We start from the raw sequence: 55,323 nt of genomic DNA, 5'->3' as shown, positions 1-55,323 counted from the left end.
CGGCCGTGCCTATTCGCCGCGCATGCTGTTCATGTGGCCCAACGCCCGCATCTCGGTCATGGGCGGCGAACAGGCCGCCAGCGTGCTGGCCACCGTCAAGCGCGACGGCATCGAAGCGCGCGGCGGCAAGTGGTCGGCGGACGAAGAAGCCGCCTTCAAGGCGCCCATCCGTGAACAGTACGAACACGAAGGCCACCCGTACTACGCCACCGCCCGGCTGTGGGACGACGGCATCATCGCCCCGGCCGACACGCGCCGCGTGCTGGGCCTGGCCCTGTCGGCCGCGCTGAACGCGCCCATCGAAGACACGCGCTTCGGCGTCTTCCGGATGTAGGGCGGCGCCCCCGCCCCACGACGCGTTCACGACGAATTCCAGCCAGGATCACATTCATGTTCGACACTTTGCTGATTGCCAACCGCGGTGAGATCGCCTGCCGCGTCGCCGCCACCGCCCGCCGCCTGGGCATCCGCACGGTTGCCGTGTATTCCGACGCGGACGCCAACGCCCGCCACGTGGCCGCCTGCGACATCGCCGTGCACATCGGCGGCCCGGAACCGCGCGCCAGCTACCTGCGCGCCGACGCCATCCTGCAGGCCGCGCGCGACACCGGCGCCGGCGCCATCCACCCCGGCTACGGCTTCCTGTCCGAAAACGAAGCCTTTGCCGAAGCCGCCGAAAAAGCCGGCATCGCCTTCGTCGGCCCGCCGGCATCGGCCATCGCCGCCATGGGCAGCAAGTCTGCCGCCAAGACCTTGATGGACAAGGCCGGCGTGCCGCTGGTGCCCGGCTACCACGGCGACAACCAGGACCCGCAGTTTCTCAAAGCGCAGGCCGACGGCATCGGCTACCCCGTGCTCATCAAGGCCAGCGCGGGCGGCGGCGGCAAGGGCATGCGCGTGGTCGAATCGTCGGCCGCATTCCTGGACGCCCTGGCGTCCTGCCAGCGCGAAGCCGCGTCCAGCTTCGGCGACGACCGCGTGCTGATCGAACGCTACCTGCAAAAGCCGCGCCACATCGAAATCCAGGTATTCGCCGATACCCATGGCAACTGCGTCTACCTGTTCGAGCGCGACTGCTCGGTGCAGCGCCGCCACCAGAAGGTCATCGAAGAAGCCCCCGCGCCCGGCATGACCGAAGAGCGCCGCCGCGCCATGGGCGAAGCCGCCGTCGCCGCGGCCCGCGCCGTAGGCTACGTGGGCGCCGGCACGGTGGAATTCATCGCCGAGCCCGACGGCCGTTTCTACTTCATGGAAATGAACACCCGCCTGCAGGTCGAACACCCGGTGACCGAAATGATCACCGGCCACGATCTGGTCGAATGGCAGCTGCGCGTGGCCGCGGGCCAGCCGCTGCCGGCACGCCAGGAAGACCTGCGCATCCAGGGCCACGCCATCGAGGCCCGCATCTACGCCGAGAACCCCGACAAGGGCTTCCTGCCGTCGATCGGCACGCTGGCCTACCTGGGCCTGCCGGCCCACACGGCGTTTGCCAACGGCGATATCCGCGTCGATGGCGGGGTGCGCACCGGCGACACCATCACGCCGTTCTACGACCCCATGATCGCCAAGCTGATCGTGCGCGGCGCCGACCGCGACCAGGCCCGCGCCCGCATGCTGCAAGCGCTGGCGCAGACCCAGGCGGTGGGCGTGCAGACCAACGTCGCCTTCCTGTCGCGCCTGATGCGCGACAGCGCCTTCGCCGCGGCCGATCTGGACACCGGCCTGATCGAACGCCAGCGCGCCACGCTGCTGCCCGATCCCGCGCCCGCCGCCCCCTTGGCGCTGGCCTTGGCGAGCGCCGCGGTGCTGGTGCGCCAAGGCCTGGCACAGCCCAATCCCCCGGCCACGGCGCCGCGCCCCGCCGACCCCTGGGACGCCCGCGACGGCTGGCGCCTGGGCAACCGCTACCAGCGCACGCTGCAATGGATCGACAACGGCGAGACCCGCCACGTCGTGGTCACGCGCCGGGGCGGCGACTGGACCCTGGACAGCGGCGCCGGTGAACAACCGTTCACCTGGCGCGTGCAGGCCGACAACGCAGCCGGCACGCCCGGTTTCGTCCATGACCTGCGCATCACCCTGGGCGGCCTGGAAAGCCCCGGCACGGTGGTGCTGCACGCCGACAAGGCCCACGTCTTCGGTACCGGGGACGCCGGCGGCGCCCACGTGCTGGACCTGTACGACCCGCTGGCGCACGCCCAGGACACCCAGGGCGAGCATGGCGGCGGCCTGACCGCCCCCATGCCGGGCAAGATCATCTCCATCGCCGTCAAGGCCGGCGACAGCGTCACCAAGGGCCAGCCCCTGCTGGTGATGGAGGCCATGAAAATGGAGCACACCATCTCGGCGCCCGCTGACGGCAAGGTCGAAGAACTGTTCTATGCCGTGGGCGACCAGGTGACCGAGGGCGCGGAGCTGGTCTCCATCGGCGCCTGAAGGGTCCGGGGCCCTTCCGAGCCCCTACAAGACCCTGCGGCCGGCTGGCGCTTTAGTTTCGCGTCAGCGGGCTGTTTATAGAATGGCGGATTCCGGCGCCGCCCGCGCCTGCCGCGCGTTCTTCCCCGATGCCTGCCCCAGACTCCCCCAGTCCGCTGTACCGTCCCGCATTCCTGCATTTCCTGTCCGCGCGCATCGGCGCGTCGCTGGCCTTCCAGATCGTCTCGGTGGCGGTGGGCTGGCAGATCTACGCCCTGTCCGGCAGCGCGCTCGACCTGGGCCTGATCGGCCTGGCGCAGTTCCTGCCCATGGCGGCCCTGACCCTGGTGGTGGGGCACGTGGCCGACCGCTACGACCGCCGCAAGATCGTCGCCATCTGCATGGCCATCGAAACCCTGGCCACCCTGCTGCTGGCCATTGCCGCCCTGCATGGCTTTGGCGGCAAGCCGCTGATCTACGCCACGCTCATCATCATGAGCTCGGCCCGCGCCTTCGAATCGCCCACCCTGTCCACCCTGATCCCCGCCGTGGTGCCCCGCGAATGGCTGCCGCGCGCCACCGCGCTGTCCTCGTCCGCCGGCCAGATCGCGCAGATCGCCGGCCCGGCGCTGGGCGGTATCGGCTACGGCCTGGGCGCCGGCTGGATCTACTGCGTCGCCGCGGCGCTGTACCTGTGCGGCTTCGCTTCTATCGCCAGCATGTCGATCGACCGTGCCCCCCCGCGCAAGGAACCCACCACCTGGCGCACCCTGTTCGCCGGCATCACCTTCATCTTCCAGCGGCGCCTGCTGCTGGGCACGCTGTCGCTCGACCTGTTCGCCGTGCTGCTGGGCGGCGCCACGGCCTTGCTGCCCATCTTTGCCAAGGACATCCTGGATGCCGGCCCCTGGGCGCTGGGCGCGCTGCGCGGCGCCCCCGCCTGCGGCGCCATGCTGATGTCGCTGACCCTGGCCCGCCTGAGCCTGGGCGAACACGTCGGCCGCCTGCTGTTCGGTGCGCTGATGCTGTTCGGGCTGGCCACCACCGTGTTCGGCCTGTCCACGTCCATTCCGCTGTCCATCGGCGCGCTGGTCGTGCTGGGCGCGGCCGACGCCATCAGCGTGGTCGTGCGCTCGTCGCTGGTACAGCTGAACACCCCCGACCACATGCTGGGCCGCGTCAGCGCCGTGAACACGCTGTTCATCGGCGCGTCGAACCAGCTGGGGGAATTTGAATCCGGCGTCATGGCCGCGCTGTTCGGCGCAGTGCCCGCGGTGGTGATCGGCGGGGTCGGCACGATGGCGGTGGCGGGGCTGTGGATGCGGCTGTTTCCCGAGCTGAGAAAGCTCAAGAGCCTGCATGGGGATTCGGCGCCGGTCTAGCGCGGCCCATCCGTTGCGACTTTCCGAATGCTGGCTACGCCAGCCGGAAATGGCCGCCCTGTGCCGCCCGACAGATCGCCTGGCTCGTCTGCGCGGCATCCAGGCCCGCCACCGGCAACACGTGCTTTTCCAGCTCGCCCAACTGCGCAAACTGCTGATGCAGGGCCGTAATGGGCCCGGGGTCGGACAACTCATCACCCCCGCGGTCGCGGCAACGCCGGATCGCCTCGTCCAGCGTAGGACGCAGCACGACGTAATGCACCGCGCACCGCAAACGACGAAACGCATCAAGAAACCACGGCCCGACGATGCCATCGACCAACACGAAGTAGCCGCCCTGTGCGTAGCGCGCCGCGGCTCCCGCCAGCACGTCGATCACGACCGCGTTCTGGTCATGCGCATCCACCTGCCACGGAGGAATCGCGCCGGCCTTGATGACACGCCAGAAATCATCCGCATGCAGATGCACCTTGGGGCACCCCGGCAACTGCGCAATGCGGCATGCAGCCGTTGTCTTGCCCGAGCCGGGCGGGCCTGTAAGGACAAGGATCTCTTCGGGGTTGAACATGGTGCGCTCCGGCGTGGATCGTTCGGCCCATTGCCCCCGCTAACCCGCTGCCGGATCGAAGGCGCCGCATCGAACGCATTATTCTATGCCCGAGCATCCGATCCCTGGATTGCGCGGCGCGGCTGCGGGCGGCCCGTTGCGGCGCCTCGCCATTGCTTCATCATCACCTGGAGGTTCTTGCCATGACCGCTTCTTCCCAAGCCCCGTTGATCCTGATCACAGGCGGCAGCCGCGGCGTGGGCGCCGCTACCGCTCGCCTGGCCGCCGAGCAGGGCTACGACGTCGCCATCAGCTTTGTCTCGAACGAGTCTGCCGCGTATGACGTCGCCGCACACGTCCAAGCCCATGGCCGCCGCGCGCTGGCCGTACGCGCCGACAGCGCCGATCCCGCACAGGTCACGCAGCTGTTCGCCGCCATCGACCGCGAATTCGGCCGCATCGACGTGCTGGTCAACAACGCCGGCATCATCGCGCAGCAATCGCGGCTGGAAGACCTGGGCTACGAACGCATGCAACGCATCTTCGCCGTCAACGCCATCGGCCCCATCCTGTGCGCCCAGCAGGCCATCAAGCGCATGTCCCAGCGCCACGGCGGCCGCGGCGGCGCCATCGTCAACGTGTCATCGGGCGCGGCGCGGCTGGGCAGCCCCAACGAATACGTCGACTACGCCGCATCCAAGGGCGCGCTGGAAACATTCACCATCGGCCTGGCCAAGGAAGTGGCGCGCGAAGGCATCCGCGTGAACTGCGTGCGACCTGGGCATATCTATACCGAGATGCACGCCAGCGGCGGCGAACCGGGCCGGGTGGACCGCGTCAAGGATTCGATCCCGATGGGGCGCGGCGGTCAGCCTGAGGAAGTGGCGCGCGCGATCCTGTGGCTGGCGGGCGCGGAAGCGTCGTTTGTGACGGGGACGTTTTTGGATGCGACGGGGGGAAGTGAGGCGAGCATTCGCGCAAATCAGCCCTCTTTCAGCTCAATTCAGCTCATTTCAGCTCAATATTTGAGCTGAAATGAGCTGAATTGAGCTGAATTGAAATACCTCGTCGCGAAACCGCTGTCTATTGAATGGCCCCCGCCACCCCATCCCACAACAGCTTCACCGCCGTCACCATCAGCAAGCCATAGCAAGCCCGCACCATCTGCGCCTGATTCAGCCGATGGTGCAGCCGCCACCCCGCCCATACCCCAAAAAACGCCGCCGGCAGGCAGATCGCCACCAGCCCCCAGAACCCCGCCGTCAGTTCCCCCACCGCCAGCCAAGGCCCCGCCTTGAGCAGGTTGCCGATGGTGAAGAACATGCTGGTCGTGCCGCCGTACATCTCCTTGGACAGGCCCAGCGGCAGCAGATACATGGCCAGCGGCGGCCCGCCCGAATGCGCCACCATCGTCGTGATGCCGGACGCGCTGCCGGCCAGCAACGCCTTGTTCTTCGAGCGTGGGCGTTGGCCCGCCACCGCGCCGCCACGCCACCACAGCCAGGCGAAGAGCAGGGTGGTGACGGCCATCAATATCTCGACCACGTGCCGGTTCACGTGGCGCAGCACGACATAGCCAGCCACCACCCCCACCAGCAGCCCTGGCACCAGATACGCCAGGTCGGGCCGCGACCACGTGCGTGGACGCCAATAGCGGAACGCGTAGAAATCGGTCGCCACGAAGATCGGCGCCAGCAGGCTGCCTGCCTTGATCGGGTCCATCACCAACGCCAGCAAGGGAATGCCGATGATGGCGAAGCCGCCACCGAACGCCCCCTTCATAAAGCCGATGACACCGACCGCGACGACGGATACCGCGATGACCTGAAAACTGAAATCCATGATTGAGAACCGCTGACGCTGAAGATCGGATACGCACCGCCCGGTGCGTTGTGCGACGCCATCCTAGGCCCGATAATCGACGCATCCAAATAATCGTCATGGATACGCTTTCCGTGCCTCTGTCCCGCTACAAAGAAGTGGTGGATCGCCTGGCGTCCGACATCCGCGCCGGCCGCCTTCGCCCCGGCACGCGCCTGCCCACGCACCGCGACCTGGCCGCCCGCGAAGGGCTGGCGCTGGCCACCGCCACGCGCGTCTACGCCGAACTGCAGGTGATGGGGCTGGTCAGCGGCGAGTCCGGCCGCGGCACCTTCGTCAAGGAAGCGCTGCCACGCGGCCACGGCATCGACCTGCGCGCCTGGAACGACGACACCACCGAACTCACCTTCAATTCCCCGACCCTGCCGGGCCAGTCCGGCCTGTACCGCACCGCGCTGCGTCGGCTGGCCGCCAAGGGCGATGCCGATGCGCTGCTGCGCTATCGGCCCCACGGCGGCAGCGATGCCGAACGGGCGGTCGTCGCAGCCCATATGGCGGCCCGAGGCGTACCGGCATCCGCGGACTCGGCTTTGCTCGTCAGCGGCGCACAGCATGGGTTGACCATCGCCGCCATGGCCTTGTTCGAACCGGGCGATGTGGTGGCCGTCGACGCGTTGACGTACCCCGGCTTCAAGCTGGCGGCGGAATTCTCGCGATTGGAACTGGCCCCAGTGCCGGCAACGCCAGACGGCATGGATCTGGATGCCCTGGCGGACCTGTGCCGTCGTCGGCGCGTGCGGGCGGTCTACACCATGCCCACCCTGCACAATCCGCTGGGCTGGGTCGCCAGCGACGCGTGGCGCGAGGCCTTGGCGGCGATCATTCGCCGGCACGCGCTGATCCTGATCGAAGACGGCGCCTATGCCTTTCTGGCGGAACACGCGCCGCCGCCGCTCGCGGCAAAGGTGCCAGAAGCCACCGTCTACGTATCCAGCCTGTCCAAGAGCGTGGCCACGGGCCTGCGCGTGGGCGCCATCAGCGCGCCGCCCGCCTGGGTGCCCAAGTTGGAACGCGCCATCCGCGCCACCACCTGGAACACGCCTGCCACCATGACGGCCATCGTCTGCGGCTGGATCGAAGACGGCACGGTCGCGCGGCTGGAAGCCGAGAAGCGGCGCGACGCCGCGCAGCGCCAACGCATCGCCGCCGACATCCTGGGCGGACTCGGCCCCGTCGGCCACCCCACGTCCTACTTCGTCTGGTTGCCGCTGGCGCAAGAAGTGCGTGCCGACGCCATCGCGATGGCCTTGATGCGAGAGCGGATCTCGGTCTCTACCGCGCATCCCTTCGCCGTCACGCACGTGCCGCACGCCATCCGCCTGGCGTTGGGGTCGGTGGGGCGGGATGACCTGCGACGGTCATTGACGGCTGTGGCACGCGTCATCGCAGACCAGACCGACCGGTAGCTCGATACGCGGTTGGCAATCAAATGGGCTGATGAGATTTCAGCCAGTCTTTCAACGCATTGTTGATGCGCGTCTGCCAGCCTTGCCCCGTCGCTTTGAACGCGGCAAGGACTTCCTCATCAAGACGAATGGTAGTGGCCGCTTTGCGGACAGCCGCGGTACTGCCTATCGGCCGACCGCGCCGCCGCACGATCTCCTCAGGCGTGTGCACACGCGCATACTGACCATTGACGGCTTGCTTGGCACTACGCAACAACGCGGCTTCCAATTCAGATATCTCATCGCGTTTCTTGGGCATCAAAGCACTCCTTGAGTTTGGCGAGTACGGAGGCAGAAATACTATCGGCGTTGGCTTTGGCGTACACGACCAGAAGCACCACCTCACCGCTCGCTAGTCGCAAGTAGTAGATCACACGGACACCACCGCGCTTTCCCATGCCAGCGCGCGACCATCGAACTTTTCTGCACCCCCCGGAGCCTGGCACGACATCACCGGCCTCTGGGTTAACCGCGATCCAATCTACAAAGGCTTCCCGTTCGGTATCGCTCCAAACCTTGGCCGCCCATGTGCTGAATTCATCGGTTTCGAGCACGGTCAGCATAATTTATTGTACTAACAATTTATTGATAGGGTTAAGACGCTCCCGCACCGTTGCGGCATGCGAGCCATTTACAGATCGATCATTCGCCGCCGAGCTCAGCGAGCGATCCAGAACGTCTTCAGCCAATCATTGTGCAAGCCATCTCCCCACAATTTGCCCTGACACTGTTGATATCAGACCAAGCAACACAACAAGCCACTGCCAAGTCATTTCCAAGCGTTGGTCGCAGACCAGACCGACCGGTAGCACCCGGGTAAAACCCGTAGGCGGCCTGCTGTGCCACCGCCCCGTTTCCCCCTTATGATCAATACCGCGCCGGCCCTGCCACCCGCGGCCGGCCGCCAGAACGTCATCCCCGTTCCCAGGACCTTCCTATCGGATACCCGCCATGTCCTCACGCGTTGAATCCGGCCACACCCTCGTGCCGGCAAAAACCGCCTTGCTGGTCATGCACTACCAGACCGACATCACCAACCTGTTCCCGTCGGTTGCCCCTACGTTGCTCGCCAACACGCGCCAGCTCTGTGACGCCGCACGGCGCGTCGGCATGCCCGTCTATTTCGCCAAGATCCACTTCAGCCCCGACTATCCCGAGGTCAGTCCGCTGAACAAGAACGGGCAGGGCATCAAGCAGATGGGTCTGTTCACCGACGACGAAATCTCGCCCGAACTCGGCCGGCAGATCAGCGAACCCGTCATCATCGCCCACCGCGCCAGCGTGTTCTTCGGCACCGACCTGGAACTGCGCCTGTCCGCCCAGGGGGTCGATACGCTCATCATGGTCGGCATCGCGTCCACCGGCGTCATGCTGTCGTCCATCGCCTACGCCAGCGACGCGGACTTCCAGCTCTACACCGTCAAGGACTGTTGCTACGACCCGGACCCGGTCGTGCACGAACATCTGTTTGCCACGGCCTTCGCCTCGCGCACCCACGTGCTGTCGCTGGATCACGCCCTGTCGCTGCTGGCCTGACAACACGGCGGCGCACGCGCCAGGCCACCGGCCCGGCGATCCGTGCGTCATGCCCAGCTATTGCAGTCCGACACAATTGGCAAACTGCTGTCCGACGCGGAATCAGGCGGCCCACTAACATGGCGCCGCATATTGCGCCGAGCCGCTGGCGGCATTGAAGATCCCGGCCGTCTCCCGCGGGGGCATCCGCCGGCCACCCATTGCCGGGGCAGGCAAGCACAAGGCGCTTTTAACGAGTCCGACAAGAAGATATCCAACATGTACACCCGTCTGAACGCTCGCTTTTCCACCCGCCGCCTGCGCATGGCCTTGGCCGGCCTGTGCGCCGCCACCCTGGCCACGGTATTCGCGCCCGCCGCCACCGCCGCCGAGCCCGCCGCCCCCAAGCTGGACGTCGCCCAGGCCGCCGCCGTGACGCCGCCCGATGCCCCCACCGTGCTGAACTTCCTCTACGAAGTCGACACCAAAGGCGCCGATTCCTATCAGATCCCCGATGGCAGCGTGGTCAACTACTGGTTCGGCCATACCTTTGACCTGGACGGCACCCGCTACTTCACCGGCTTTGTCTGGGACACCCGCGCGACCTACGGCAAGCCCATCGAAGAAGCCGGCCCCGACACCCGGGTCAACCTGGCCGAAGTCACCTTCACCATGACCGGCTCGTCGCCCGAACGCCCCTGGAAATTCCGCGGCCTGGAATTCACGATCGGCGAGTTTGGCGCCTACGAGCGCCCCGAAAACGTCGACACCCGCCGCAAGCCCCTTGAATACCGCACGCCCGCCGGCAAGCTGTTGCTGGCCGTGCCCACCGAAGGCTTCGAGAACGGCGTCAGCTTCGAAGGCTACGCCCTGTTCGTCTTCAACATCGGCCCGCGCGACGAGTCCAAGGAACACGTCTGGACCTACATCGGCAGCATCCTCACCGGCGACGACAACGCCGCAGCCTGCGACGGCGGCGACGTCATGCCTTGCGCCACCCGCAGCGGCAAACTGGCCTTTGCCGCGCAGGCCGGCAGCGACATGCCCCGCCTGACCGTCACGCCCAGCGGCACGATGATCACCGGCCCGGGCAAGACGCGTCAGCTTGGGGCTGCCGATACGGTCACGTATGTCTACGACGCGGCCACGAAGAAATACGCAGAGAAGTAAACCGCGAGGATCGCATCGCAAGCCTGCGGCGGGCCCCGCGGCTTGCGATGACCCCCGGTGCCATCAAGGACGGGGCATCGTCCGAGACGGCCTGCGATAGCCCAGGTCGCTTGCGAGGGCACACGCGACGGCACGAGCGAGCACATGGGCAAGCGAACGATGCAAAAAATCGAAGGCGCGACATTCCAGATGGCCCACGACAAGGGCCAATCCCGCTTTGAAGACCTGCATCTGCACGACTGCACATTCGACAACTGCAGCCTGTCGATGGTGAAGCTTCCCGCGCGCATGTCGCGCGTGCAGCACGTGCACCTGTCCGGCTGCCGCGCCGTCAATTCAATGATCATGCCCTGCGTGTTCGAAGACGTGGTGGTGCAGGACCTGTCCACCAACCCCATCCTGCTGGTGTGGGCTTCGTTCTTTCGGCGCGTGAAACTGGTCGGCAAGATCGGCAAGGTCAACCTCAACCTCACGCCCGAAGCCTTCTGCACAGACGCCCCGCGCCTGGCGCAGTTCGACGCCGCCCGCGCCGCGTTCTACGCCGACACCGACTGGGCCCTGGACATCAGCGACGCCAAGCTGCTGGGCCTGCGCTGCGAGGGCGTGCCCCTGCCCCTGATCAAGCGCGATCCGCAGACCCAGGTCATTCTCGACAAGCGCGGCCGCTATCCCGGCCACCAGGCCTTGGACAAGCGCTTTGGCCAGGCCTTTCCCATCGCCGCCAGCGTGCTCAGGGGATTCGACGCATCCGACCGCCCCGCCATGCTGATGGCCGCGTCGCTGGCCGCGCCCAAGAAGCGGCGCGACGAAGAGCTGGGCGCGATTGCCGAACTGCGAACGTTGGGGTTTCTGGAAGACGCCTGACGCTAGCGCAGCGCTGCCACGTCGACCGAGCGCGCGCCGCACGCCTGCACCAGTTCGGGATCATGGCTGGCGAACAACACCACGCGATCCTTGGCCCAGGTCTTGAACACATCGGCCAGCACATTGCGCGCCGCCGTATCCAACCCGTTGCTCGCGCCGTCGGCAATCACCACCGCCGGATGCCCCAGGTTTGCCGCCGTCAGATAGACCTTGCGGCGCGTGCCCGTCGACATCTGCTCAAAGCGCTTATCCAGGTGCGGTTCCAGGCCCAGGCGACGGGCCAGGTCGAGCGTGGCGCTGTCCAGCGGCACGCCTTTGTCGGCGGCCACCTGCTCAAGCAGGCCGCGGCCCGTCTGCATTGGCGCCGTCAGGCAGTTGTCCGGCACATAGGCCAGCCGGGCACGGGCTGCTTGCGACGCATGCGTCAGCGAATGGCCGTCGATCCAGACGTCGCCGGCATCCGGCGCGATCACGCCCGCGATGATGCCCAGCAGGCTGGACTTGCCCGTGCTGTCTTCTTCGCACAGCGCCACGCAGCCCGGCGGGAACGTGTGCGTCAGGCCCTGGAAGACGAGATAGTCGCCGTAGCGCTTGGTGAGGTTTTCGATGCGTAGCATGCGGGGGATTTTCGCAGGAATGGGCGCGGGCGGCCATCCGGGGCGGCCCGGATCAGAATGGTTTGAACACCACCAGCAGCACAATCACCACCGGCGCCGTCAGCACCACCGGCAACAGCCGTCCGCGTCCCACCTCGCCCGCATCCCCTGCCGCGTCCGCCAAACGCCGCAGCCGCCCCGCCTGCATGCCATGCACCGCCGCCAGGGCCAACACCAGCGCCAGCTTCACCGACAGCCACGCGCTGCCAAACCATCCCGCGCTGGTCGCCAGATACACGCCGCTGGCCAGCGCGCCCACCATCGCCGGCGTCGTCAGCATGCGCTCCCACTTGCGCAGCAAACGCAGCCGCGCCAGTTCCTGCGGCAACGCCGGCCCCGGCAGCTTGTCGGCCGCCGCCAGCACGAACGCCTGCACCACCATCCCCGACACCCAGAACAGCACCAACACCAGGTGCAGCGACTTGATCAGCAGATACGCCATCGCCTACCCCCGCACCGTGCGGCCCAGCGACCGCGCAATCACAAAGCCGCCAAACGGCACCACCGTCGCCACCAACGTCCACACCAGCCGCTTGCGCGGCCACCCCTGCGCCGCCGCCACATTGCATGCCAGCGCGAGGTAGACCATGAACGCCACGCCGTGCACCGGCCCCACCCACGACACCACATTCGGCACGCCTGCCAGATGCTTGAGCGGCACCGCGATGCCCAGCAGCACCAGCAGCGTCACGCCTTCCAGCATGGCCGCCCACTTGAACAGGGCAGGGGTTGAGGGGTCAGCGTCTTTCAGGGGCATGGCGGTTGTGGCTTGTGATGGGACCAGCCGCATTGTCGGGGGTGACGGCATTGACGGCCATTGGCCAAAATGCCAATCTTCGAAAGAAATCGGCCAAGTGGGTTTTATTGTTGGATCCGTCGGCCTCTGTCGTCCAAAGTGGGTCTGGCGTCCTTATCCGGCGGCTATTGCCGCCCCAAGGGGGCCTGGCGCCCAGATTCGCCTGTCCCTGCCATCCCAAGCGATTCTGGCCCTCTGCTCTGCCGGCCCCTGCCGTCCCAATTGACCCTCCAGCGCACCCCCTCGGAACTTGATGCATGCCCAAGCCAGCTCCCCACCGCGTCGCCGTCCTCGCCTTTGACGGCCTGGTCGCGGGCGACCTCGCCATGCCTTGCGAGATCTTCCAGCTTGCCGAGACGCTGGACGGACGTTTGCCGTACCAGGTCGACGTCTGCGCCAGCCGGCCACGAGTCAAGACCCACGCCTACGACCTGCACGTTCGTGCGCGGCTGGACGTGGCGCGTGCGGCGGATACCGTTGTCATTCCGGGGTTGGCAGATCCCAGGAAAGACGTGCCGAAAGACATCGTGGACGTCGTTCGACAGGCCCATTCAGCGGGCGCGCGGATTGCCTCCATCTGCACGGGCGCGTTCGTCCTGGCCGCCAGCGGCATCCTCGACGGCCTGAAGGCCACCACGCACTGGAAAGCCGCTGACCTGCTGGCACAGCGCTACCCGAAGATCCAGGTGAATCCCAACGTGCTGTTCGTCGACAACGGCCAGGTGCTCACGTCTGCAGGCGCTGCGGCCGGCATGGATCTGTGCCTGCACATGATCAAGCGCGATCACGGCGCGGCCGTCGCGGCCAATAGCGCGCGGTTGGCGGTGGTGCCGTTGGAACGCGCGGGCGGGCAGGCGCAGTTCATCGTCAGGCCGACGCCGACATCGCATACGGATCTGACGCAGTTGCTGCATTGGATAGAGGGCCGGCTGGGCGAGAACCTGACCGTGCGCGCGCTGGCCGACCAGGCCGCGGTCAGCGTCAGGACGTTGAATCGGCGGTTTCAGGAACTGCTGGGGGTGAGTCCGCTGCAGTGGGTGATCCAGGCCAGGGTGAATCGTGCGCGGGGGATGCTGGAGACGACGGACCTGCCAGTGGAACGGGTCGCGATGGAGGTGGGGTTTGGGTCAGCCGTGTCGCTGCGGGAGCATTTCTTGGGGATCGTGGGGACGAGCCCGATGATGTATCGACGGGCGTTTCGAAGGGTGGGGTGAGGGGTGGGTGAGGGGTGGGATGACGGATCGAGGATGACGGCTGGGGCTTGATGCGTGTTGCGCTGTCAGGCCCAAGCCGTCGCAGCAGACCTACTGCATCGACCTGGGTGCGTCGTGGGTAGGGCAGCCGAAACTTGCGTCATCCGCGCAGGCGCGTGCTGATTCCAGCAGGGCGTCGGTCAACGTGCCCACATGGGCGCACAAACCTTCCACGCCGCCCATCAATGCAGCGACGGTCCATGCATCCAGCGGCTGTGCGCCGGTGGCGTCAGGCTCAGAAGCGCTGTTGCCGACAAGGCGCGCAATGGTCTCGATCGCGAAGCGGGCGCGTTCGATGTTGTAGAGCGGGGCGAGAGGAACCAGGCCGTGTTCGGGGTCGGTATCGACCAGCCATGGATTTTGGGTGAGGGGGTGGGATTGCATGAACTTCCTCCGACGATGTGGGAAATTCCGCTACCCCACTTCCAAATGGGGTGGGCGGACACAGGACAAGGTTGGAAGACCGGATCGTCGGAACCGGCGTGCGCAAGCGCACCCCTGCCAAGGCCCGCCCATTGGACGTGCTAAGGCGTGCTGACTTGTGGGGTCAGCACCGACGACTTTACCGGCTTCCAAACCGGGCTACCGGTGGTGCGGTAGTGGGGGGAGTATACGGGGATGACGGATGCTTTATCTGAAAAACGGGGCAATTTGGCCACAGGTATTGCCAGCATAGGCATCAGGCGATGTCTGCTTCCGACTCAAAATGGACATCGATCCCAATGAGATAGCTCGCCAAAATGTGGCAACTGCAAGAGGGGGCTAATTGCTAACCTCCTCATTGCAGGTTGCAATTAACCTCTCTTGAATTCTTCTGTTCGATGGTGCGTCATGTATTTTTCATGTTCGGGTTTCAGTGCGATCTTCATCGAAAGCGTGATTCCAAGTCTAGAGGCCTCGGTCAGGAGAGGAGAAAGGCGGATCAACCCGTTCGTCTCGAACGTGATATACCCCCTGTCAAACGCCTTATCCAGGTTTGGCGAGAGTAGCAGCCCGTTCCATGGGTCCAATCGCTCACTGTTCGTTGATTTTTTCCACGGCTTGATGTGAGATGCGACGAGAAGCCTGGTGTCACTGATCCCCGTAACAGCACAGCCGGTCCAATGCAGCAGCACTCGGTCTCGGAACATGCCCTGCCCAATTCTGGATTTGATCAATGCCGTTTTCTCAGTCATCGTCGTGGTCAGATCGCTGATGATTTGCTCGAGGTCGGTTTGTACGTCGTCACTGGAATTGCTCGCTAGATATGCGGCGAACTGTGACAGCGTGGCGCTGTACATGTTATGGCCACGAACGTTTCTCTCTTTGAAAACAGGCAATTCCTGGATTTGTTGGGAGAGGATGGCAAAGGCTGGAGAACTGGTCGAGATAGATAGAGAATCTGAGATCAAACCGTTGTCTATCGCCCATTCGGACAGTGCGCCACGGAGTGCTCCGTCGTAGCTCCTCGCCGACGATTTCGACAGCCCTTTGTGAATCATCCAGTCGTAGAAATTCATGTTCTAAGTACCCAGTGCGATTCAACTATTCTTGCATCACGAAAACTGTAGTCCGACACTATATTTTTGGAGTCGTATCTGCCAAGCGAGGCAATTTGGCTGCACGCTGTGCTGGCATAGACATCAAGCGATGTCGGCTTTCTACCCGCTGCGGCCGCTCGTACTTCGGTCCCAATGCCCGGTTTGCGACGCTTGCTGTCGGTGGCCCGCCTCCACCGGACTCGTGGTGTTGGCCTGGAAGCCGACATTCGACCGTCAACGGCAGTAATGCATCAGAGGCTTGTACCCACCTGCAATAGAAGTCGTCCGGAAAGCGCACCCTGTTGACTCCGCGCGTGTTCGCTGATCAATGACACAGAGTTGTCGCTGCCTGTCACATGCGCCAGCGAACTAGGAGCGGGTTAGCTTGCGTGCTAGTCGGAACAGCTCTGCCTGGTAAAGCGCGTCATGCAAGGCGTCGTGGTCGCCCTGAAGTGTCGGGTTCAGCCTGCGTGCAATGGCGCTTGAGCGGGTGTCCTGCCACGAGCAGCCCGTCGCGCCCATGTACAGCGCCTTGATATCCACGGCCGTGAATCCGAACGGATTCGCGCCCGTGAACCGGTGGAAGTAATAATTGATGAACGACCAGTCGAAGGGAGCGTTGAGACCAACGAAGACCGGAAGCTCCCATTGGGTGCACTGCGAGTCGATCCAGGCTGCGAAGCTCTGCATCGCGTCACCTGGGGCGAGCCCATCCTTGGCAAGCTTTTCCAGCGACAAGCCAGTGACCTCGAGGGCCTCCTGAACGAAGTTGTCGTTGATGGGCTTGAACGAGCACGAGAACGTCCTGCCTGGATCGTCTACTAAGCACGCACCTAGCGTCAGCATGCTGAATTCGCCGGGGATGGGGCCGGCGGTCTCGATGTCAACTGAAATGAAGACTTCTTGCTTAGTCATCATGGACTCTCCGTTCGTGCTGAAATTGCTCAGCGCGGTCAATCAGCCAGCGCTGGTGATGGGGACGTCAACAATAGCGCCTGTTCAAGATGGGTGAACGTGAGCGCAGTGTCCGGGAAGGCAAGCGCTACAGCCGTAGGGTAAAGACGCGTCCGTATGTCAGAATAGGTCCAAGACGGTTTGGCACCCGATGCACCAGTCGACACCACCAACGATGCGATCTGCGCCAACTTGAAGCCCAGTTCCCCCAGGTCCATCTCGAAGAGCTCCTTGCGCTGACCGGCATCGGGCCGGCGGAAATGCTCAACAACCGCAGCACGGCGTTGGATAGCAGGATCGAGGACCGACATCCGATTGGTGCACAGGATCGTGAAAATGCGACCCTTGCTAGCCCGCAACTCATCGATCGCTTGAATTAGCGTGTTCACCGCCACCTTGTCTTCGTGGTGGCTCTGATCCTGGGCACGGGTCGCGGCCAGTGAATCGCCCTCATCGATGATCAAAATAGCCCGGCGGTCCTTGCCGATCGACTTCTTGATCTCGGCAAAAGCCTCCGAGATCAGGGTTCCCATTTCGCCGACGCTACCCTTGCCGCGGACTCGGTTGCTCAGCTTGAAGAGCATTGAATCCTCGGTCTTCGAGTCCTTGGCGATGCGATTGCCGATTGCCTCCGCCATGGCAGATTTACCAGTACCCACATCGCCATAGAATATGGCGAACGGGTACTGGTCGCGAAGCGTATCCACCAGAGCAAGGCGTTTACCATGGTGCCTCTTGCTCCAGGCCTCGACTTGATCGAGGTTGATGAGCAGCTGCAGCTGCTTGCTGACCCTCAGGTAGAGGCTCTCGAAGCCGAGCAGCCCCTTGGTCTTCGCCGTGATGTCGGCATCAGGAAGAACGACCTTGCTCTCAAAGACGGAAGTGCTCACGTGAAATCCTTTCGGCTGACGCCGAATCCATTGCTGCTGTAGTCCCGGGCGCTGTTCTCTTTAAGCGTCGAGTGGCTTGTGCTGACGTCGGTGGGCGACCAGCTGATCTTGAGCTTCTGCTTGGTCTCCTCTTTCAGCGCAGGCGTGTAGTCGCTCGTGTAGGTCAGGATGATCCGCAGGTGCGGTTGGCTCACCTCTGGCCATAGAACGCCGCCAGCTCGCGAGGGCGTTAGGTCGCTACTACCGATCTGGACGACGTACTGCACGGCCTTGATCTCAACGCCGCCGCTGAGCAGCGTCACGTCGACCATCTTCAGGAAACCGCGCTGCGCCAGGTACTCGACGTCGTGACCGTACTTCGCGGCCTCCGCCTCGGTCATGCTCTTCGAGCTCTCGGCGATCATTCTCAGGTCAGTCGTGAATTTGCGTACCACCGTCGTGACGTCTTCGTTCGTATAAGAGAACGTCTTGGTGCTGCTGCTGGCGCCGCTCATTCGTCGTTCTCCACCCTGAATCGAGGGCCAAAAACCTCTTTCCAGACGTCCAGGTCATCGTCAGCCGAGGCCGCATGGGCGGCTTCCCAGGACTCGTTCGCGGTGCTGACGATCTCGAGGCGCTCCGCCTCGGTGATTCTGGAAGCCACGTTGTTGCTATTATTGACCGGGTCAATGATCACCACAGGATCAGTGAACTTCTCTGCGGGCTTGTCGCGATTCTCAACGAAGTCGATGCGTTCCTTCAGCTCGAACTTGGCGATGTACAGCAGGAAGTCCCTGAAACGCTGCTCGATGCTGGCACCGGTGCCGTTCTTTTCCAATAGGTGCGCCATGATCAGCTCGATATGGAACGACTTCAAGCCGGGCGGCTTCATATGGTTCTTCCATCGCTTGGCCAGCCGGATCAGAGTTCTAAAGTGCGTGTCGGCGTTCTTGCGCTTGGCCACGAACTGAATCGAGCAGGGCGCGCAGGTCAGGCTTTTGGAGCCGTCCTGGATATCGAATTGCCATCCGAAATCTGTGCGGGTGGCGTCCTGCAGCACGGGGACGATGTCCACTGCCAGGCCTGAGCCGACAAAGGTCACCGTTGCCGCTCTTCGCTGGATCTCGAAGTCCTCGACTTTCTTGGTTGGGTATATCTTGATAAGCAGCTGGTAGATCGTCTCGCTTAGCTCGGCAAACGTCTTGTGATCGACGTCCTTGCCAGTGATGTAGAACACGACGTCCACATCCACAGGATCGTCATTGGTCTTCCGCAGGATCGTGTACTTCGCGAACGAACCCGCCTTGACCACCTTGGTAATGGTCAGCTCGGAACGGTTCTCGACGTGTTTGCGCAGCTCCTTGATCAGGCGGTCGACCTGCTCGTGATACTCGGTGCGCTTCTGCTGCGTCAGGCGCAGTATATTGCTGTCGTACCAAAGAAGTTGGGTATTCGTTAAAGGCAAGATGGTCCTCCTACTAGTGCCGTTCGGCGCTTCTGACCGGGTTAAAGAACGGGGAGCGCTCCTAAGAGCCCAGCCCAAACGCGACCATGTCGGCTGCAACGATGGCTGCGGCCCTGGATGCTAGCTCGTGAAATGAGTTGTCCTTCTTATCATCGCCAAAATCGCTGATTCCTCGGATGACGAGCGATGGAACACCGTGTTGTGCGCATGCCGCGAAGATGCCGATGGCCTCCATTTCGGCCACCTCCACCTTGCCGTGAAGTTCGCGTAGCTGACGGAACTTCTCGGGATCACGAAGAAGTTTCTCGCCGCTTGCGATGGTTGCCGCCTTGGGCATCACCCCCTTGGAGACATCTCCAGCCTTTGATGTCTCGGGGTAGTGCAAGCCCTGCTTATTCCATGCTTGGGTCAGGCGCTCAGTGACAGAGCGTCCCGAGGCGAGATAGTTCGACACATCCTGCTGGATGCCGAATGCCGGGCGGTAGGTCTCTGGCCGTGCTTCGATATGACCGCCTGCCACTAGCGCAGCGCCTTCGTAGGCGACAACGCGGTCCGAGATGACCACGTCGCCAAGAGCGGTCTTCTCTCGCAAGCCGGCGGCGATGCCTATCATGATGACCAGCTTGGGCCTGAACTCCATTAGCAGCGTTGCTGTTGTTGCTGCGGCGTCAATGTTGCCCGCGCTACCGAACGTGGCAATGGTGCACGTTGCGAGGTTCCCCTTGGTTGTCTGCAATTGGGCGCGCCAATGGTTCTGGCCAATGTCGGTCTTCGCCGCAGGCGTTTCCTCATCGATTCCGAAAGCGATCTTAGCCGCGCTCAGTTCGATCGCCAGCGCCGTCAAAACGAGCACGTCCGTTGGGGCCGCATACGCCTCGGCAGCGAGCTCGCCCTCTAAGATTGCGACCACTCCGGCAGCAATCTCTGCGATTTGCAGAGCGGGTTCCTCGAGAGAGAGCGCTGGCGTCTTAGACACCGCGCGCGCGCCGGTGTGGCTCAAGAAGGACAGGGGGGTCGACATAAAACGTCTGTGCAGGCCGAGCGCGCCTTCGCCGTCTTCGCTATTAGCTCCGATCTTCAGATCCATTGGGTAGATCGGCAGCCCGCGCTTCATCATCTTGTACGCGCGGTCGGAAACGCCCTTGCCCCCCCCGAGGGCGATCATTCCCACAGCGTGGGCAGCCTGTGCGTCACCGACGTTGCCGCCGGTAACCACCTCATCAGGTATGACGTCGATTTGTGCCACCCCGCGATGCGAGAGTTTCGCAATCAGCGTCCGCTGCTCAGAGTTCATGCTGTCGCGCCTGTGCCTTTCCGCCAGCACAATGACCACGCGTGGCAAGTCGGACTCGCCCGGGAGGCAGGCATCGATCTCGCGCAGGATTGTCCAATCGAAGATCAATGGCTGTTTGGTCTCGTTGACTGGCTCTGCCGCCGTGTAGACGACAAAGCCATCACCGGCTTCCAACACCTTCTTAGTGATCTCGCGGACGAACTCGTGCGCCCGATCGAGCAGCGCAGGTGCGGCGGACTGAGAGGCGCTGCCGGCCAAGAGGAAATACCTTGGTTTGTGACTCGACTGATTCATTCGGCTGTGGAAGACCGCCTGTCAATCAGCCAACGGATGCGCCGCGAATACTGCAAGGCAGGCTCACACAGCACATGGCTGCAGGCTGGTGCCCCTGAGTGCATTGCTTATAGCCTCCAGTTGCTGTCGCAGGTTTCTTCGCTCCGTTTTGCTCAAGGAATACCGAGTGTAACAGAATGATTTTATTTATAGAAGCCACGGTCGCTATCGTGCTTTTCTCGCGCCAATATCGATGTAAAGTCAGAATAGAATATCGTGGATTTTGTGCTGCCAGCCTCAATCCGGCAGGCAATGTTCATACTTTTCCGGAAGCAGACTGTAGGCGCCCCATTTATTTAGCTTATACGCGGGAGTTCCACCATTTTCTTCATATACATTTCCAAAGAAAACTAATACCCGTCCGACTGCGCGCTGATCGAGGTGTTTTTTTTCATCATTCGTTGGCCACGTATACAACCTCACCTGAACACCGTCATCGGAAGCAAGAGTTATCTTGTTTCTACGGTCAAGACGAGAAAAAGAGCTAACGCGACCGAAGTAAAGATAAGGCTCTTTCGGAATATTTTCCGCCAATCTCGAAATATCAAACAGCTTATCTGTTAACCGCATGACATATTGACTATCCGGAAAGAAAAATGCCCGCGATAGGTTCTTATCAAAGTTTCGACACAAGGCCAACACCGTTGTCAACTTGCTCGGCAGAAAAAACTTCTCCCCGGTGTGGCGCCCTAAAGGCACCTCGGTCGAAGGCCCATCGATATCGACGATTTGAGTGAGGTCGAAAATTGCGTCAACGTCGCGTTCATTCAACGTGCTTTCAGGTGGTGCGTCGCGCCAGCCATTGATAATCGCGAGTTCACTATTCTGGACTGCCCGCCTCAATTCTTCTTCTGAAGAATAGTTAAGACCAGGCCCCCGTGACGATCGCAAATCGCAGGGGATTTTTTTGAATGCTGGTTTGTGGCGAAAATGCGCCGTACGACTATTGCTGAACAAGTCCGCCTTCTTCGGCGCGCGGATTAGTGGAGTCTTGCATTTTGGGCAAAACAATGCGTTCTCCATCTCCTCGCGGTATTCGGCCGGCTCTATCTGATCACCCTCAGCCTCCAATTTCTCTTCCGAGTGTGCTCCATACACCCAACCCGTCAGAAACAGCGCGTATGGGATACGATGATTTCCTTCCTGCACATTGCCCTCGCGTGAAAGCCGCTACTCAACTCTATTGCAAAATAGATTTATGCACTCAGGGGACACATTCTGGAAGACTCAACAGATTATTTGGCTGCTCACCATCGTTCTGGGTTTTCAAATATTTATGACCGGCTTGGCTTGTGGCAACAATCACCCATGTCGAATGTCCTGCCACCGATACCCAAAATCGCCATTTCCCCGATTCGATACCTGCGATGGCGTCCGCTTGGGACAATTTCCAACGGGTTTGATCTTCATTCACACCCCCTATGAACTGTATGCGCTCGTGTGCGCTGTAACGATCAGCCTTATTTATGCAGATAACTCGATGGTCTGACATAGCTCCTCCTCTAATTCATGGGGATATGCAATCTAGATAAATCGAAGAGTTTTTCGCATTTTGATTATTTTTGTTTCAAATACGGTACTTCTTCTCGAAAATAAAATCAAGAGGGCCACCGATGGACGCGCCAGTCGTATGCAATCTTCTCTAACTCAAAGGGCTCCTTTGAGAGAAGGGGGCTACCTACCGCGAACCGGATCATGACTAACAACTAGTTGGATCCTTGCACTCCTCGAACTGAACACGCAAGCCCAAGACTGCCGGTTCAAACATACACACATTCCCCACTTTCTAAGCCTCAATCGCCCGAGCAGCGCGTTCCGCTTGAGAAGTGCCCGCCAACGGCCAAACCCGGCTTACTAAATCAACAAAAAAAGAGGGCCGCTAACGCGGCCCCCCCATGATTACTGCCAATTGAATCGAATTAATCAGCCTTTACGCACCTGGCCAATCAACCCATCCAGCTGCTTAAGCATCGTCTCGATCTCCTCACCCGTCACATTCAACGCCGGCATAAAACGCAGCAAATTCGGCCGCGGCGCATTCAGCAGCAGCCCAGCCGGAGCCAGATTCCGCGCAGCTTCAACAATCGCCGGACCATCATCGCGATCCATCACCAGCGCACGCAGCAGGCCCATCCCGCGCTCGCCCTTCATCCCGTACTTAGCCGACAACGCCAACAGCCCTTCCGACAACTGCTTGGCACGAGCATTAACCGACTCCATGAAGCCAGGCGCAGCCAGCGCATCAAACACCGCCACACCGACAGCCGCCATCAACGGATTGCCGTTATACGTGCCGCCTTGGTCCCCATGCGAGAACACGCACACTTCCTGACGCGCCAACAAAGCCGCCAGCGGCACGCCGCCGCCGATACCCTTGGCCAGCGTCATGATGTCCGGCACCACGTCGGATTGTTGGTAAGCGAACATCGTTCCCGTACGACCCATGCCGGTCTGCACTTCATCCACAATGAACAGCAGCTTGTGCTCATCAGCCAGCTTGCGCAGGCCCTGCATGAATTCCTTCGTCGCCGGAATAACGCCGGCTTCGCCCTGGACGGGTTCGAGCATGATCGCGACGGTCTGGTCGTCGATCAACGCGCGCACCGATTCCAGATCATTGATCTCGGCCTTCGGGAAACCTTCGACCTGCGGCGCGAACATCTTGTCCCAGCCCGGCTTGCCCGATGCGGACATAGTCGCCAGCGTGCGGCCGTGGAAGCCGTGGTTCATGGTGATGATCTTGTAGGCGCCTTTCTTGTTGACCTGGCCCCATTTGCGGGCCAGCTTGATGGCGCCTTCGTTGGCTTCGCCGCCGCTGTTGGCGAAGAAGACGCGGTCAAACACCGATGCGCCGGTCAGGCGCTGGGCCAGCTCGATGGACGGCAGGTTGTAGAACGCCGGGGACGGGTTCATCAGCAGCTTGGACTGCTCGAGCAGGGCTTTCTGCATTTCCGGGGCGCAGTGGCCCAGGGTGTTGACGGCCCAGCCCTGGACGAAGTCCAGGTATCGCTTGCCCGCGTGATCCTCCAGCCAGGATCCCTGGCCTCGCACGAACACGAGGTCCGGGCGGGAGGTGATCTCCATGAGGGCGTTGACGTTGAACTGGCTGAATTCCATGGCGGTTCCTGCGGAATGAGAGAACAGGGGTTGAAAAAGGGTGGGAAACGCTAAAAGGTGAATTTAGCACCGGCGGGGGAATGCTATCGTGACGCACCCCCAGCCGATCCGCCCCAGGGCCGCCCCAAAAGGGCCGCCAGCGCGGGGCTCTCTATTTTATGCAACAGGCGCGGCCCTGCGCGGCGCCTTCTGTCGCTTTTTACTGACCGATCATGACAAGAATTCTTTCCAGTCTCGCTGCCGGCCTGGTGCTGGCCGCGGCCGCCACGGCGGCGCACGCCGATTATCCCGACCGCGCCATTCGCCTGATCGTGCCTTTCCCGCCGGGGCAGGCGACCGATATTTTTGCCCGCGCCCTGGCCGAAAAGCTGGGTACGGCGCTGAAGCAGCCCATCGTGGTGGAAAACCGTGCGGGCGCGGGCAGCAATATCGGCATGGAGCAGGCCGCGCGCGCGACGCCGGACGGCTACACGCTGGTGATCGCGGGCTCTGCTGCGGCGGTGAACCAGACGCTGTACAAGACGATCAACTACAGCCTGACGAACGATTTCGCGCCGGTGTCGGGGGTGTTCTCGGTGCCGCTGATGTTCCTGGCGACGCCGGCCTCGGGCATTACGTCGCTCAAGCAACTGGTGACGCAGGCGCGCGCCAATCCGGGTGAGCTGGCCTACGCCAGCGCGGGGATCGGCGGCACGCAGCATCTGTCGGCCGAGATGTTCAAGGCGGCGGCCAATATCGATATCCGCCACATTCCGTACAAGGGCAGCGGCCCGGCGCAGGCGGATTTCCTGGGGCACCAGGTGCCGCTGATGGTGGACTCGGTGACGGCGGGCCTGCCGCACGTGCAGAGCAAGAAGGCGGTGGCGCTGGCGGTGACGACGGCCAAGCGCCTGCCACAGCTGCCGGACGTGCCGACGGTGGCGGAAAGCGGTTATCCGGGGTTTGAGGCGATTGGCTGGGCGTCGGTGCTGGCCCCGCGCGGCACGCCGCCGGCGGTGACGAACTACCTGAGCCAGCAGATCGGCCACGTGCTGAGCACGCCGGAAATGCAGAAGTTCTTCCGCGACCGCGGTGCTGAACCGATGCCGCTGACGCCCGAGGCCACCGGCAAGTTCATTGCTGGCGAGGTCGACAAGTGGGGCAAGGCCGTGAAGCAGTCCGGCGCGCAGGTGGACTGACAGCGCGAGAAAAAGGGCCGGTCGCTGGCACTTGTTTCAGGGGCGCGGCGACCGGCCTGCCAGCTATCCCGGGCCGCGTTCCAAACCGGTGCGTGCAACGCCCTGAGACGACGCGTCGCGCACCAATCGGGTGCGCGATCAGGGGCCTGCTTCCCCCCGCCTACGGCAGCGCCGAAATGGCACGGAACTTGCTTTTCCAGTTTTGTATACCGAATTGGTGTGCAACGCCGAACCCCGTCCGGGGACGGCGCGCCCTGGAGAGTTCCTCATGAAGCGTAGAACCCTGTTGCTGTCCCTTTGCGCCGCCGCCAGCCTGTTGGCCGCGCCGCTTTCGCATGCCGACACGCTGGACGATATCGTCAAGAGCGGCACCATCAAGATCGCCGTGCCGCAGGACTTTCCGCCATTCGGGTCGGTGGGCGCGGACATGAAGCCGCTGGGCTACGACATCGATACCGCCGCGCTGATCGCCAAGCAGTTGGGCGTGAAGCTGGAACTGGTGCCGGTGACCAGCGCCAACCGGGTGCCGTACTTGCAGACGCGCAAGGTGGACCTGGTGATTTCCAGCCTGGGCAAGAATCCGGAGCGCGAGAAGGCGATCGACTTCTCGGACGCGTATGCGCCGTTCTTCAATGGGGTGTTCGGCCCGGCCGACCTGAAGGTGGCGTCGGCCGCGGACCTGGCCGGCAAGACGATTGGCGTGACGCGCGGCGCGGTGGAAGACATCGAGCTGACGAAGATTGCGCCGCCCACGGCGACGCTCAAGCGCTATGAAGACAACAACGGCACCATCACGGCCTTTCTGTCGGGCCAGGTGCCGCTGATTGCGACGGGCAACGTGGTGGCCGCCGCCATCCTGGCGCGCAACCCGCCCAAGAAGCCCGAGACCAAGTTCCTGATCAAGGATTCGCCCTGCTACATCGGCCTGAACAAGGACGAGCCGAAGCTGCGCGCCAAGGTCAACGAGATTCTGGCGGGCGCCAAGCGCGACGGGTCGCTGGCGGCGATTTCGAAGAAGTGGCTGGGCGCTGATCTGCCCAAGGATCTGTAAGGCAGGCGCGAGCGCCGGGGCGCCCTGATGGCTTATCAATTCGACTTCGCTTCCATGCTGGACTACACGCCGGTGCTCATCAAGGGCATCGGCGTGACGGTCGAGCTGATTGCCTTTGGCGCCGTGGCCGGCGTGGCGCTGGGCATCGGCTGCGCCTGGGCGCGCACGCAGGGCCCGCGCTGGCTGCGCGCGCCGGTGACGGCGTATGTAGAGGCGGTGCGCAACACGCCTTTTCTGATCCAGCTGTTCTTCGTGTTCTTTGGCCTGCCGTCGCTGGGCATCCAGCTGGGCGAGATGCAGGCGGCCTGCCTGGCGATGGCGCTGAACCTGGGCGCGTACAGCGCCGAGATCATCCGCGCGGGCATCGATGCCACGCCCAAGGGCCAGTACGAGGCCGGCGCGAGCCTGGCGATGACGCGCTGGCAGGTGTTCCGGCACATCGTGCTGAAACCCGCGCTGGCGCGCATCTGGCCGGCGCTGTCGTCGCAGATCGTGATCGTGATGCTGGGGTCGGCGGTGTGTTCGCAGATCGCGGCTGAAGACCTGACGTTTGCGGCGAACTTCATTCAGTCGCGCAATTTTCGGGCGTTCGAAGTCTATTTCGTCACCACCGGCATTTACCTGGCGTTGTCGGTGCTGCTGCGCCAACTGCTGCGCATGACCGGCAGGCGGCTGTTTCGCAAGGCGGCGCGATGATCGAGTTTTCAACCTGGGACATTGTCCGCAATCTGTTGCTGGCCGCGCGCTGGACCGTCGTGCTGTCGCTGGTGGCGTTCGTGGGCGGCGCGCTGATGGGGTCGCTGGCGCTGATGATGCGCACGTCGCGCGTGGCGCTGATGCGGCGCGTGAGCTGGGCCTACATCGAACTTTTTCAGGGGACGCCGCTGCTGATGCAGCTGTTCCTGGCGTTCTTCGGGCTGTCGCTGGCGGGCATCGAGGTGCCGCCGTGGCTGGCCGCGGGCGCGGCGCTGACGCTGTGGTCGGGGGCCTTTCTGGCCGAGATCTGGCGCGGCTGCGTCGAGGCAATTCCGAAAGGGCAGTGGGAAGCCTCGGCCAGCCTGGCGCTGGGCTACGTGCAGCAGATGCGCTATGTGGTGCTGCCGCAGGCGCTGCGCATCGGTGTTGCGCCCACCGTCGGCTTTGCGGTGCAGATCGTCAAGAGCACGGCGCTGACCTCGATCATCGGTTTTACCGAGCTGTCCAAGGCCAGCACGGTGATCACCAACGCCACCTTCAGCCCCTTCACTGTCTATGCCTGCGCCGCACTCATTTACTTTGCGCTGTGCTGGCCCCTGTCGCGCCTCAGCCTTTTGCTGGAAAGGAAGTTGCATGCCCCTCATCGCCCTTGAAGACGTCCGCAAGAAGTTCGGCGACAACGAAGTCCTGAAAGGGGTGACGTTGCGCGTGGAGCCCGGCGAGGTGATCGCCATCATCGGCAAGAGCGGCTCGGGCAAGAGCACGCTGCTGCGCTGCGTGAACGGGCTGGAACAGATCGACAGCGGCGCCATCATGGTGGCCGACGCGCAGCTGGGCGATGACGAATTGCGGTTGCGCGCCTTGCGGCTCAAGGTGGGCATGATCTTTCAGCAGTTCAACCTGTTTCCGCACCTGACGGTGGGACGCAACGTGATGCTGTCGCCGATGGTGGCCAAGCGGCTGCCGGAAGCGCAGGCGGCCGACCTGGCGCGCGCCATGCTGACGCGCGTGGGGCTGGGCCACAAGTTCGATGCCTGGCCCGAGGAATTGTCGGGCGGGCAGCAGCAGCGCGTGGCGATTGCCCGCGCGCTGGCGATGCAGCCGCTGGCGCTGCTGTGCGATGAAATCACATCGGCGCTGGACCCGGAGCTGGTCAACGAGGTGCTGGCGGTGGTGCGCGAGCTGGCCGCCGACGGCATGACGCTGCTGATGGTGACGCACGAAATGCGCTTTGCGCGCGAGGTCTGCGACCGCGTGGTGTTCATGCACCAGGGCAAGGTGCACGAGATCGGCCCGCCCGAAGAACTGTTCACGTCGCCGGCCACGCCGGAACTGCGGCAGTTTCTGGGGATGACGGACCTGGCGCACTAACCAGGCGCCCGGCGCCGACGCATCGCGGCGCCGGACCGACCCCGCCGCGTCAGCGCGAGAAGCCGCGCGCCGAGATTTCCCAGATGTCTTGCACGATGCCGTCGCGAACCACCACCAGGCCGTCGTGCAGGTTGAAGGTGGGGTCGACGTGCGAGGGCACCAGCAGCAGCGTGTCGCCCAGCGCGGGGGGCTGCGTGCCTTCTGCCACGCGCACGACGCCATGCTCGTCGTTGATGGACGCGTACGTCAGGCCCGGCGCGCCGTGGATGGCAGGCGGGCCGCATTCGGCGGTGGTGGATTTCAAGCCGGCGTCCAGGATGACGCGGTCTGGCGCGGGCGTGCTCATCACGGTGGACAGCACGAAGAGGCTGTTCTGGAAGGTGAGCGGGCCGTCCCATTCGTTGGCGCCGTAGTCGCCGTCCATGAAGGCATACGACCCGGCCTGCAATTCGGTGAAGACGCCGCTGGCGGCGTCGAATTCGGCGCTGCCGGTGCCGCCGCCCGTGATGGTGTCGCAGGCGATGCCGCTTTCGCGCAGCAGCAGCTGGTACGACGCGGCGATGCGCGCGGCCTGGCGGCAGACCTCGGCGCGTTCCTGGCGGGTGCGGAAATGCTGCACCGACCCGTGATAGGCCTGCAGGCCGGCGAATGCCACGCCCGGCAGCGCCCGCGCCTGTTGCGCCAGCGCCAGCACCGTGGCGTCGTCCGCGACACCACAGCGGCCCTGGCCGACGTCCACTTCCACCAGCACGTCGACCTGGGCGCCGGCCGCGGCCATGGCTTGCGAGATCTGCGCGAGGTTGGCGGCATTGTCGACACAGACGCTGATCTTGGCCACGCGCGCCAACTGGGCCAACAGCTTGAGCTTGGCGGGGCCGACGACTTCGTTGCTGATGTGGATGTCGCGAATGCCGGCGGCCACGAAGGGCAGGGCCTCGCTGACCTTCTGGCAGCAGATGCCGCGTGCGCCCAGCGCCAGTTGCCGCAGGGCGATTTCGGGGCATTTGTGGGCCTTGGCGTGCGGGCGCAGCGCGACCTCGTGGCGGTCGGCCCAGGCCTGCATGGCGCGCAGGTTGGCCTCGAACGCGGCCAGGTCCAGCACCAGGCTGGGCGTATCGACGCTGGCCAAGGGATCGCCCATCTGGGCGGGCGGGGGCAGCGCGATGCCGCGTATGACTTCCTGGGACATCTGGACACTCCGATTTCTGCTGTGCGAGAGAAGTCGCCACCCCCAGGTAAACGATAGCCCTGCAAGCATTGGCTGGGGGGTGCCGCCATGCCAGAATTTCACCACAAATAGAGCCCCCCACGGCGGGCCCGCCATGGCGGGCTTTTTGCCGGGCAGGGGCCCAGGCCCCGAAAGGGCCTCGCAGCACCCAGCATGCCCCTTAGAACCCTGGAGAAGCTCGCATGAAATCAAGAAGATGGATCACCACCCTGGCCCTGGCTGTGTCCCTGACGGCTGCGGCCGGCGCGGCGCAGGCGCAACAGTTCTTCCGCATCGGCACCGGCGGCACCGCCGGCACGTACTACCCCATCGGCGGCATCATCGGCAACGCGGTATCGCAGCCGGGCAAGCTGATCGCCACCGCGGTGGCCTCCAATGGCTCGGTCGCGAACATCAACGGCATCATGGGCGGCTCGTTCGAAGCCGGCTTCACGCAATCCGACGTGGCCTACTGGGCCTATAGCGGCACCGGCACGTTCGAAGGCAAGCCCAAGGCACAAGACCTGCGCCTGATCGCCACGCTGTATCCGGAAAGCATTCACCTGGTGACGCGCAAGGGCGCGGGCATCAAGGGCGTGGCCGACCTGAAGGGCAAGCGCGTGTCGATGGACGAGCCCGGTTCGGGCACGCTGGTGGACGTACGCCTGATCCTGGGCGCCTACGGCCTGACCGACAAGGACATCAAGGCCGAATACCTCAAGCCCAACCAGGCGGGCGACAAGCTCAAGGACGGCGGGCTGGACGCGTTCTTCTTCGTGGGCGGCGCCCCCGCCGGCGCCATCGCCGAACTGGCGTCCACGGGCGGCATCGAACTGGTGCCGCTGGTGGGGCCGGAAATCGACGCGTTGCGCGCCAAGCAGGAATTCTTCACGCCCGACGTGATTGCCGCCAACACGTACCAGAACGTGCCCGAGGTGAAGACCATTTCGGTCAACGCGCAGATGGTCACGTCGGCCAAGATCCCCGAGCAGACCGTGTACGAGGTCACCAAGGCCCTGTACAGCGACGCCACGCGCAAGACGCTGGATTCGGGCCACGCCAAGGGCAAGCTCATCACGCGTGACAACGCGATCAAGGGCGCGGGCATTCCGTTCCATCCGGGCGCCGAGAAGTTCTACAAGGAAGTGGGTCTGCTGAAGTAGTCCACAGACCGCAGGCCGCGGACCCCGCCGGTCCGCAACATCCCGCGCGCGCCGCCGCGCGGCGTCGGGGCAGGGCCATGCGGCCCTGCCCCGCAGCCCTTCCCGAGAACCATGGTTATGGAAATCGACCACCAGAAAACCCAGCAGTTGGCGGAAAAGTACGATTCGGAAATCCGCTTTCGGCCGCTGGACAAGACCGCCACGTGGATCGTGTCGGGCCTGCTCGTCACGCTGTCCCTGTTCCACTACTACACCGCCGGCTTCGGCCTGCTGCGCGAAGCCACGCACCGCGGCGTGCACCTGGCCTTCGTGCTGAGCCTGATTTTCCTGGTGTTCGGGTTTTCCAAGGCGCACTACCAGCGCGAGCCCCGTTCCACCTGGTACGCGCCGGGCGGCATTCCGCTGTATGACTGGGTTATTGCGGTGGCGCTGGCGCTGTCGGTGCTGTACATCCCGTACATCTTTGAAGACCTGGCCTTTCGGGTGGGCAATCCGCTGCCCATCGATGTGTTGATGGGGTCGATCCTGTTGATCGGCCTGCTGGAAGCCACGCGCCGCGCGATGGGCTGGCCGCTGCCCATCATCGCGCTGGTGTTCATGGCCTATGCGATGTTCGGGCCGTATTTTCCGGGGCTGTTGCAGCACGCGGGCAACACCTGGCCCCAGATCGTCAACCATATGTACCTGACCAGCCAGGGCGTGTACGGCGTGGCGGTGGGCGTGGTGGCGACCTACGTCTTTCACTTCGTGCTGTTCGGCGTGCTGGCCACGCGCATCGGGCTGGGCCAGCTGTTCCTGGACGTGGCCTCGACCATTGCGGGGCGTTATGCCGGCGGCCCGGCCAAGGTGTCGGTGTTTGGCTCGGCCATGTTCGGCATGCTGTCGGGCTCGTCGGTGGCCAACGCGGTGACCGTGGGCTCGCTGACGATTCCGGCGATGATCCGCATCGGCTATCCGCGGCATTTCGCGGCGGGGGTCGAGGCGGCCAGCAGCACGGGCGGGCAGATCACGCCGCCCATCATGGGCGCGGCCGCTTTCCTGATGATCGAATTCCTGGGCATTCCGTATCAGCAGATCGCGATTGCGGGCATCTTCCCGGCGTTTCTGTACTTCTTCGGCATGTTCATGCAGGTGCACTTCGAGGCCAAGCGCGAAGGCCTGCGCGGGCTGACCGAAGCGGAAATGCCCAAGCTCAAGCAATCGTTCAAGATGCGCTGGCCCACGCTGATTCCGCTGTTCCTGCTGATCGGGGTGCTGGCCAGCGGCCGCACGCCGTACCTGGCGGCGTTTGCCGGCATCACGGGCTGCATCGTGGTGGGGCTGCTCAATCCGTTCCAGCGGCTGCGCCTGCGCGACCTGTACGAGGCCTTCGAGACCGGCGCGAAATACGCGCTGGCGGTAGGCGCCGCGGCGGGGACGGTGGGCATCGTGATCGGCGTGGTGACGCTGACCGGCGTGGGCTTCAAGATCTCGTACATCGTGATCGCGGCCTCGCAGGCGCTGGCCGGCGGTGCGGCGATGTTCATTCCCGATGCGCTGGCCGACATGCAGTCGCTGACGCTGATCGCCGCGCTGATCATGACGGGCGTGGTGTGCATCCTGATGGGTTGCGGCGTGCCCACCACGGCCAATTACCTGATCATGGTGGCGGTGGCCGCACCCACGCTGGTGCAGCTGGGCGTGCAGCCGATTGCGGCGCACTTCTTCGTGTTCTATTTCGGCATCCTGGCCGACATCACGCCCCCCGTGGCGCTGGCGGCCTACGCGGCGGCGGGCATGGCGGGCAGCGATCCGTTCAAGACCGGCAACACCGCGTTCAGGCTGGGCATCACCAAACTGATCGTGCCGTTCGTGTTCGTGTTTTCGCCATCGCTGCTGATTTCAGTGCAGGGCTTCACCTGGTACGACTTCTTCGTGACGCTGTTCGGCTGCATGATCGGCCTGGTGCTGCTGTCGGCGGCGTTTTCGCGCTACATGCTGGTGGGCATGAAAAGCTGGGAACGCTGGCTGTGCACGGTGGGCGCGCTCTTGACCATCATTCCGGGCCTGACGAGCGGCCTGGTCGGCCTGGCCATCTGCATTCCGGTGTTCATCCGCCAGTTGGCGCAGCTCAAGCTGCAGGGCGCTCCCAAGACGGCCGAAGGGGTGGGGCCGTAAGGGGTGACGCAAGCGACGCGGACGTTAAAAAGGGGCAGACCCTTAAAGGCTGCCCCTGGCGTAGGGGAATCGCTTATTTTGTCAGCATCGGGGCGCAGAATGTGTGACTGTAGCGGGCCGGCGACGGCCCGCGCCATTCCGCCTTTTCGCCGGTTGCCCGGGCAAATAAATCAGCGTAAAGTAAAATTCATGTTTGCTGGTCTGCCGATATGCGGGCCGACTGTGCAAACAGGCACAAAACTGCGCCATATGTTCGATATCCTGGTTTATCTGTACGAGAATTACTACACGCCGCAAGCCTGTCCCGCCGCTGACGTGCTGGCCAAACGGCTGGCCGCTGCCGGGTTCGAGCACGAAGACATCGACGACGCGCTTGGGTGGCTTTACGGCTTGGCCGAAACCACCGAACGTTGCGTCGATCTCGCCACGGCGCCCACCACCGGCACCCGGATCTACACCGATAACGAATACCAGCAGCTGGGTTCCGAGTCCATCGGCTTCATCGCCTTCCTGGAATCGGCCGGCGTGCTGCCCGCGCCGCTGCGCGAGATCGTCATCGACCGGGGCCTGGCTTCGCCGGAATCGCCGGTGCCGCTGTCCAAGATCAAGATCATCGCCCTCATGGTTCTCTGGAGCCAGGAAGCCGAGATCGACAATCTGGTCCTGGAAGAGCTGCTCGACGAAGACGGCGTGCGCTTGCTGCACTGAACGGCAGGCGCCGCCCCGCGGCGGGTTCTGTTTTCCGACGGCGCCGCGTGCCTTTGCGCGCGGCGCCTTCACGTCTGCTGCCGGGGCTGGCGTGACCCGTAACGTCCGCCGTCCCGCGCGCCATCATGTCGTCTCAACCCCGTTGACCCCCACCGCCGCACCGTGACCTACATCGGCCGCTTCGCCCCCAGCCCCAGCGGCCCGCTGCACGCGGGATCGCTGGTGGCCGCCCTGGCCAGTTGGCTGGACGCCCGCGCCCACGAGGGCCGCTGGCTCTTGCGCATCGAAGACGTGGACACGCCGCGCACGGTGCCAGGCGCGGACGAATGCATCATGCAGCAACTGCGGGCGCTGAGCCTGCATTGGGACGGCGACGTCATCTGGCAATCGCAGCGCGGCGACGCCTACCAGGCGGCCTTCGAGGCGCTGGCGGCCCGCGGCCTGGTCTACGGCTGCGGCTGCACCCGCCGCGAAATCGCCGATTCCGCCCTGCGCGGCCAGGCCGCCCCCGGTGCGGACGGCGAACGCCCGTATCCCGGCACCTGCCGCCACGGCTTGCCGCCCGGCCGCCAGGCCCGCGCCTGGCGCCTGGTGATGCCGGACGGGCAGGAACGCTTTGAAGACCGCTGGCTGGGCCCGCAAGCGCAGGATGTGGCCCAGGCGGTGGGCGACATTGCCCTGAAACGCGCGGACGGCCTGTGGGCCTATCAGCTGGCGGTGGTGGTGGACGATGGCTTTCAGGGCGTGACCGACGTGGTGCGCGGCGCGGATCTGCTCAGTTCCACGGCACGCCAGCGCGTGCTGGGCCGGCTGCTGGGGCTGCCCCCGGTGCGCTACCTGCACGTGCCGCTTATCCTGGACCCCGCCAGCGGCCTGAAACTGTCCAAGCAGAACGGCGCCCCGCCCATCGACATCGACGCGCCCCTGGCGGCGCTGCAGGCCGCCTGGCGTGCCTTGGGGTTTGCGCCCCTGGCGGCTGACAATGTGGCGGCCTTTTTGCGCGCGGCCACGGCCGGCTGGGCGGCGCGCTTTCCCTGACCCGCACCGCAACCGCCCGACGCATGTCGGGCGGCTGGGTCGCGGTCACAGCGGCTGCAGGTCTTCTCCCAGCATTCGCACCAGCAGCGCTTCACCGTTTTCCGCCACGCGCAGTTCGCCGAACCTGGCGACCTGGTAGCGTTCGGCCTGGCCTTCGGGGAAGAAGTAGGCGTTGGTGACGATGCGTACGCCGTTGTCGCGCAAGCGGTAACGCAGCGGCACTTCGTTGTTGGCGTGCGGGCTCGCGTCGGGCTGGATGCGCACGGCCTGCGACACGCCGCGCGCATCGGCGGTCAACATCACGTAGCCGTCGGGCTCGACGCCCATGACCGAATCGTCGTCCTTGCGCTCGCCGCCCAGACGCAGCCGGGTGACCTCGCGGCCGGCGGCGAAATTGAGCGCCATGTAGTCACCCTGCATCAGGGAGCGGGGGTCGACCGGGGCCAGCTCCAGGATCACGACCTTGCCGGTGGCCAGCAGCTTTTCACGCTGCCAGATGCCGCCGTTGGCCACCACCAGCACCAGGGCCAGGCCCCCCAGGATGGCCAGCGTGCGCCAGCGCAGGGCGCCGGACACGGGCGGCAGGGGCGCGCGGTGAGACGGCGCCTGGGTACGCATCAGGCGCGGCACCAGCCACACCAGGCCGCGCAGCACGAACAGCAGCACCGCCGCGCCGCCCAGCCACAGGGCCTTTTGCAAGAGCGGCACGTCCAGCTGGTAATAGTAGATACCCAGATAGGCCAGCAGGCTCAGCACCCCGAACAGCGCCACCCGCGGCTGGTTCAGGCCAAAACCCAGCAACAGCCAGGCCAGCGCGAAACCCACGCCCGGGCTGGGCAGCCAGAACAGCGCCAGCAGCAGCAGGGCGATGGGCACGCCAACGGTCACGCCGGCCGTGAGCACGCGGCGGCGCGGCCACAGCACCGCCAGGGCCGCGGCCGCGGGCAGCAGCGCGCCCGCGCACACCAGCACCGCGGTCGGCGCATTGACCTGCCACATGGCCGGCAGTTGCAGCACCGACAGGCCACTGGCCAGCCAGACCATCCCTTGCACCGACAGCAGGAAGGCCCAGGCCAGCGGTTGCAGCGCGTGGCTGCGCTTTCCGCCCAGGCGATGGCTGACGGTCAGGAGCACCGCCGTGGCCCAGGCGCCGGTCACCGCGATGGGCAGCCAGACGAAGGCGGCATGCGCCATGTCGAAGTCCAGCAGGGCGTCCAGCATGTCGCGGCGTATCAGTTCAGGCGCCAGACCGCGCCAGATCAGGCCGGCGCCGGCCATGGCGATGAGCAGGCCGCTGAGAAAGCGCAGGATCACGTCCGGGCCCAGCACGTAGACAGCGGTGGCCAGCAGCATCACGAACAGGCACGCATTGACGAACGAGGCCGAGCTGGACATGCCGTAGATGATGAGGATCTGCCCGGCAAAGGCCATGGCCGTGCCGCACTGGCGCCAGAACGGCCCGGCGTCGCTGCGCAGCACCGCCACGCCGGCCGCGCACAGCACCAGCCCGGCGATCAGTGCGCCTTCCTCTGAGTTGATGATGCCGGAGAACGCCACGAACACCAGCAACAGCAGCGTCGCCAGCCAGGCGCTCAGGCCCAGCAGACACTGCACATACCAGGCCGGTTCGGTATGCGGCACGGCGGGCGGGGTCACCTGGGCGACGGGTTCGCCCGCCTCGGCGGGGTCGACCGCGTTACCGGCCGAGGCGGCGGCAGGCTCGGCGTCCGCGGGCGCCACGGCAGCTTGTGGCGACTGGGCGGCCAGGCCGCGCAGCCAGCGGGCCGCCAAGACGGCTTCGGCGATCAGCAGCGCCGCCAGGGGCAGGGCCGCCCAGACGCCGGGTTCCAGGCGCATCAGCCATTCGCCCACGATCGGCAGTGTCACGCAGATGACGCCGGCGGCCAGCATGGCCAGGATGACCAGGTCGCGCCGACCGCGCTGATAGTAGAAGCCCAGGCCCAGCGTGACGGCCAGCCAGGCGATGCCGTTGGTGGTGTTGGAACCGCCGAAGATGAAATCGCCGACCATCCGCGCCGAGACCAGCACGCCGATCACCACCGCGGCCAGGACCCGCGGCCCGACGAGCGTGCTGGCGCGCCAGCGGCGGGCGGCGATTTCCCAGCCCAGCAGCATGAGCAGGTTCAACCCCGCGATGAACAGGCTGATCGGGCCCGGCCCGCCCAGGATCAGCCACCCGTTGAAGGCGCGTTCGCCCAGCCACAGGACCAGCGCCACGTTCATGACCAGCGCCCACAGCAGCCAGACGGCCTGACTGGCCGCCGCCAGCGCCCAGGGCAGCAGCAGGACCGCCCACCAGGCGAACAGTTCCCAGGTATCGGCGCCAGTCTGGTAAGTTTGGCCTAATAACGCGAGCAGGGCGCCGAGCAGCATGCCGGCCAAGGCCAGCAGCGCGCCGGGAATGCTGCGGCGCACGCCCGGCTTGCCGCGCAGACGCAGTCCGGCCCAGGCCGCACCCAGCGCGCTGACGGCCAAAAGGCCCTGCACGCCAGCAAAGCGCTGCACTTTTGTCATGTCTTGCCAGTTGGCCGCGACCCAGCAAACCGCCGCGCTGCCAAGCAGCAAAACGCCTAGCCACAGCGTGCTTCGCGCCAGGAATTGACGCCAAGCGTGCAGTTCGGATCCCGCTTGTCTTTCAGTGCCGACTTGCATCTGGCGAATCTCCGATCTTATTATCCGCGCTACTAAGGCGGGACTACCGCCACTGGATACACATGAATAAAACGCTGATTATTGCCGAGAAGCCCTCGGTGGCCCTTGATATATCACGCGCCTTGGGAGGCTTTGCGCGCGAGGGCGACTATTTTGAAAGCGAACGTTACGTACTCGCGTCCAGCATAGGCCATTTGCTGAGCCTGGTCGCGCCCAACGATCCGGTCAAGGGAAAGTGGAGCTTCACGCACCTGCCCGTGATTCCGCCTGAATTCGAATTGGGTCCGACCGACAAGAAATCGGCCGAACGCCTGAAGCTGCTGGTTCGCCTGGCCAAGCGCAAGGACGTGGATGCGATCATCAACGCCTGTGACGCGGGACGCGAAGGCGAACTGATCTTCCGCTACATCATTCAGTACGCCGGCGTGAACAAGCCGATCCAGCGTCTGTGGCTGCAATCGATGACGCAAGCCGCCATCCGCGAGGCCTTTGCCAACCTGCGCGACGACAGCCAGCTCAAGCCGCTGGAAGCCGCCGCACGTTCGCGCGCCGAGGCCGACTGGCTGGTGGGCATCAACGGCACGCGCGCCATGACCGCCTTCAACAGCAAGGACGGGGGCTTTTTCAAGACGCCGGTGGGCCGGGTGCAGACCCCCACGCTGGCGATCGTGGCCGAACGCGAAGAGCGCATCCGCCGCTTCGTTCCGCGCGACTACTGGGAAGTGCGCGCCACCTTCGTGGCGGCCGCCGGCCTGTACGAAGGCCGCTGGATCGACCCGGATTTCAAGAAAGACGACCGCGACCCTGAAAAGCGCGAATCGCGCCTGTGGTCGCAAGCCGCCGCCCAGAGCGTGGTGGCCGCCTGCCGCGACCAGCCGGGCAGCGTCACCGAAGAATCCAAGCCGTCGACCCAGATGTCGCCGGCCCTGTACGACCTGACGTCGCTGCAGCGCGAGGCCAACGGCCGCTTCGGCTTTTCGGCCAAGACCACGCTGGCGCTGGCCCAGACCCTGTACGAACGCCACAAGGCGCTGACCTACCCGCGTACCGATTCGCGCTACCTGCCCGAGGACTACATCTCCACGGTGCAGGAAACCATGCGGGCGCTGGCCAAGGGCGGCTCGAACGCCGTGGGCGGCCTGTCGCGCCACGCCGAAACCGTGGTCAGCCAGCACTGGGTCAAGCCGAACCGCCGCATCTTCGACAACAAGAAGGTGTCGGATCACTTTGCCATCATCCCCACGCTGCAAATCCCGCACGACCTGAGCGAAGCCGAGGCCAAGCTGTACGACCTGGTGCTCAAGCGCTTTCTGGCCGTGTTCTTCCCCGCGGCCGAATACCGCGTCACGACCCGCCTGACCGAAGTGCAGGGCCACCGCTTCCGCACGGACGGCAAGGTGCTGGTCAACCCGGGTTGGCTGGCCGTCTACGGCAAGGAAGCCCAGGGCGAAGATGCCAACCTGGTGCCGGTGGGCGACGGCGAGACCGTGCGCACCGAAGACGTCGAAGCCGTGGGCCTGACCACCAAGCCGCCGGCGCGCTTTAACGAAGGCACGCTGCTGTCGGCCATGGAAGGGGCCGGCAAGCTGGTGGACGACGAGGAACTGCGCGAGGCCATGTCCGAGCGCGGCCTGGGTACGCCGGCCACCCGCGCCGCCATCATCGAAGGCCTGCTCAACGAGGTCTACCTGCGCCGCGAAGGCCGCGACCTGGTGCCCACCGCCAAGGCGCGCCAGCTGATGACGCTGCTGTCGGGCCTGGACGTGTCGGAACTGACCTCGCCCGAACTGACCGGCGAATGGGAACACAAGCTCAAGCAGATCGAGCAGGGCGCGCTGGACCGCCAGGCCTTCATGCGCGAGATCGCCCAGATGACCCAGGTGATCGTCAAGCGCGCCAAGGAATACGAGCGCGACACGGTGCCCGGCGACTACGCCACGCTGCAGACGCCGTGCCCCAAGTGCGGCAACGTGGTCAAGGAAAACTACCGCCGTTACGCCTGCACCAACTGCGACTTCTCGATCGGCAAGCACCCGGGCGGACGCACGTTTGAGATTCCGGAAGTCGAGGAATTGCTGGCCAAGCGCGAAATCGGTCCGCTGCAAGGCTTCATCAGCAAGATGGGCCGGCCGTTCGCCGCCATCCTGCGCATCAGCGATGAATTCAAGCTGGAATTCGACTTCGGCCAGAACGACGAAGACGACAACGAAGCGGTGGACTTCTCGGGCCACACGCCGGTGGGCAACTGCCCCAAGTGCCAGTCGCGGGTGTTCGAGCACGGCATGAGCTATGTCTGCGAGAAATCGGTCGGCCCTGAAAAAAGCTGCGACTTCCGGTCGGGCAAGGTCATCCTGCAGCAGGAAATCTCGCGCGAGCAGATGGAAAAGCTGCTGACCGACGGCCGCACCGACCTGCTCGACGGCTTCGTGTCCAGCCGCACCAACCGCAAGTTCAAGGCTTTCCTGGTGCGCCAGCCCGACGGCAAGATCGGCTTCGAGTTCGAACCGCGTCCGGAGAAACCCGGCCGTGGCCGTGCGCCGGCCAAGACGGCGACGAAGACGGCCACCAAGACAGCGACCAAGACCGCCGCGAAGAAGGCCCCGGCCAAGAAGGCGGCCGTGAAAAAGGCCGCAACCAAGACCGCGACCAAGACGGCCGCCAAGACCGCCGTCAAGAAAGCGGTGAAGAAGGCCGCCCCCAAGAAGACGGCGGCCTAGGCCCCGACGCACCGCACGCTTGCCGCGTGCGGCGCTTTGCAAACGCCCGGGCGACCGGGCGTTTTCCATTGTTGGACCGGAACCGCTGCGGTATTGTTTCGCCAAACAGCTGCAACCCAATCAACGCCGAGGATGACATGCGCAATCGCCCTGACTTCACCACCCGCCGCCGTGTGCTGGCCGCTGCCGGCGCGCTTGCCGGCGTCAGCCTGCTCGATGGCCGCGTGGCCTTTGCCCAGCCCAAGCTGGGCCGCGTCGTCTATGGCCAGGGCAGCATCGACCCGTTCTTTGCCGCGGGCTACGTGGCGCTCAAGAAGGGCTATTTCGGCGATGCCGGCCTGGAAGTCGAGTACCTGAACTCGCAGAGCGGCCCGCGCACCAACCAGTTGCTGGCCGCCGGCCAGATCGCGTTCGGCGCCACCGCCGCCACGGCCGCGCCCGCGCTGACGCTGGCCGGCAAGCCCGCCACGCTGGTGTTCGGTTTTGACCGCAAGCTCACCTATGCCAACGTCATCGTGCGCCGCGAAGACTTCGACAGCGGCAAGATCAAGTCGTTGAAAGACCTGGCCGGCAAGCGCGTGGGCGCGACCCAGCCGCAGTCCAGCACCTGGCTGATGGCGCTGTACCTGATGCAGAAGGCCGGCGTGGCCGACAAGGTCGACATCCGCCCCCTGGGCGACCTGGCCACCATGCTGGGCGCCCTGAAGACCGGGTCGGTGTCGGCCAGCATGGCCACCATGTCGATGATGGAGCAGGCCCGCCAGGAAGGCTGGGGCGTGCCCATCTTCGATGCCACCACCGAAAGCTCGTGGAATGAATTCATGGGCGGCGACGTACCCGGCATTGCCGCGCTGACGCTGCAGGACACCATCCAGAAGCGCCCGGAAACCGTGCAGGCCTTCGTCACCGCACTGGTCAAAGCGCAGGACTTCATCTCGGGCAACAGCGCCGCCGCGGTGGCCGACGCCATCTACGACGACTACCTGAGCGCGTTTCCGCGCGCCGCCATCGAGAAGACGCTGGGCGTGTACCAGGAGACGGTGTTTCTCAAGGACAACCTGATCACCCAGGACGCCTATGACCGCATGACGGCCATCATGGGCGACGGCCGCCAGTTCTCGAACGACGAAATCAAGACCGTGCCCTACGCCAAGTGCGTCGACATGCGCTTCGTGCGCAAGGCGCGGGGGCTTTGATGATTGCGCTGGACAGGGTCGGCAAGGCCTACCAGTCGCGCCAGGGCACGACCCACGCGGTGGGCGAGGTCAGCCTGGACATCGCGGCGGGCGAGTTCGTGTCCATCGTCGGCCCGTCCGGCTGCGGCAAGAGCACGCTGCTCAACATGATTGCCGGCTTTCTGCCGCCCACCACCGGCCAGATCCGGGTCGACGGCCGCGTGGTCGACGGCCAGGTGCCGCCGGCGCTGGGCTACATCTTTCAGAAAGACACGCTGCTGCCGTGGTTCAGCGTGAAAAAGAACGTGGCCCTGGGGCTGAAGTTCCAGGGCGTGCCGCCGGCCCGCATCGCCAGCCGCGTGGCCGAACTGCTTGAGCTGGGCCACCTGACGGCCTTTGCCGACGCCTTTCCGCACCAGCTGTCGGGCGGCATGCGGCGCCGCGTGGCGCTGTTGATGAGCCTGGCGGTGGAACCGCGCATCCTGCTGTTGGACGAGCCCTTTGGCGCCCTGGATACGCACACCAAGACCCACCTGCACCGCGAGCTGATGGAAATCTGGCGCAAGCTGGGCCAGACCGTGGTGCTGGTCACGCACGACCTGGACGAAGCCATTTTGCTGTCGGACCGGGTGGTGGTGCTGTCCGGCCCGCCCAGCCGCGTGCTGCTGGACGAGCGCATCCGCATTCCGCATCCGCGCGACGTCTTCACCGTGCGCGAAACGCCGCAGTTCGTCACTCACGTGCAAAGCCTCTGGAGCGTGCTGGGCCAGCAGTTCCGCGCCGCCGCCTAGGTCTTTTATGAACGCTACCCCTATCGCCGATTCCCTGCAGGACCAGCTGCGGCTGGACCGCCGCGCCAGCGCCGCGCGGCGCGTGCGCATCACGCTGTGGCAGGTGCTGATTCTTGCCGTCATCCTCGGGTCGTGGGAAACGCTGACGCGTATTCCCTGGTTCACGCAGAACACCCTGTTCGACCCGTTCTTCATCAGCCAGCCGTCGCGCGTGGCCGTGCGGCTCTGGGAATGGCTGCAACCCGGCCCGCGCTCGGTCTGGCCGCACCTGTGGCTGACGCTGCAGGCCACGCTGGTGGGGCTGGTGGTGGGCGTGGGCAGCGGCTTCATCGTCGGCATGACGCTCAGCCGCAGCCGCTTTCTGGCGGATGTCTTCAACCCCTTCATCGTGGCGTTCAACTCGATGCCGCGCATTGCCTTCGTACCGCTGATCACCATGTTCTTCGGCCTGGGCCTGGCGTCCAAGGTGGTGACGTCGTGGTTCGTGGTGTTCTTCCTGGTGTTCTTCAACACCTACAAGGGCGGACGCAGCGTCGAACGCGAGCTGGTCGACTTCTGTCGCACGCTGGGCGGATCGCCGCGCCAGATCCTGTGGCGCGTGCGCATTCCCACCGCGGCGGCCTGGACCTTCGCGGCGCTGCCCAACGCCATCAGCTTCGCGCTCATCGGCGTGGTGCTGGCCGAATTCGTCGGCTCGACCACCGGCATGGGCTATTTGATGATCACCGCGCTGGCGACCCTGAACGCCACCGACATGTTCGCGGCCGTCACGCTGCTGTCCATCGTCGGCATCGCGCTGGTGTATTGCGTAACCTGGCTGGAACGGCGGCTGCTGCACTGGGCGCCGGAGTTCCGCGAATGAACGGAGCCGCCCCCATGACGACTGCCTTGCCCTACCTGAAACAATTCGACCTGAGCGGCCAGGTCGCGCTGGTGACCGGTTCAGCCCGCGGACTGGGCCTGTGCATCGCCCGCGCGCTGGCCGGCAGCGGCGCACGCGTGCTGATCAACGGCCGCAATGCCCAGGCGGTGGACGCCACCGTGGCCGGGCTGCGCGCCGACGGCCTGGATGCCCACCCGCTGGTGTTCGACGTCAGCAACGACGCGGCCATGGCGCAGGCGTTCGAACGCATCGACCGCGAGCACGGCCGCCTGGATATCCTGGTGAACAACGTGGGCGCGCGCAACCGCAAGACGCTGGCCGACACCAGCGCCGCCGAGATCCGCGAATTGATCGACACCGACCTGGTGGCCGGCATCCTGCTGGCCAAGCTGGCCGCCGAACGCATGGTGCGCCAGGGCAGCGGTCGCCTGATCGCCATCACCTCGGTCGTAGGGGAACTGGCCCGGGCCGGCGACGCCGTCTATCCGGCGGCCAAGCAGGGCCTGACAGGCCTGGTGCGGGCGCTGGCGGCGGAATTCGGCGGCCGCGGCATCACCAGCAACGCCATCGCGCCGGGCACCTTCGCCACCGAAACCAATGCCGCCATGGTGGCCGACCCCGATTTCGGCCCCCGCGTCGCGGCGCGCAACCCCACCGGCCGCTGGGGCGAACCCGAAGAAATCGCCGGGGCGGCAGTCTTCCTGGCCTCAAAGGCCGCGTCGTACGTCAACGGCCATGTGTTGGTGGTGGACGGCGGGCTGTCGATACAGTTTTGAAAGGCGCGCCGAGCACCGCACGTCGCGAGCAATTTTTTCAGCGGCGCGCTAGAACAGTCGCCCGGCCGCCCGGCCGCCCGAAGGCCGGGCAGCCCCCTTGTATGCTTTGACGTGTTGGGTATGAAGTTCGTTTGACCGGCCCTGTACAGCCCGTTCCCCCTTTGAGCCTAGAGCTCGTCCCCGAGCATTGGGGCGTACAGTCCGCCGTGTTTGTCACTAAGCCCGAACAGTTACCCGAAGACAAGTTCGAATGTTGCAAGGATGGGACATGACAGACGCGATGGTTAGCCAAGACAGCACCGAAGTCGTAGATTTTGTAGGCGTGGATATGGCCCAGAAGGATTTCGTCTGGAGCTTGCATGGAGTGAGGGGTACCCATGAGGCGAGCAATGACGAAGCCGGGTTCAGTGCCTTTTGTGAGGCGATCAAGGGCAAGCGCATTGGCCTGATCGTGGTCGAAGCGACTGGGGGGCTGGAGCGAGCATTGGCGTGCTACCTGCTTCAGCATGGTCTACCGGTCGCGGTGGCCAACCCGCGGGCGGCACGCGAGTTTGCGCGTAGCCTGGGCCATTTGGCTAAGACCGATGCGATTGATGCCGTGGCCTTGGCGCACTATGCCCAGACCTTGGCTGGCAAGGCAGACCAGGTCGGTGTGCAGTTTGCTCCACCGGATGAGCAGGTCGAGGTGTTGCAGGCGCTCGTGACGCGTCGCGCACAATTGATGGTCATGCGCACTGCCGAGAAGAACCGCCTAACCGGGGCGGTCCGAGTTCTTAAAGACAGCATCCGAGCAGTCATTAAGACACTCGATGCCCAGATATCCAAGCTGGATAAGGATATCAATGGGCACCTGGACACCCACTTCAAAGATCAGACCAAGCGCTTTGAAGCGATAAAAGGGGTCGGAATTACGACCTGCGCCACCTTGTTGGCATTTATGCCTGAGCTGGGAACGATCAGTGGGGCCCGAGCGGCCAAGCTGGCCGGCCTAGCACCGTTGAACCACGATTCAGGCAAGTCACGGGGCAAACGCCACATATGGGGCGGACGCAGCATAGTGCGTTGCACGCTGCATATGGCCATGCTCAGCGCGGTGAGGTTCAACCCCGTTATTAAGGCGTTCTACGATCGTCTGCTGGCGGCCGGCAAACCCAAGAAGGTCGCTCTGGTCGCTTGCTCGCACAAGCTGCTACGAATCCTGAACGCCATGGCCCGCTCCCAGCAACCATGGAACAGCCAATTGCACCTTCAGGCTGCTTGACTGGAAACACAGTTGCTTGGGGGGCAGCAAGCGCGCAAAGCGCGTGCGGCGTGGGGGTCAACCCTCCTCTTGGTACCAGACGCCTTCGGCCAGCATCATCTTCTGGTGGCCGTGGCCGGCGGGCATCATGGGGAAGCAGTTTTCCTGGGCGGTGACCGCCACGTCCAGGAAGTAGGGGCCGTCATGCGCCAGGCACTCGGCCAGCGCGGCGTCCAGCTTGGCCGGGTCGTCCACCCGGGCCGCCCCCCAGCCGAACGCCCGCGCCAGCGCCACGAAATCGGGCAGCGACGCGTTGTAGCTGTGGCTGTAGCGGCCGCCGTGGATCAGCTCCTGCCACTGGCGCACCATGCCCATATAGCCGTTGTTGCACAGCACGACCTTGACGGGCGCCTGGTGCTGCATGGCCGTGGACAGTTCCTGGATGTTCATCAGCACCGAGGCGTCGCCGCTGACGCACACCACCGTCTTGTCGGGATGCGCGATCTGCGCGCCGATCGCGGCCGGCACGCCGTAGCCCATGGTGCCCGCGCCGCCGGACGTGAGCCAGCGGTTGGGCTTATCAAAGCGCAGGTACTGGGCCGCCCACATCTGGTGCTGGCCGACGTCGGTGGACACGATCGCATCGCGGTCCGCCAGCGCAGAATTCAAGCGCGACATCAGGTGCTGTGGCAGGATCGCGTCGGCGGCCGGCGTATAACCCAGGCAGTCCTGGGCGCGCCAGGTCTGCACCCGCGCCCACCAGGGCGCCAGCCGGGCCGGATCCAGCGGCGTGTCGCCCAGTTCGGCGTGCAGCGCGCGCACCAGCGGCAGGCAATCGCCCACCAGCGCCACGTCCACCCGCACCACCTTGTTGATGGATGCCGGATCGATGTCGATGTGGATCTTGCGCGCATGCGGGCAGAATTCGGACAGCTTGCCCGTGATGCGGTCGTCAAAGCGGGCGCCGATGCACACCACCAGATCGGAATTGTGCATGGCCAGGTTGGCTTCCACCGTGCCGTGCATGCCCAGCATGCCGACAAACTGCGGATCGGACGCCGGAAACGCCCCCAGGCCCATCAGCGTCAGCGTGCAGGGCGCACCGCTGGCGCGCACCAGCTCGGTGAACGCCGCGCAGGCCTCGGGGCCGGCATTCACCAGGCCGCCGCCGCCGTAGAAGATCGGCCGCTTGGCCTGGGCGATCAGCGCGGCTGCGCGGCGCACGGCCGATTGCGGCAGCTTGGCCGCCAGCTTGCCCGCCTGGCGCCGGGCGCGCAGCGCGGCCAGCTTCTGCTGCGACGGCGCATACGAGTCATCGTCGGCATCGCGCGGCACGGCCAACTGCACGTCTTTAGGAAAATCGAGCAGCACCGGACCGGGCCGGCCCTGGCGCGTCAGTTCGAAGGCGCGGGCGGTAACGGCCGCCACGTCGTCCACCGCGCGCACCTGCGTATTCCATTTGGTGACTGACCGCGAGATGCCGATGGCGTCGCATTCCTGGAAGGCGTCGGTGCCGATGGCCGCCGTGGTGACCTGGCCGCTGATGCACAGCACCGGGATCGAATCGCACATGGCATCCAGCAAGCCGGACGTGGTGTTGGCCATGCCGGGGCCGGATGTCACGAACACCACCCCGGTACGGCCGGTGCTGCGGGCGTAGCCCTCGGCGGCATGCACGGCTGCCTGCTCGTGGCGCACCAACACGTGGCGCAGGCGCGGCTCGGCGTACAGGGCGTCGTACAGCGGCAGCACGGCCCCGCCCGGATAACCGAAGACGGTATCCACCCCGTGCGCAATCAGCGTATCGAGCAGAATCTTGGCCCCGTTGGCAGGGGGCAGTTCAGGGGCGGCAAGCGCGGTGACGGCGGAGGGGTGCAGGCGATCGTTCATGCTATCCATCTTAGGGGCAAGTCCGAAGAATTTTTATCTTCTTTTCCACGAATTGCCGCCAAACGCAGTAAATTTGTCTTCAAATCGGAGGGAATGAAGAAAATGAACCTGGACAAGTTTGATTTGGCGATTCTGCGGGTGCTGCAAGAGAACGCCCGCGCCAGCCTGAACGACATCGGCGCCGCCGTCGGCCTGTCGTCCACCCCGTGCTGGAATCGGATCAAAAGAATGGAAGCCGCCGGCGTCATCCGCGGCTACACGGTCGACATCGACCCGGCCAGCCTGGGCTTCATGGACACCGTCATCGTCCACGTCACCCTGGAAAGCCACAGCGAAGAAACGCTCTATGAATTCGGCCGGGCGCTCGCCCAGATCCCCGAAGTGCTCGAAGCCTTCCTGGTCTCCGGCGACTACGACTACTACATCCGCATCGCCGTGCGCGACACCCGCGACTACGAACGGCTGCTACGCGAACAGCTCTACCGCATTCCCGGCATCCGCCACAGCAAATCCTGCTTCGTATTGCGACGCCTGAAGGAAACCATGCTGCCCTTGACCGGACCGGCCACCTGAACAGGCGCCGCCGAACCGGGCAGGCCGTCCGCCGAACACCCGCATGCCCGGAACAAATCCTTAGCGCAGCACGTAATCCACCGGCTTGACCGGCTCGGGCAGCGGCCGCACGCCCAGCCCTTCCAGCAGGTCCGTCTCGATCACCCGGGCCAGCGCCGACAGCGGCAGGTCGTTTTCCTCCAGCCCGAACGGGTCTTCCAGCTCGTCGCCCAGCGCGTCCAGCCCGAAGAACGTATACGCAATGATCGTCACCGCCACCGGCATCAGGTATTCCAGCGTGCCCACCAGCCCGAACGGCAGCAGCAGACAGAACAGCCACGCCGTGCGATGCAGCAGCAACGAATACGCAAACGGCGAGGGCGTGAACTTGATCCGCTCGCAAGCCGCCTGGATCGCCGCGCACTGTGCCACCCGCTGCGTCAGCCCCTGGTAAAGAATGTCGCTCAGTTCCCCGCGCCGCAGACAGGCCGCCAGGTCGCGGTTGATCGCCATCAGCAGCGCGTCCGGCACATTGCGGCAGCCGGCCAGCGTCTCCAGCTCGTCCTGCTGCACCCAGGGCTGCGCCGCCGCCACCATGTCTTCATCGCGCAACCGCGCCGCCAACGCATAGCCAAACCCGATACAGCGCCGCACCAGCCTTTCCTGCAACGGATTGGCCGTGCTCGCCGCCAGCAGCACCGCGCTTTCGCGCGCCAGGCTGCGCGCCTGCACGATCAGGTCGCCCCACTGCTTGCGCGCTTCCCACCAGCGGTCATAGCAGACGTTGTTGCGAAACCCCATGAACACCGACAACGCCAGCCCGAACAGCGAAAACGGCACCGCCGACAGATGCGTCGGCGAAAACCATTGCCGGTGATACATCCACACCACCACGCACGACAGCAGCGTGATGACGAGAATCCGGCTGAAGATGCGGGGAATGATGGAGCCGCGCAAAACAAAGAACAGAGCCAGCGCGGAAGGACGCGGACGGACAATCATGGTGCGTATCGGTAAGAAACAAGGCGGCGCTCACTATACGCCTGTCATCCCGTCATAAGCACGCCGATATAATTCTGTTTCGTCTCACCGCCCACCCGCCGCCAATGACCACCGAAGACACCCCCATCAAGCCCTGGCACGTCGTGCGCCGCTCCAAGCTGCACGGCAACGGCGTCTTCGCCGCCCGCAAGATTCCCGCAGGCACCCGCATCATCGAATACGGCGGCGCCCGCATCAGCGCCAAAGAAGCCGACCGTCGCCACCCCACCAACCCCGACGATCCCTTCCACACCTTCTTCTTCGCCCTCAGCTCCGGCCGCGTCATCGACGGCGGCGACGAAGGCAACGACGCCCGCTGGATCAACCACTCCTGCGAGCCCAACTGCGAAGCCCAGGAAGGCAAGCACGGCAAACGCGTCTACATCGTCGCCCTGAACGACATCCCGCGCGGCACCGAACTGTCCTACGACTACGGCCTGGTCCTGGACGGCCGCATCACCAAGGCCCTCAAGCAAGGCTACCGCTGCCTGTGCGGCACCCCCCCGTGCCGCGGCACGATGCTGGCCCTGCCCAAGAAAAAGAAAAAGAAAGAAGCCGAGCAAGAAGCCGCACCGCAAGCCACGGAATAAATCCGGCCCCGGGAACACCACCACGCTGCCGCCCCCCCAAGGACGGCAGCCTATCCCGCAAGATCCTCCACCCCCACCAGCCCTTGGCTAGAACGCCAAGCCCCCCCGAACAACCTCCAGGCTGAAACCGCTCGAGCCCGGGGCGGCGGGGCCTTGGGGTGCGCGGGGCGTGTAGATGCGCCCGACGGAATCCGAAGGAACCGCCGAAGGCGGTGACGAGATGAGGACGGGGGGGGGCGCCTAGCCAAGTCCGGAGCGAAGGCTCCGGACCGCAATCGTAGCCCCGCGCACCCCAAGGCCCCGCCGCCCCGGGCGTCATAAGAACACCACCCCCGCCAGCACAAAACCCACACCCGCAATAAGCATATTCTTCCCCCCTTCGAAGACAGGCGTAAAATCAAAAAGTCGTGAAAAACACGACAAGCAGTACGTCTTCAGGGCGGGGTGCAATTCCCCACCGGCGGTAAGCCATGCAATGTGGCAAGCCCGCGAGCGCCCGGCGTCCACCAGGACACCGGGGTCAGCAGATCTGGTGAGATGCCAGAGCCGACGGTCATAGTCCGGATGAGAGAAGATGTGCCGTCACATAACCAGCTGCCCGGGCCGCCAAGCGCCTGGCCAGCGGCTTTGCGTTCGGCTGTCGAATAGCCCTGAAACGTTTTTCGCCCACTTATTCCGCGAGAGCGTTTCAATGTCCAACACCATCGTCACCCAGCAGTCCCCCATCCCCAGCCTGGCTTCCCAGCCCTTCGCCGTGCGCCTGCAACGCGCCCTGCATCACCTGCGCCTGGGCCGTCCCGTCATTCTCATGGATGACTTCGACCGCGAAAACGAAGCTGACCTCATCGTCGCCGCCGACAAGCTCACCGTGCCCGTCATGGCCCAGCTCATCCGCGACGGCAGCGGCATCGTCTGCCTCTGCCTGCCCGGCGAAGTCCTGGACCGCCTTGAGCTGGCCCCCATGGTCCAGCGCAACCAGAGCCGCTTCGCCACTGCCTTCACCGTTTCCATCGAAGCCCGTGAAGGCGTCAGCACCGGCGTATCCGCCGTCGACCGCGTCACCACCATCCGCGCCGCCATCTCGCCCACCGCCCAAAGCGAAGACATCGTCAGCCCCGGACACGTCTTCCCCCTGCGCGCCCAGGCCGGCGGCGTTCTCACCCGCCGCGGCCACACCGAAGGGTCCGTCGACCTCGCCACCCTGGCCGGCCTGCGGCCCGCCGGCGTGCTGTGCGAACTCATGAACGCCGACGGCACCATGATGCGCGGCGCCGCCCTCGAACGTTACGCCGCCCAGCATGGCCTGGTTGCCCTGACCATCGCCGAACTCGCCGACCACCTGCAACGCCTGCGCGACGGCCAGGCCGAAAACATCGACGACCAGGTCCTGGAAATGGCCGCCACGGTCTGACAAAAAACGGCGCCCGCACAAGCGGGCGCCGTCAGATACGTACCAAGGGATGCGCCAGCGACGCGTCGACGTCAAACGCTCGCCCCTACGCGGCCGCCACCCGGCCCCGCAACGCCATCGCCACCGCCACCGCGCCCAGCGCGCACGCGCCCCCCATCGCATAGACCGCACCGTAGCCCTGGTGGCCGGCCAGCCAGCCCGCCAGCGGACTCGCGATGCCCAGCGCCACGTCCAGGAACGCCACGTACGCCCCCATCGCCGCGCCACGGCTTGCCGCCGGCACCCGCCGCACCGCTTCCACCCCGAACGCCGGGAAGGCCAGCGAATAGCCCGCGCCGCTGAGCAACGCGCCCGCAAACGCCCAGACCGGAGTCGCGCTCGTCCAGATCAGCCACTGGCCCACCGCCTCGATCAGCACGCACACCAGCGCCACCCGTGCGCCGCCCAGCTTGTCCGGCAAGCCGGCGAAAAACACCCGCGCCAGGATAAAGCCGCCGCCAAACAGCGTGAACATCCACGCCGCGCCGTCCCAGCCCCGTTCGGCGAACAGCAGGCTGACGAATGCCGTGATCACCCCGAAGCCCACGCTCGTCAGCGCCAGGCCCAGGCCGGGCAGCAGCACCAGCCCCAGCACCCGGTAGAACGGCGTGCGCACGCCGCCCGCCGCACGCACGCCGCGCTGCGGCAATACCAGCGCCAGCGCCGCCACGGGAATCAGCACCGTTGCCCAGGCAATGCCGCCGAAACCCGCCGCGCCGAACAGGCGCATGCCGGCCGGCGCCCCCAGGCCGAACGCGGCGTAGATCGCCACGCCCACCCAGGCCATCACCCGACCCGCGTTCTGCGGCCCCACGCGCCCCACGCCCCAGCTCAGCGCGCCCGTCACGATCAGGCTTTCGCCGAACCCCATGATGGCGCGACCCGCCATCAAGGCAGCCAACGCCGCCTGGGGCTGCTGTGGCGCCAGGCCATCGGCCAGCAGATAGAACAGGCCCGCGAGCGAGCCCAGCAGAAAGCCCACCACCACCGCGAGCTTGGCGCCGCGGCGGTCCGCCAGCGACCCGGAATAAGCGCGCGACAGCAGCGCCGCCGCGAACTGCATGCCGGCCACCACGCCCACCATCAGCGCGCCTTGCGCCAGCACGCCGTCCACGTACAGCGGCAGCACCGGCATCGGCAGGCCCACCATGAAAAAGCCGACGAAGACAGCCAGCGCCAGCGGCAGTATCTGCATGAAAACGGGACGCGCGGCCCCGCCGGCCGCGGGCATGGCCCCGGCCGTCGATGAATTCGACATAGTCATTCCTGGAAAGTGAGAAGTGCAGCAAGATGCCTGGCCGCCGGAATCGGCGATGGCATAATCCGCCAGTACAGGTCGGACTCAATCTGCCTGTCAGAAATTTTATGAGCCAACGCTCAGGTTTGAAACTCGCGTTCCCCGGATTCCATGACCACCATCCCGCAGCCCCGTAAATCGCCGCGCCAGCAGCGGTCGCAGCAGACGGTCGAGACCATTCTGCAAGCGACAGCTCGCGTTCTGGCCGAACATGGCTACGCCGGCACCAACACCAACCGGATCGCCGAGACGGCGGGCGTCAGCGTCGGTTCGCTGTATCAGTACTTTCCCAACAAGAATGCGCTGATCGCCGCGCTGCACGACCGCCACGACAATCAGATGCTGGATCTCATCGACCAGGCGCTGCTGGGCAACCCGGCGGCCACCCTGCGCGAGCGCGTCGCGGCCATCGTCGGCGCCTCGCTGCATGCGCACCTGCTCGAACCCGCGCTGCACCGTGTGCTGGAACGCGAATTCCCCCTGTTCGACCAGCCGCGCGACCACAGCCGCGCCGACCAGGACATCCATCGGCGCATGCGCCACCTGCTGGAACTGCACCGCGCCGAGATCGCACAGCAAGACCGCGAACTGGCCACCTACGTGGTGCTGCGCATCATCGAATCGCTGGTGCATGCGGCCGCGCTGGAACCGCCGGCCGGCTTCACCCCGGCGCAGCTGGAACAGGCGGTGGTGGATGCGGTGATGGGTTACCTGGGCACGCCGCAAGCGGCTGTCCCGGCCAGGCCGGCGGGCAAGACCGCGAGCAAGCGCGTGCGCGGCGCCAAGGCACAGGCCTGACGCCAGGCAGGCTGCCTTGTCACCCCGAACCGCGGTTGGCCCGGGCTCTTTCCGGATTACGCCCGCGCCATGCGCGCCAGACAATCGGCGGCGTCGCCCACCACGATGTGCGCGCTGCACGCCAGCATCAGATTCAGGTTCATGCCGAAATCCTCGACCGTGAACCCTTGCGCGTCCACGGCGCGTGAGGCGTCGTCGGCAGCCACGCCCACGGCGGTTTGGTCCAGCAGGCTGCCGGCCTGCGAGGTATAGCCCCATACCGGCTTGCCGCAGGCAATCGCGTAGCCGACCTCGAAGGCCGTGCCGGAATCGGGCTCGGCGCCGCGAAAGGGATTCAGGTTCGCCATGACCAGGTCGGCCCGGCGGATCATCGCCACGTTGGCGCGATAGATCCATTGCGCCAGCGGCGCGCCGGCCAGGCCGGGCGGGGGCACGTTATCCAGCGGGTACAGGCCTTCGAACCCATACGTGGCCACCAGCGCCTTGAGCCGCTGGCCGTGCGCCACGGCATCAGGCAGGAACACGTCGAAACCGGCCAGGTAGACGCGGCGCATGGCGGGCTATTCCGGATCGGACACGGAGAACGCTTCGCCGGTGGCGAAGAACGACCCGCCCGCCAGGTAATGCACGGACCGGCGCGCGTCATCGTTGAAATGCCAGCGGTTGCCCGAAAACACATCGGGCGCGGCCCAGGCGGCCACGACTTCGCCGATGAACAGGTCGTAGGCCTGCTGGTTGTGGGGCTCGGGCACGACCTTGCATTCCAGCCAGCCCAGGCAGCCTTCGATCAGCGGCGCACCGATCTTGCTGGCGGCAAAGGTAGACAGGCCCGCGGCCTGGAACTTGTCGGCGTCGGCACCGGAATGCGACCCCACCTGCAAGGTCGCCTGCGCCTGGGCGCGCGACGGAATGCACAACGCGAACTCGCCCGACGCTTCGATCAGCTTGCGCGTGTAGGTGTTCTTGTCCACCACCACCAGCATCTTGGGCGGGCTGAAATCCAGCGGCATGGCCCAGGCGGCGGCCATGACGTTGCGCGCATCGCCATGCGCGCTGGTGACCAGCACCGTGGGGCCGTGGTTCAGCAGCAGATAGGCGCGGGGCAGGTCGACGGGTTCGATGGCGGACATGGGTGGCCTGTGAAAACTAGAACATGCCGTTCTTGTTGGCGGGGTTTTCCGGGATTTCCTGGCTGATGTCCCAGTGCTCGACGATCTTGCCGTTTTCGACGCGGAAGATGTCCACCACGGCCTGGCCGCGGTCTTCGGGCGATTCTTTCCACAGGTTGTGGATGACGACGAGATCGCCTTCGGCGATCACGCGCTTGATGTCGACCGTGGCCTGCGGATGCTGTTCGAAATAATGGGGGAAGAAGTCCACCATGGGTTCGACGCCGTCACGCATGTAGGGGTTGTGCTGCGTGTAGTTGTTCTTGGCCACGTACAGGCGCACCGCCTCGTCGATCTCGCGGTCCTGGAACATCATGCGAAAGAACGCCACCACGATGTCCTTGTTCGACTGCGGCGCGGCCGCCTGCGCCGGCGCAACCGCCAGGCAGCCACAGGCCAGCAGCATACAGAGGGCCAGCGATTTGAACTTCGTGCTCATACAACTACTCGGGTCGTGACGCCTGGTGGCGGTCTGCCAGTTTACAAATAAAAACGGGGCATTCGACCCTACGGGCAGTACGGCAATGCCACAAATGGACGCGCCCCCTTGGGGCACAAGGGGGCGGCAGGGCGGCGCCTATCGCGCGCAAACAACACTGGCGACGTTGCCGCCGAAATCGCTTGCCCGGGTCAGTAGCCCACGGTAAAGCGGCGGCGCGAGTGCTTGGGCGTTTCGATTTCGTCGGCCAGGGCGATGGCGTAGTCTTCCATCGAGATCCAGCTCTTGCCGTCATCGTCGGCCAGCAGCGTGTCGTCGCCGAGGCGGAACGTGCCGGTGCGCTCGCCGGGTTCGAACAGCGCGGACGGCGACAGGAACGTCCAGTTCAGTACTTTTTCCTGGCGCAGCGCATCCAGGAACACGACGCCGGCGCGAGCCTCGGGCTTGTAGGCGTCGGGGAATTCGGGGGTGTCGATCAGCATCTTGCCGGGTGCCACTTGCAGGCTGCCTGCGCCGCCCACCACCAGCAAACGCGGCACGCCGGCGTCTTTCACGGCGGCCAGCAGCGGCTTGGCATCGGCCGACACGAAACGCGAGGCGCTGACCACGGCGTCATGGCCCTTGAGCAGCGGGGTCAGGCCTTGCGGGTCGGTGGCGTCGCCCTGCTGGATGGTCAGGCCGGGCTGCGGATTGACGTCGCCCAGGTTGCGGGCGATGCCCGTCACCTGGTGGCCACGCTTGAGCAATTCGTCTGCCACGCGCGAACCGACGCGGCCGGTAATTCCGATCAATGCGATTTTCATGGTCTTGCTCCTTGGAAGGTTGGACAAAGCCATACTATTCGGCCAGATCGGTTCCAGGAACTCACGGAGACGGAAGAGTTTTTTGCATTCCGTGCACCAATGGCCCCGGCGGCCCGGCCAGATCAGGTCGCGGCGCGCTGCGCCTGATACACCTGCAAATGCGCGTAGGCCGTGCGCAGCGTGGTGGCATCCACGCCCAGCGTCTGCGCGCGGCGCACCATGTCGCCGACGATGTGGTCGGCCTCGACCGGCAGGCCCTGGCGCAGGTCGCGGAACATCGATGCGGTCATGGGTTGGGTCGGATCGGTCAGGATCTTGAGCGCGGCGGCATCGGCATCCGGTCGCACCGCGTGGCCGCTGGCGGCCGCGACCGACTGCGATTCGCGCAGCAGGCCGCGCACGATGTCGGCGCCGTCGTTCGTGGACACGATCTGGCCGACGGTGCCGCGCATCAGGCAGGTGGCGGCGGCCAGGGTGGTCAGGAAGACGTATTTTTCCCAGATGTCCTGGTGGATGTCGTCGCTGAGACGGCTGACGTATTCGCCGCCCGCCAGCGCGTCGGCCAGGGCGGTGCAACGGGCGCTGCGGGCCGGGCCCGCGCGTTCGCCGAAGACGATGCTGGCGTGCTTGCCCAGGTGGATGACCTGGCCTTCGGCGCCCAGCGTGGCGTTGATCTGGCACAGGCCGCCCAAGACCCGGTGGGGTTCGAATTCGCGGTCCAGCACGTCGTACTGCAGCACGCCGTTCATGATGGGCAGCACGGCCGTGTCCGGCCCCACGGCGGGGCGGATGGCGTCGATGGCGCTTTGCAGGTCATAGGCCTTGCAGCTGAGCACCACCACGTCGTAGAAGCCTTGCAGCGTGTCGGCGGTGGCCAATTGGGGGTGCAGCGTGACGTCGCCGAACGGGCTCTGGATACGCAGCCCCTGTTCGCGCAGCCGCGCCGCGCGGGCCTCGCGCACCAGGAAGGTCACGTCCGCGCCCGCCTGGGCGG

The 55,323-nt window shown here is 65.0% G+C and carries 55 protein-coding genes and 1 riboswitch (2 of these 56 only partly in view); of the genes, 28 read left to right on the top strand and 27 right to left on the bottom strand.

Annotated features, from left to right (window positions below; translation table 11 throughout):
- The 3 genes from ACUDP5_RS00535 to ACUDP5_RS00525 all read left to right on the top strand — a co-directional run.
- Positions 1-334, top strand: partial view of a carboxyl transferase domain-containing protein gene (locus tag ACUDP5_RS00535; RefSeq protein ID WP_263912751.1) — the end only. Its footprint begins 1,274 nt before the window's first position; the window shows 334 of its 1,608 coding nt (coding positions 1,275-1,608); the start codon falls outside the window, past its left edge; its stop codon occupies positions 332-334.
- Positions 335-390: 56 nt separating this feature from the next.
- Positions 391-2,436: an ATP-binding protein gene (locus tag ACUDP5_RS00530; protein ID WP_445657929.1), complete on the top strand. Its 2,046-nt coding sequence runs from the start codon at positions 391-393 to the stop codon at positions 2,434-2,436.
- Between the two features lie 128 nt (positions 2,437-2,564).
- Positions 2,565-3,797: an MFS transporter gene (locus ACUDP5_RS00525; protein WP_025140013.1), complete on the top strand. Its 1,233-nt coding sequence runs from the start codon at positions 2,565-2,567 to the stop codon at positions 3,795-3,797.
- Positions 3,798-3,831: 34 nt separating this feature from the next.
- Here the strand turns inward: ACUDP5_RS00525 and ACUDP5_RS00520 are convergent, their stop codons facing one another.
- A complete protein-coding gene (locus ACUDP5_RS00520) occupies positions 3,832-4,365 on the bottom strand; it encodes an AAA family ATPase (protein WP_445657928.1) in 534 nt (177 codons plus the stop codon).
- 182 nt (positions 4,366-4,547) lie between these two features.
- On the opposite strand from ACUDP5_RS00520, the gene ACUDP5_RS00515 reads away from it, so the two are divergent.
- The gene (locus ACUDP5_RS00515) at positions 4,548-5,378 is read left to right on the top strand and encodes an SDR family oxidoreductase (protein WP_445657927.1); all 831 of its coding nucleotides are present in this window, start codon (positions 4,548-4,550) and stop codon (positions 5,376-5,378) included.
- 49 nt (positions 5,379-5,427) lie between these two features.
- Here ACUDP5_RS00515 and ACUDP5_RS00510 read toward each other — a convergent pair whose 3' ends face one another.
- Positions 5,428-6,186: a sulfite exporter TauE/SafE family protein gene (locus tag ACUDP5_RS00510; RefSeq protein WP_445657926.1), complete on the bottom strand. Its 759-nt coding sequence runs from the start codon at positions 6,184-6,186 to the stop codon at positions 5,428-5,430.
- Between the two features lie 113 nt (positions 6,187-6,299).
- Here ACUDP5_RS00510 and ACUDP5_RS00505 point away from each other — a divergent pair, with 113 nt between their 5' ends.
- Complete coding sequence (locus ACUDP5_RS00505; protein ID WP_445657925.1) at positions 6,300-7,631, top strand: aminotransferase-like domain-containing protein; 1,332 nt, start codon at positions 6,300-6,302, stop codon at positions 7,629-7,631.
- A 19-nt stretch (positions 7,632-7,650) separates the two neighbouring features.
- Here ACUDP5_RS00505 and ACUDP5_RS00500 read toward each other — a convergent pair whose 3' ends face one another.
- On the bottom strand, positions 7,651-7,929 hold the full coding sequence (locus ACUDP5_RS00500) for a BrnA antitoxin family protein (protein ID WP_025140019.1): 279 nt from the start codon (positions 7,927-7,929) through the stop codon (positions 7,651-7,653).
- Entirely contained in the window at positions 7,910-8,233 is a 324-nt protein-coding gene (locus ACUDP5_RS00495; protein WP_445657924.1) for a transcriptional regulator, read from the bottom strand. The genes ACUDP5_RS00500 and ACUDP5_RS00495 overlap by 20 nt, the downstream gene beginning before the upstream one ends.
- Positions 8,234-8,621: 388 nt before the next feature.
- Between ACUDP5_RS00495 and ACUDP5_RS00490 the strand changes: the two genes are divergently transcribed.
- The 3 genes from ACUDP5_RS00490 to ACUDP5_RS00480 all read left to right on the top strand — a co-directional run bounded on the left by ACUDP5_RS00490 (position 8,622) and on the right by ACUDP5_RS00480 (position 11,219).
- Positions 8,622-9,206: an isochorismatase family cysteine hydrolase gene (locus ACUDP5_RS00490; RefSeq protein WP_445657923.1), complete on the top strand. Its 585-nt coding sequence runs from the start codon at positions 8,622-8,624 to the stop codon at positions 9,204-9,206.
- Positions 9,207-9,464: 258 nt separating this feature from the next.
- The gene (locus ACUDP5_RS00485; RefSeq protein WP_445657922.1) at positions 9,465-10,355 is read left to right on the top strand and encodes a hypothetical protein; all 891 of its coding nucleotides are present in this window, start codon (positions 9,465-9,467) and stop codon (positions 10,353-10,355) included.
- A 159-nt stretch (positions 10,356-10,514) separates the two neighbouring features.
- Positions 10,515-11,219, top strand: a complete 705-nt coding sequence (locus ACUDP5_RS00480) for a hypothetical protein (RefSeq protein ID WP_445657921.1) — start codon at positions 10,515-10,517, stop codon at positions 11,217-11,219.
- A 2-nt stretch (positions 11,220-11,221) separates the two neighbouring features.
- On the opposite strand, the gene ACUDP5_RS00475 is transcribed toward ACUDP5_RS00480, so the two are convergent.
- Genes ACUDP5_RS00475 through ACUDP5_RS00465 form a run of 3 tightly spaced genes read right to left on the bottom strand, consistent with a single transcriptional unit; the run spans position 11,222 to position 12,632 of the window.
- On the bottom strand, positions 11,222-11,836 hold the full coding sequence (locus ACUDP5_RS00475; RefSeq protein WP_445657920.1) for an ABC transporter ATP-binding protein: 615 nt from the start codon (positions 11,834-11,836) through the stop codon (positions 11,222-11,224).
- Positions 11,837-11,888: 52 nt separating this feature from the next.
- Positions 11,889-12,317, bottom strand: coding sequence for a CopD family protein (locus tag ACUDP5_RS00470; RefSeq protein WP_263912739.1), 429 nt, complete (start codon positions 12,315-12,317; stop codon positions 11,889-11,891).
- Between the two features lie 3 nt (positions 12,318-12,320).
- Positions 12,321-12,632 (bottom strand): DUF3817 domain-containing protein, encoded by a 312-nt coding sequence (locus ACUDP5_RS00465; protein ID WP_025140030.1) that lies wholly within the window; start codon positions 12,630-12,632, stop codon positions 12,321-12,323.
- 296 nt (positions 12,633-12,928) lie between these two features.
- Between ACUDP5_RS00465 and ACUDP5_RS00460 the strand changes: the two genes are divergently transcribed.
- Positions 12,929-13,885, top strand: coding sequence for a GlxA family transcriptional regulator (locus ACUDP5_RS00460; RefSeq protein WP_445657919.1), 957 nt, complete (start codon positions 12,929-12,931; stop codon positions 13,883-13,885).
- 90 nt (positions 13,886-13,975) lie between these two features.
- Here ACUDP5_RS00460 and ACUDP5_RS00455 read toward each other — a convergent pair whose 3' ends face one another.
- The 10 genes from ACUDP5_RS00455 to ACUDP5_RS00410 all read right to left on the bottom strand — a co-directional run bounded on the left by ACUDP5_RS00455 (position 13,976) and on the right by ACUDP5_RS00410 (position 23,476).
- Positions 13,976-14,308 (bottom strand): hypothetical protein, encoded by a 333-nt coding sequence (locus ACUDP5_RS00455; protein WP_445657918.1) that lies wholly within the window; start codon positions 14,306-14,308, stop codon positions 13,976-13,978.
- 410 nt (positions 14,309-14,718) lie between these two features.
- Positions 14,719-15,423, bottom strand: a complete 705-nt coding sequence (locus tag ACUDP5_RS00450; protein WP_445657917.1) for an HNH endonuclease — start codon at positions 15,421-15,423, stop codon at positions 14,719-14,721.
- A 390-nt stretch (positions 15,424-15,813) separates the two neighbouring features.
- Complete coding sequence (locus ACUDP5_RS00445) at positions 15,814-16,362, bottom strand: 3'-5' exonuclease (RefSeq protein WP_445657916.1); 549 nt, start codon at positions 16,360-16,362, stop codon at positions 15,814-15,816.
- Between the two features lie 35 nt (positions 16,363-16,397).
- Complete coding sequence (locus tag ACUDP5_RS00440) at positions 16,398-17,288, bottom strand: AAA family ATPase (protein ID WP_445657915.1); 891 nt, start codon at positions 17,286-17,288, stop codon at positions 16,398-16,400.
- A complete protein-coding gene (locus ACUDP5_RS00435; protein ID WP_445657914.1) occupies positions 17,285-17,782 on the bottom strand; it encodes an HORMA-1 domain-containing protein in 498 nt (165 codons plus the stop codon). The genes ACUDP5_RS00440 and ACUDP5_RS00435 overlap by 4 nt, the downstream gene beginning before the upstream one ends.
- Positions 17,779-18,732, bottom strand: a complete 954-nt coding sequence (locus ACUDP5_RS00430) for a CBASS oligonucleotide cyclase (protein ID WP_445657913.1) — start codon at positions 18,730-18,732, stop codon at positions 17,779-17,781. Before ACUDP5_RS00430 ends, ACUDP5_RS00435 begins: the two co-directional genes overlap by 4 nt.
- Before the next feature lie 61 nt (positions 18,733-18,793).
- Positions 18,794-20,320, bottom strand: a complete 1,527-nt coding sequence (locus tag ACUDP5_RS00425) for a phosphorylase family protein (RefSeq protein ID WP_445657912.1) — start codon at positions 20,318-20,320, stop codon at positions 18,794-18,796.
- Positions 20,321-20,596: 276 nt separating this feature from the next.
- Positions 20,597-21,508: a hypothetical protein gene (locus tag ACUDP5_RS00420; protein ID WP_445657911.1), complete on the bottom strand. Its 912-nt coding sequence runs from the start codon at positions 21,506-21,508 to the stop codon at positions 20,597-20,599.
- Between the two features lie 55 nt (positions 21,509-21,563).
- Positions 21,564-21,851 carry a DUF3892 domain-containing protein gene (locus tag ACUDP5_RS00415; RefSeq protein ID WP_445657910.1) on the bottom strand — a complete coding sequence of 96 codons (288 nt, stop codon included), beginning with the start codon at positions 21,849-21,851 and terminating at the stop codon, positions 21,564-21,566.
- A 431-nt stretch (positions 21,852-22,282) separates the two neighbouring features.
- Positions 22,283-23,476, bottom strand: a complete 1,194-nt coding sequence (locus tag ACUDP5_RS00410) for an acetylornithine transaminase (RefSeq protein ID WP_445657909.1) — start codon at positions 23,474-23,476, stop codon at positions 22,283-22,285.
- A 212-nt stretch (positions 23,477-23,688) separates the two neighbouring features.
- Between ACUDP5_RS00410 and ACUDP5_RS00405 the strand changes: the two genes are divergently transcribed.
- The 5 genes from ACUDP5_RS00405 (at position 23,689) to ACUDP5_RS00385 (ending at position 27,772) form a co-directional block, all read left to right on the top strand.
- Complete coding sequence (locus ACUDP5_RS00405; RefSeq protein ID WP_263912731.1) at positions 23,689-24,654, top strand: tripartite tricarboxylate transporter substrate binding protein; 966 nt, start codon at positions 23,689-23,691, stop codon at positions 24,652-24,654.
- Positions 24,655-24,922: 268 nt separating this feature from the next.
- Entirely contained in the window at positions 24,923-25,705 is a 783-nt protein-coding gene (locus ACUDP5_RS00400) for a transporter substrate-binding domain-containing protein (RefSeq protein WP_445657908.1), read from the top strand.
- Between the two features lie 27 nt (positions 25,706-25,732).
- Positions 25,733-26,401 (top strand): amino acid ABC transporter permease, encoded by a 669-nt coding sequence (locus ACUDP5_RS00395; protein WP_263912729.1) that lies wholly within the window; start codon positions 25,733-25,735, stop codon positions 26,399-26,401.
- Positions 26,398-27,054 (top strand): amino acid ABC transporter permease, encoded by a 657-nt coding sequence (locus ACUDP5_RS00390; RefSeq protein ID WP_263912728.1) that lies wholly within the window; start codon positions 26,398-26,400, stop codon positions 27,052-27,054. Before ACUDP5_RS00395 ends, ACUDP5_RS00390 begins: the two co-directional genes overlap by 4 nt.
- Entirely contained in the window at positions 27,035-27,772 is a 738-nt protein-coding gene (locus ACUDP5_RS00385; protein WP_263912727.1) for an amino acid ABC transporter ATP-binding protein, read from the top strand. The genes ACUDP5_RS00390 and ACUDP5_RS00385 overlap by 20 nt, the downstream gene beginning before the upstream one ends.
- Before the next feature lie 49 nt (positions 27,773-27,821).
- Here the strand turns inward: ACUDP5_RS00385 and ACUDP5_RS00380 are convergent, their stop codons facing one another.
- Entirely contained in the window at positions 27,822-28,961 is a 1,140-nt protein-coding gene (locus tag ACUDP5_RS00380; protein WP_263912726.1) for a DSD1 family PLP-dependent enzyme, read from the bottom strand.
- 221 nt (positions 28,962-29,182) lie between these two features.
- On the opposite strand from ACUDP5_RS00380, the gene ACUDP5_RS00375 reads away from it, so the two are divergent.
- The 4 genes from ACUDP5_RS00375 (at position 29,183) to gluQRS (ending at position 34,045) form a co-directional block, all read left to right on the top strand.
- Positions 29,183-30,142 (top strand): TAXI family TRAP transporter solute-binding subunit, encoded by a 960-nt coding sequence (locus ACUDP5_RS00375; RefSeq protein WP_263912725.1) that lies wholly within the window; start codon positions 29,183-29,185, stop codon positions 30,140-30,142.
- Positions 30,143-30,259: 117 nt separating this feature from the next.
- Entirely contained in the window at positions 30,260-32,299 is a 2,040-nt protein-coding gene (locus tag ACUDP5_RS00370; RefSeq protein WP_445657907.1) for a TRAP transporter permease, read from the top strand.
- A gap of 249 nt (positions 32,300-32,548) precedes the next feature.
- The gene (locus tag ACUDP5_RS00365) at positions 32,549-33,007 is read left to right on the top strand and encodes a DUF494 domain-containing protein (protein ID WP_263912723.1); all 459 of its coding nucleotides are present in this window, start codon (positions 32,549-32,551) and stop codon (positions 33,005-33,007) included.
- Positions 33,008-33,169: 162 nt separating this feature from the next.
- Positions 33,170-34,045 carry a tRNA glutamyl-Q(34) synthetase GluQRS gene (gluQRS, locus tag ACUDP5_RS00360; protein ID WP_445657906.1) on the top strand — a complete coding sequence of 292 codons (876 nt, stop codon included), beginning with the start codon at positions 33,170-33,172 and terminating at the stop codon, positions 34,043-34,045.
- Positions 34,046-34,090: 45 nt separating this feature from the next.
- On the opposite strand, the gene ACUDP5_RS00355 is transcribed toward gluQRS, so the two are convergent.
- Positions 34,091-36,718, bottom strand: a complete 2,628-nt coding sequence (locus ACUDP5_RS00355) for a GDYXXLXY domain-containing protein (RefSeq protein ID WP_445657905.1) — start codon at positions 36,716-36,718, stop codon at positions 34,091-34,093.
- A 62-nt stretch (positions 36,719-36,780) separates the two neighbouring features.
- Between ACUDP5_RS00355 and ACUDP5_RS00350 the strand changes: the two genes are divergently transcribed.
- From ACUDP5_RS00350 to ACUDP5_RS00325, 6 genes are all read left to right on the top strand, one after another.
- The gene (locus ACUDP5_RS00350; RefSeq protein ID WP_445657904.1) at positions 36,781-39,435 is read left to right on the top strand and encodes a DNA topoisomerase III; all 2,655 of its coding nucleotides are present in this window, start codon (positions 36,781-36,783) and stop codon (positions 39,433-39,435) included.
- Positions 39,436-39,572: 137 nt separating this feature from the next.
- Positions 39,573-40,631, top strand: coding sequence for an ABC transporter substrate-binding protein (locus ACUDP5_RS00345; protein WP_263912719.1), 1,059 nt, complete (start codon positions 39,573-39,575; stop codon positions 40,629-40,631).
- Positions 40,631-41,401, top strand: a complete 771-nt coding sequence (locus ACUDP5_RS00340) for an ABC transporter ATP-binding protein (protein WP_263912718.1) — start codon at positions 40,631-40,633, stop codon at positions 41,399-41,401. The genes ACUDP5_RS00345 and ACUDP5_RS00340 overlap by 1 nt, the downstream gene beginning before the upstream one ends.
- Positions 41,402-41,408: 7 nt before the next feature.
- Positions 41,409-42,263: an ABC transporter permease gene (locus ACUDP5_RS00335; protein ID WP_025141107.1), complete on the top strand. Its 855-nt coding sequence runs from the start codon at positions 41,409-41,411 to the stop codon at positions 42,261-42,263.
- Positions 42,264-42,277: 14 nt separating this feature from the next.
- On the top strand, positions 42,278-43,060 hold the full coding sequence (locus ACUDP5_RS00330) for an SDR family oxidoreductase (RefSeq protein ID WP_445657903.1): 783 nt from the start codon (positions 42,278-42,280) through the stop codon (positions 43,058-43,060).
- Positions 43,061-43,328: 268 nt separating this feature from the next.
- Positions 43,329-44,321: an IS110 family transposase gene (locus ACUDP5_RS00325; RefSeq protein ID WP_263915840.1), complete on the top strand. Its 993-nt coding sequence runs from the start codon at positions 43,329-43,331 to the stop codon at positions 44,319-44,321.
- Between the two features lie 57 nt (positions 44,322-44,378).
- Here the strand turns inward: ACUDP5_RS00325 and ilvB are convergent, their stop codons facing one another.
- Positions 44,379-46,199, bottom strand: a complete 1,821-nt coding sequence (ilvB, locus tag ACUDP5_RS00320) for a biosynthetic-type acetolactate synthase large subunit (protein ID WP_445657902.1) — start codon at positions 46,197-46,199, stop codon at positions 44,379-44,381.
- Positions 46,200-46,292: 93 nt separating this feature from the next.
- Between ilvB and ACUDP5_RS00315 the strand changes: the two genes are divergently transcribed.
- A complete protein-coding gene (locus tag ACUDP5_RS00315) occupies positions 46,293-46,763 on the top strand; it encodes an Lrp/AsnC family transcriptional regulator (protein WP_025141110.1) in 471 nt (156 codons plus the stop codon).
- A 60-nt stretch (positions 46,764-46,823) separates the two neighbouring features.
- Here the strand turns inward: ACUDP5_RS00315 and ACUDP5_RS00310 are convergent, their stop codons facing one another.
- Positions 46,824-47,744 carry a bestrophin family protein gene (locus tag ACUDP5_RS00310; protein ID WP_263912715.1) on the bottom strand — a complete coding sequence of 307 codons (921 nt, stop codon included), beginning with the start codon at positions 47,742-47,744 and terminating at the stop codon, positions 46,824-46,826.
- Positions 47,745-47,848: 104 nt separating this feature from the next.
- Between ACUDP5_RS00310 and ACUDP5_RS00305 the strand changes: the two genes are divergently transcribed.
- Both ACUDP5_RS00305 and ribB read left to right on the top strand, forming a co-directional pair.
- The gene (locus ACUDP5_RS00305) at positions 47,849-48,373 is read left to right on the top strand and encodes an SET domain-containing protein-lysine N-methyltransferase (protein WP_263912714.1); all 525 of its coding nucleotides are present in this window, start codon (positions 47,849-47,851) and stop codon (positions 48,371-48,373) included.
- Between the two features lie 426 nt (positions 48,374-48,799).
- A riboswitch (FMN riboswitch) is annotated at positions 48,800-48,953 on the top strand.
- A 111-nt stretch (positions 48,954-49,064) separates the two neighbouring features.
- A complete protein-coding gene (gene ribB / locus ACUDP5_RS00300) occupies positions 49,065-49,784 on the top strand; it encodes a 3,4-dihydroxy-2-butanone-4-phosphate synthase (RefSeq protein ID WP_445657901.1) in 720 nt (239 codons plus the stop codon).
- An 85-nt stretch (positions 49,785-49,869) separates the two neighbouring features.
- On the opposite strand, the gene ACUDP5_RS00295 is transcribed toward ribB, so the two are convergent.
- Positions 49,870-51,081 carry an arabinose transporter gene (locus ACUDP5_RS00295; RefSeq protein ID WP_445657900.1) on the bottom strand — a complete coding sequence of 404 codons (1,212 nt, stop codon included), beginning with the start codon at positions 51,079-51,081 and terminating at the stop codon, positions 49,870-49,872.
- A gap of 150 nt (positions 51,082-51,231) precedes the next feature.
- Here ACUDP5_RS00295 and ACUDP5_RS00290 point away from each other — a divergent pair, with 150 nt between their 5' ends.
- The gene (locus ACUDP5_RS00290) at positions 51,232-51,918 is read left to right on the top strand and encodes a TetR/AcrR family transcriptional regulator (RefSeq protein WP_263915687.1); all 687 of its coding nucleotides are present in this window, start codon (positions 51,232-51,234) and stop codon (positions 51,916-51,918) included.
- A 56-nt stretch (positions 51,919-51,974) separates the two neighbouring features.
- On the opposite strand, the gene ACUDP5_RS00285 is transcribed toward ACUDP5_RS00290, so the two are convergent.
- From ACUDP5_RS00285 to panE, 5 genes are all read right to left on the bottom strand, one after another.
- A complete protein-coding gene (locus ACUDP5_RS00285; protein ID WP_263915686.1) occupies positions 51,975-52,472 on the bottom strand; it encodes a nucleoside 2-deoxyribosyltransferase in 498 nt (165 codons plus the stop codon).
- A 6-nt stretch (positions 52,473-52,478) separates the two neighbouring features.
- Positions 52,479-53,048: a flavin reductase family protein gene (locus ACUDP5_RS00280; RefSeq protein ID WP_263915685.1), complete on the bottom strand. Its 570-nt coding sequence runs from the start codon at positions 53,046-53,048 to the stop codon at positions 52,479-52,481.
- Positions 53,049-53,064: 16 nt separating this feature from the next.
- Positions 53,065-53,526, bottom strand: a complete 462-nt coding sequence (locus ACUDP5_RS00275; protein ID WP_445657899.1) for a nuclear transport factor 2 family protein — start codon at positions 53,524-53,526, stop codon at positions 53,065-53,067.
- Positions 53,527-53,717: 191 nt separating this feature from the next.
- On the bottom strand, positions 53,718-54,329 hold the full coding sequence (locus tag ACUDP5_RS00270; protein ID WP_263915683.1) for an NAD(P)-dependent oxidoreductase: 612 nt from the start codon (positions 54,327-54,329) through the stop codon (positions 53,718-53,720).
- A gap of 122 nt (positions 54,330-54,451) precedes the next feature.
- Positions 54,452-55,323, bottom strand: the 3' portion of a protein-coding gene (gene panE / locus ACUDP5_RS00265) for a 2-dehydropantoate 2-reductase (RefSeq protein ID WP_445657898.1). It continues 55 nt past the right edge of the window; the window shows 872 of its 927 coding nt (coding positions 56-927); the start codon falls outside the window, past its right edge — the gene reads right to left on this strand; the stop codon is at positions 54,452-54,454.

The sequence above is a fragment of the Achromobacter sp. NCFB-sbj8-Ac1-l genome (assembly GCF_052695805.1).
This window is presented reverse-complemented; position numbering and strand designations above follow the sequence as displayed.

Excerpts from the sequence above, each read along its gene's own strand:
- ACUDP5_RS00510 (WP_445657926.1), bottom strand. The coding sequence starts at position 6,186 with ATGGATTTCAGTTTTCAGGTCATCGCGGTATCCGTCGTCGCGGTCGGT.
- ACUDP5_RS00495 (WP_445657924.1), bottom strand. The coding sequence starts at position 8,233 with ATGCTGACCGTGCTCGAAACCGATGAATTCAGCACATGGGCGGCCAAG.
- ACUDP5_RS00275 (WP_445657899.1), bottom strand. The coding sequence starts at position 53,526 with ATGAGCACGAAGTTCAAATCGCTGGCCCTCTGTATGCTGCTGGCCTGT.
- ACUDP5_RS00435 (WP_445657914.1), bottom strand. The coding sequence starts at position 17,782 with ATGAGCGGCGCCAGCAGCAGCACCAAGACGTTCTCTTATACGAACGAA.
- ACUDP5_RS00500 (WP_025140019.1), bottom strand. The coding sequence starts at position 7,929 with ATGCCCAAGAAACGCGATGAGATATCTGAATTGGAAGCCGCGTTGTTG.
- ACUDP5_RS00480 (WP_445657921.1), top strand. The coding sequence starts at position 10,515 with ATGCAAAAAATCGAAGGCGCGACATTCCAGATGGCCCACGACAAGGGC.
- ACUDP5_RS00335 (WP_025141107.1), top strand. The coding sequence starts at position 41,409 with ATGAACGCTACCCCTATCGCCGATTCCCTGCAGGACCAGCTGCGGCTG.
- ACUDP5_RS00445 (WP_445657916.1), bottom strand. The coding sequence starts at position 16,362 with ATGATGACTAAGCAAGAAGTCTTCATTTCAGTTGACATCGAGACCGCC.
- ACUDP5_RS00305 (WP_263912714.1), top strand. The coding sequence starts at position 47,849 with ATGACCACCGAAGACACCCCCATCAAGCCCTGGCACGTCGTGCGCCGC.
- ACUDP5_RS00370 (WP_445657907.1), top strand. The coding sequence starts at position 30,260 with ATGGAAATCGACCACCAGAAAACCCAGCAGTTGGCGGAAAAGTACGAT.
- ACUDP5_RS00285 (WP_263915686.1), bottom strand. The coding sequence starts at position 52,472 with ATGCGCCGCGTCTACCTGGCCGGTTTCGACGTGTTCCTGCCTGATGCC.
- ilvB (WP_445657902.1), bottom strand. The coding sequence starts at position 46,199 with ATGGATAGCATGAACGATCGCCTGCACCCCTCCGCCGTCACCGCGCTT.
- ACUDP5_RS00345 (WP_263912719.1), top strand. The coding sequence starts at position 39,573 with ATGCGCAATCGCCCTGACTTCACCACCCGCCGCCGTGTGCTGGCCGCT.
- ACUDP5_RS00310 (WP_263912715.1), bottom strand. The coding sequence starts at position 47,744 with ATGATTGTCCGTCCGCGTCCTTCCGCGCTGGCTCTGTTCTTTGTTTTG.
- ACUDP5_RS00515 (WP_445657927.1), top strand. The coding sequence starts at position 4,548 with ATGACCGCTTCTTCCCAAGCCCCGTTGATCCTGATCACAGGCGGCAGC.
- ACUDP5_RS00290 (WP_263915687.1), top strand. The coding sequence starts at position 51,232 with ATGACCACCATCCCGCAGCCCCGTAAATCGCCGCGCCAGCAGCGGTCG.
- ACUDP5_RS00455 (WP_445657918.1), bottom strand. The coding sequence starts at position 14,308 with ATGCAATCCCACCCCCTCACCCAAAATCCATGGCTGGTCGATACCGAC.
- ACUDP5_RS00520 (WP_445657928.1), bottom strand. The coding sequence starts at position 4,365 with ATGTTCAACCCCGAAGAGATCCTTGTCCTTACAGGCCCGCCCGGCTCG.
- ACUDP5_RS00355 (WP_445657905.1), bottom strand. The coding sequence starts at position 36,718 with ATGCAAGTCGGCACTGAAAGACAAGCGGGATCCGAACTGCACGCTTGG.
- ACUDP5_RS00410 (WP_445657909.1), bottom strand. The coding sequence starts at position 23,476 with ATGGAATTCAGCCAGTTCAACGTCAACGCCCTCATGGAGATCACCTCC.
- ACUDP5_RS00385 (WP_263912727.1), top strand. The coding sequence starts at position 27,035 with ATGCCCCTCATCGCCCTTGAAGACGTCCGCAAGAAGTTCGGCGACAAC.
- ACUDP5_RS00400 (WP_445657908.1), top strand. The coding sequence starts at position 24,923 with ATGAAGCGTAGAACCCTGTTGCTGTCCCTTTGCGCCGCCGCCAGCCTG.
- ACUDP5_RS00295 (WP_445657900.1), bottom strand. The coding sequence starts at position 51,081 with ATGTCGAATTCATCGACGGCCGGGGCCATGCCCGCGGCCGGCGGGGCC.
- ACUDP5_RS00475 (WP_445657920.1), bottom strand. The coding sequence starts at position 11,836 with ATGCTACGCATCGAAAACCTCACCAAGCGCTACGGCGACTATCTCGTC.
- ACUDP5_RS00415 (WP_445657910.1), bottom strand. The coding sequence starts at position 21,851 with ATGTCAGACCATCGAGTTATCTGCATAAATAAGGCTGATCGTTACAGC.
- ACUDP5_RS00325 (WP_263915840.1), top strand. The coding sequence starts at position 43,329 with ATGACAGACGCGATGGTTAGCCAAGACAGCACCGAAGTCGTAGATTTT.
- ACUDP5_RS00450 (WP_445657917.1), bottom strand. The coding sequence starts at position 15,423 with ATGAATTTCTACGACTGGATGATTCACAAAGGGCTGTCGAAATCGTCG.
- ribB (WP_445657901.1), top strand. The coding sequence starts at position 49,065 with ATGTCCAACACCATCGTCACCCAGCAGTCCCCCATCCCCAGCCTGGCT.
- ACUDP5_RS00365 (WP_263912723.1), top strand. The coding sequence starts at position 32,549 with ATGTTCGATATCCTGGTTTATCTGTACGAGAATTACTACACGCCGCAA.
- ACUDP5_RS00470 (WP_263912739.1), bottom strand. The coding sequence starts at position 12,317 with ATGGCGTATCTGCTGATCAAGTCGCTGCACCTGGTGTTGGTGCTGTTC.
- ACUDP5_RS00405 (WP_263912731.1), top strand. The coding sequence starts at position 23,689 with ATGACAAGAATTCTTTCCAGTCTCGCTGCCGGCCTGGTGCTGGCCGCG.
- ACUDP5_RS00390 (WP_263912728.1), top strand. The coding sequence starts at position 26,398 with ATGATCGAGTTTTCAACCTGGGACATTGTCCGCAATCTGTTGCTGGCC.
- ACUDP5_RS00340 (WP_263912718.1), top strand. The coding sequence starts at position 40,631 with ATGATTGCGCTGGACAGGGTCGGCAAGGCCTACCAGTCGCGCCAGGGC.
- ACUDP5_RS00270 (WP_263915683.1), bottom strand. The coding sequence starts at position 54,329 with ATGAAAATCGCATTGATCGGAATTACCGGCCGCGTCGGTTCGCGCGTG.
- ACUDP5_RS00315 (WP_025141110.1), top strand. The coding sequence starts at position 46,293 with ATGAACCTGGACAAGTTTGATTTGGCGATTCTGCGGGTGCTGCAAGAG.
- ACUDP5_RS00530 (WP_445657929.1), top strand. The coding sequence starts at position 391 with ATGTTCGACACTTTGCTGATTGCCAACCGCGGTGAGATCGCCTGCCGC.
- ACUDP5_RS00485 (WP_445657922.1), top strand. The coding sequence starts at position 9,465 with ATGTACACCCGTCTGAACGCTCGCTTTTCCACCCGCCGCCTGCGCATG.
- ACUDP5_RS00525 (WP_025140013.1), top strand. The coding sequence starts at position 2,565 with ATGCCTGCCCCAGACTCCCCCAGTCCGCTGTACCGTCCCGCATTCCTG.
- ACUDP5_RS00350 (WP_445657904.1), top strand. The coding sequence starts at position 36,781 with ATGAATAAAACGCTGATTATTGCCGAGAAGCCCTCGGTGGCCCTTGAT.
- ACUDP5_RS00280 (WP_263915685.1), bottom strand. The coding sequence starts at position 53,048 with ATGTCCGCCATCGAACCCGTCGACCTGCCCCGCGCCTATCTGCTGCTG.
- ACUDP5_RS00395 (WP_263912729.1), top strand. The coding sequence starts at position 25,733 with ATGGCTTATCAATTCGACTTCGCTTCCATGCTGGACTACACGCCGGTG.
- ACUDP5_RS00375 (WP_263912725.1), top strand. The coding sequence starts at position 29,183 with ATGAAATCAAGAAGATGGATCACCACCCTGGCCCTGGCTGTGTCCCTG.
- ACUDP5_RS00330 (WP_445657903.1), top strand. The coding sequence starts at position 42,278 with ATGACGACTGCCTTGCCCTACCTGAAACAATTCGACCTGAGCGGCCAG.
- ACUDP5_RS00465 (WP_025140030.1), bottom strand. The coding sequence starts at position 12,632 with ATGCCCCTGAAAGACGCTGACCCCTCAACCCCTGCCCTGTTCAAGTGG.
- ACUDP5_RS00425 (WP_445657912.1), bottom strand. The coding sequence starts at position 20,320 with ATGAATCAGTCGAGTCACAAACCAAGGTATTTCCTCTTGGCCGGCAGC.
- ACUDP5_RS00460 (WP_445657919.1), top strand. The coding sequence starts at position 12,929 with ATGCCCAAGCCAGCTCCCCACCGCGTCGCCGTCCTCGCCTTTGACGGC.
- ACUDP5_RS00490 (WP_445657923.1), top strand. The coding sequence starts at position 8,622 with ATGTCCTCACGCGTTGAATCCGGCCACACCCTCGTGCCGGCAAAAACC.
- ACUDP5_RS00380 (WP_263912726.1), bottom strand. The coding sequence starts at position 28,961 with ATGTCCCAGGAAGTCATACGCGGCATCGCGCTGCCCCCGCCCGCCCAG.